The sequence below is a fragment of the Chryseobacterium sp. ERMR1:04 genome, from assembly GCF_001297705.1.
Taxonomy (GTDB): Bacteria; Bacteroidota; Bacteroidia; order Flavobacteriales; family Weeksellaceae; genus Chryseobacterium.
The window spans coordinates 5,001-62,671 of the sequence record NZ_LIRF01000006.1 but is presented as its reverse complement, the minus strand read 5'-3'; the positions used below and the strand labels follow the sequence as shown (position 1 = coordinate 62,671).

General features: G+C 33.8%; 50 protein-coding genes, 1 tRNA gene and 1 pseudogene (1 of these 52 only partly in view). 20 read left to right on the top strand and 32 right to left on the bottom strand.

Annotation, left to right across the window (positions count from 1 at the left end; all coding sequences use genetic code 11):
• On the top strand, positions 1-570 hold the 3' portion of the coding sequence (locus AMQ68_RS13510; RefSeq protein ID WP_054511172.1) for a 16S rRNA (uracil(1498)-N(3))-methyltransferase. The gene continues 129 nt to the left of window position 1, outside the view; 570 of the gene's 699 nt are visible here — the last part of the coding sequence; its start codon lies beyond the left edge, outside the window; it ends in the stop codon at positions 568-570.
• 4 nt (positions 571-574) lie between these two features.
• Here the strand turns inward: AMQ68_RS13510 and AMQ68_RS13505 are convergent, their stop codons facing one another.
• Positions 575-1,177, bottom strand: coding sequence for a hypothetical protein (locus AMQ68_RS13505; protein ID WP_054511171.1), 603 nt, complete (start codon positions 1,175-1,177; stop codon positions 575-577).
• Positions 1,174-1,845 (bottom strand): RNA methyltransferase, encoded by a 672-nt coding sequence (locus AMQ68_RS13500; RefSeq protein WP_054511170.1) that lies wholly within the window; start codon positions 1,843-1,845, stop codon positions 1,174-1,176. The genes AMQ68_RS13505 and AMQ68_RS13500 overlap by 4 nt, the downstream gene beginning before the upstream one ends.
• An 81-nt stretch (positions 1,846-1,926) precedes the next feature.
• Between AMQ68_RS13500 and AMQ68_RS13495 the strand changes: the two genes are divergently transcribed.
• The 3 genes from AMQ68_RS13495 (at position 1,927) to AMQ68_RS13485 (ending at position 4,132) form a co-directional block, all read left to right on the top strand.
• Complete coding sequence (locus tag AMQ68_RS13495; RefSeq protein ID WP_054511169.1) at positions 1,927-2,943, top strand: asparaginase; 1,017 nt, start codon at positions 1,927-1,929, stop codon at positions 2,941-2,943.
• A 56-nt stretch (positions 2,944-2,999) separates the two neighbouring features.
• Positions 3,000-3,086 (top strand) — tRNA-Ser (locus AMQ68_RS13490).
• Positions 3,087-3,331: 245 nt separating this feature from the next.
• Positions 3,332-4,132, top strand: a complete 801-nt coding sequence (locus AMQ68_RS13485) for a DUF2490 domain-containing protein (RefSeq protein WP_054511168.1) — start codon at positions 3,332-3,334, stop codon at positions 4,130-4,132.
• A 124-nt stretch (positions 4,133-4,256) separates the two neighbouring features.
• On the opposite strand, the gene AMQ68_RS13480 is transcribed toward AMQ68_RS13485, so the two are convergent.
• The gene (locus AMQ68_RS13480) at positions 4,257-4,949 is read right to left on the bottom strand and encodes a hypothetical protein (protein WP_054511167.1); all 693 of its coding nucleotides are present in this window, start codon (positions 4,947-4,949) and stop codon (positions 4,257-4,259) included.
• Positions 4,950-5,310: 361 nt separating this feature from the next.
• Positions 5,311-6,843 carry a M20/M25/M40 family metallo-hydrolase gene (locus tag AMQ68_RS13475; RefSeq protein ID WP_054511166.1) on the bottom strand — a complete coding sequence of 511 codons (1,533 nt, stop codon included), beginning with the start codon at positions 6,841-6,843 and terminating at the stop codon, positions 5,311-5,313.
• Positions 6,844-7,356: 513 nt separating this feature from the next.
• Between AMQ68_RS13475 and AMQ68_RS13470 the strand changes: the two genes are divergently transcribed.
• Positions 7,357-8,364, top strand: a complete 1,008-nt coding sequence (locus AMQ68_RS13470) for a phosphotransferase (protein ID WP_054511165.1) — start codon at positions 7,357-7,359, stop codon at positions 8,362-8,364.
• A 167-nt stretch (positions 8,365-8,531) separates the two neighbouring features.
• Here AMQ68_RS13470 and AMQ68_RS13465 read toward each other — a convergent pair whose 3' ends face one another.
• The 5 genes from AMQ68_RS13465 to AMQ68_RS13445 form a co-directional block, all read right to left on the bottom strand.
• Entirely contained in the window at positions 8,532-9,866 is a 1,335-nt protein-coding gene (locus AMQ68_RS13465) for a trigger factor (RefSeq protein WP_054511164.1), read from the bottom strand.
• A 149-nt stretch (positions 9,867-10,015) separates the two neighbouring features.
• A complete protein-coding gene (locus tag AMQ68_RS13460) occupies positions 10,016-10,615 on the bottom strand; it encodes a hypothetical protein (RefSeq protein WP_054511163.1) in 600 nt (199 codons plus the stop codon).
• Between the two features lie 116 nt (positions 10,616-10,731).
• Positions 10,732-13,116 (bottom strand): TonB-dependent receptor, encoded by a 2,385-nt coding sequence (locus AMQ68_RS13455; RefSeq protein WP_054511162.1) that lies wholly within the window; start codon positions 13,114-13,116, stop codon positions 10,732-10,734.
• A 328-nt stretch (positions 13,117-13,444) separates the two neighbouring features.
• The gene (locus AMQ68_RS13450; RefSeq protein WP_054511161.1) at positions 13,445-13,801 is read right to left on the bottom strand and encodes a hypothetical protein; all 357 of its coding nucleotides are present in this window, start codon (positions 13,799-13,801) and stop codon (positions 13,445-13,447) included.
• 255 nt (positions 13,802-14,056) lie between these two features.
• Positions 14,057-15,979 (bottom strand): ABC-F family ATP-binding cassette domain-containing protein, encoded by a 1,923-nt coding sequence (locus AMQ68_RS13445; RefSeq protein WP_054511160.1) that lies wholly within the window; start codon positions 15,977-15,979, stop codon positions 14,057-14,059.
• 238 nt (positions 15,980-16,217) lie between these two features.
• Here AMQ68_RS13445 and AMQ68_RS13440 point away from each other — a divergent pair, with 238 nt between their 5' ends.
• Complete coding sequence (locus tag AMQ68_RS13440; protein ID WP_054511159.1) at positions 16,218-17,375, top strand: histidine decarboxylase; 1,158 nt, start codon at positions 16,218-16,220, stop codon at positions 17,373-17,375.
• A 196-nt stretch (positions 17,376-17,571) separates the two neighbouring features.
• Here the strand turns inward: AMQ68_RS13440 and AMQ68_RS13435 are convergent, their stop codons facing one another.
• The 6 genes from AMQ68_RS13435 to AMQ68_RS13410 form a co-directional block, all read right to left on the bottom strand.
• On the bottom strand, positions 17,572-18,903 hold the full coding sequence (locus tag AMQ68_RS13435; RefSeq protein ID WP_054511158.1) for a DUF2235 domain-containing protein: 1,332 nt from the start codon (positions 18,901-18,903) through the stop codon (positions 17,572-17,574).
• 162 nt (positions 18,904-19,065) lie between these two features.
• The gene (locus tag AMQ68_RS13430; protein WP_054511157.1) at positions 19,066-19,743 is read right to left on the bottom strand and encodes a response regulator transcription factor; all 678 of its coding nucleotides are present in this window, start codon (positions 19,741-19,743) and stop codon (positions 19,066-19,068) included.
• Positions 19,712-20,005, bottom strand: coding sequence for a sensor histidine kinase (locus AMQ68_RS25640; protein ID WP_241775134.1), 294 nt, complete (start codon positions 20,003-20,005; stop codon positions 19,712-19,714). Before AMQ68_RS25640 ends, AMQ68_RS13430 begins: the two co-directional genes overlap by 32 nt.
• Positions 19,966-20,544 carry a hypothetical protein gene (locus AMQ68_RS25635; protein WP_241775133.1) on the bottom strand — a complete coding sequence of 193 codons (579 nt, stop codon included), beginning with the start codon at positions 20,542-20,544 and terminating at the stop codon, positions 19,966-19,968. The genes AMQ68_RS25640 and AMQ68_RS25635 overlap by 40 nt, the downstream gene beginning before the upstream one ends.
• A 584-nt stretch (positions 20,545-21,128) precedes the next feature.
• Positions 21,129-21,860, bottom strand: a complete 732-nt coding sequence (locus AMQ68_RS13415) for a hypothetical protein (protein WP_054511155.1) — start codon at positions 21,858-21,860, stop codon at positions 21,129-21,131.
• A 124-nt stretch (positions 21,861-21,984) separates the two neighbouring features.
• Positions 21,985-22,605 carry a DUF5715 family protein gene (locus AMQ68_RS13410; RefSeq protein WP_054511154.1) on the bottom strand — a complete coding sequence of 207 codons (621 nt, stop codon included), beginning with the start codon at positions 22,603-22,605 and terminating at the stop codon, positions 21,985-21,987.
• Positions 22,606-23,244: 639 nt separating this feature from the next.
• Here AMQ68_RS13410 and AMQ68_RS13405 point away from each other — a divergent pair.
• From AMQ68_RS13405 to AMQ68_RS13390, 4 genes are read left to right on the top strand one after another with little or no spacing between them, the layout of a single operon-like run.
• Positions 23,245-24,273 carry a LysM peptidoglycan-binding domain-containing protein gene (locus AMQ68_RS13405; RefSeq protein ID WP_054511153.1) on the top strand — a complete coding sequence of 343 codons (1,029 nt, stop codon included), beginning with the start codon at positions 23,245-23,247 and terminating at the stop codon, positions 24,271-24,273.
• Entirely contained in the window at positions 24,270-25,094 is an 825-nt protein-coding gene (locus AMQ68_RS13400) for a PAAR-like protein (RefSeq protein ID WP_054511152.1), read from the top strand. The genes AMQ68_RS13405 and AMQ68_RS13400 overlap by 4 nt, the downstream gene beginning before the upstream one ends.
• An 18-nt stretch (positions 25,095-25,112) precedes the next feature.
• Entirely contained in the window at positions 25,113-27,713 is a 2,601-nt protein-coding gene (locus tag AMQ68_RS13395; protein WP_054511151.1) for a hypothetical protein, read from the top strand.
• Between the two features lie 2 nt (positions 27,714-27,715).
• Complete coding sequence (locus AMQ68_RS13390; protein ID WP_054511150.1) at positions 27,716-28,831, top strand: hypothetical protein; 1,116 nt, start codon at positions 27,716-27,718, stop codon at positions 28,829-28,831.
• A 231-nt stretch (positions 28,832-29,062) separates the two neighbouring features.
• On the opposite strand, the gene AMQ68_RS13385 is transcribed toward AMQ68_RS13390, so the two are convergent.
• The 8 genes from AMQ68_RS13385 to AMQ68_RS13350 form a co-directional block, all read right to left on the bottom strand.
• Complete coding sequence (locus AMQ68_RS13385) at positions 29,063-30,199, bottom strand: agmatine/peptidylarginine deiminase (RefSeq protein WP_054511149.1); 1,137 nt, start codon at positions 30,197-30,199, stop codon at positions 29,063-29,065.
• 171 nt (positions 30,200-30,370) lie between these two features.
• Complete coding sequence (locus AMQ68_RS13380) at positions 30,371-31,189, bottom strand: hypothetical protein (protein ID WP_054511148.1); 819 nt, start codon at positions 31,187-31,189, stop codon at positions 30,371-30,373.
• 26 nt (positions 31,190-31,215) lie between these two features.
• On the bottom strand, positions 31,216-31,698 hold the full coding sequence (locus AMQ68_RS13375) for a hypothetical protein (RefSeq protein ID WP_054511147.1): 483 nt from the start codon (positions 31,696-31,698) through the stop codon (positions 31,216-31,218).
• 30 nt (positions 31,699-31,728) lie between these two features.
• Positions 31,729-32,388 (bottom strand): hypothetical protein, encoded by a 660-nt coding sequence (locus tag AMQ68_RS13370; RefSeq protein WP_054511146.1) that lies wholly within the window; start codon positions 32,386-32,388, stop codon positions 31,729-31,731.
• A gap of 142 nt (positions 32,389-32,530) precedes the next feature.
• Positions 32,531-33,076, bottom strand: a complete 546-nt coding sequence (locus AMQ68_RS13365) for a hypothetical protein (protein ID WP_054511145.1) — start codon at positions 33,074-33,076, stop codon at positions 32,531-32,533.
• 72 nt (positions 33,077-33,148) lie between these two features.
• The gene (locus tag AMQ68_RS13360; protein WP_054511144.1) at positions 33,149-34,132 is read right to left on the bottom strand and encodes an acyltransferase; all 984 of its coding nucleotides are present in this window, start codon (positions 34,130-34,132) and stop codon (positions 33,149-33,151) included.
• 186 nt (positions 34,133-34,318) lie between these two features.
• Positions 34,319-35,110, bottom strand: coding sequence for a UDP-2,3-diacylglucosamine diphosphatase (locus tag AMQ68_RS13355; RefSeq protein WP_054511143.1), 792 nt, complete (start codon positions 35,108-35,110; stop codon positions 34,319-34,321).
• Between the two features lie 24 nt (positions 35,111-35,134).
• Positions 35,135-35,581, bottom strand: coding sequence for a 6-carboxytetrahydropterin synthase (locus tag AMQ68_RS13350; protein ID WP_054511142.1), 447 nt, complete (start codon positions 35,579-35,581; stop codon positions 35,135-35,137).
• Positions 35,582-35,817: 236 nt separating this feature from the next.
• Between AMQ68_RS13350 and AMQ68_RS13345 the strand changes: the two genes are divergently transcribed.
• Complete coding sequence (locus AMQ68_RS13345; RefSeq protein ID WP_054511141.1) at positions 35,818-36,444, top strand: hypothetical protein; 627 nt, start codon at positions 35,818-35,820, stop codon at positions 36,442-36,444.
• An 8-nt stretch (positions 36,445-36,452) separates the two neighbouring features.
• On the opposite strand, the gene AMQ68_RS13340 is transcribed toward AMQ68_RS13345, so the two are convergent.
• The 3 genes from AMQ68_RS13340 to aceB all read right to left on the bottom strand — a co-directional run bounded on the left by AMQ68_RS13340 (position 36,453) and on the right by aceB (position 39,933).
• Positions 36,453-36,836, bottom strand: coding sequence for a thioesterase family protein (locus AMQ68_RS13340; protein WP_054511140.1), 384 nt, complete (start codon positions 36,834-36,836; stop codon positions 36,453-36,455).
• A 130-nt stretch (positions 36,837-36,966) separates the two neighbouring features.
• A complete protein-coding gene (gene aceA / locus AMQ68_RS13335) occupies positions 36,967-38,250 on the bottom strand; it encodes an isocitrate lyase (protein ID WP_199285775.1) in 1,284 nt (427 codons plus the stop codon).
• Between the two features lie 108 nt (positions 38,251-38,358).
• The gene (gene aceB / locus AMQ68_RS13330) at positions 38,359-39,933 is read right to left on the bottom strand and encodes a malate synthase A (protein WP_054511138.1); all 1,575 of its coding nucleotides are present in this window, start codon (positions 39,931-39,933) and stop codon (positions 38,359-38,361) included.
• Between the two features lie 126 nt (positions 39,934-40,059).
• Between aceB and AMQ68_RS13325 the strand changes: the two genes are divergently transcribed.
• The 4 genes from AMQ68_RS13325 (at position 40,060) to AMQ68_RS13310 (ending at position 44,095) form a co-directional block, all read left to right on the top strand.
• Positions 40,060-41,535, top strand: coding sequence for a helix-turn-helix domain-containing protein (locus AMQ68_RS13325; RefSeq protein ID WP_082384084.1), 1,476 nt, complete (start codon positions 40,060-40,062; stop codon positions 41,533-41,535).
• Between the two features lie 277 nt (positions 41,536-41,812).
• Positions 41,813-42,481, top strand: a complete 669-nt coding sequence (locus AMQ68_RS13320; RefSeq protein WP_241775132.1) for a ComF family protein — start codon at positions 41,813-41,815, stop codon at positions 42,479-42,481.
• A 25-nt stretch (positions 42,482-42,506) separates the two neighbouring features.
• Positions 42,507-43,148 carry a hypothetical protein gene (locus AMQ68_RS13315; protein ID WP_054511136.1) on the top strand — a complete coding sequence of 214 codons (642 nt, stop codon included), beginning with the start codon at positions 42,507-42,509 and terminating at the stop codon, positions 43,146-43,148.
• A 302-nt stretch (positions 43,149-43,450) separates the two neighbouring features.
• Positions 43,451-44,095 (top strand): hypothetical protein, encoded by a 645-nt coding sequence (locus AMQ68_RS13310; protein WP_123905706.1) that lies wholly within the window; start codon positions 43,451-43,453, stop codon positions 44,093-44,095.
• Between the two features lie 222 nt (positions 44,096-44,317).
• Here the strand turns inward: AMQ68_RS13310 and upp are convergent, their stop codons facing one another.
• On the bottom strand, positions 44,318-44,968 hold the full coding sequence (upp, locus tag AMQ68_RS13305; RefSeq protein WP_054511134.1) for a uracil phosphoribosyltransferase: 651 nt from the start codon (positions 44,966-44,968) through the stop codon (positions 44,318-44,320).
• 140 nt (positions 44,969-45,108) lie between these two features.
• On the opposite strand from upp, the pseudogene AMQ68_RS25630 reads away from it, so the two are divergent.
• The 3 genes and pseudogenes from AMQ68_RS25630 to AMQ68_RS13295 form a co-directional block, all read left to right on the top strand.
• Positions 45,109-46,106, top strand: a pseudogene (locus AMQ68_RS25630) (AMP-binding protein); the annotation flags it as partial.
• The gene (locus AMQ68_RS13300; RefSeq protein WP_369678653.1) at positions 46,095-49,028 is read left to right on the top strand and encodes a Pls/PosA family non-ribosomal peptide synthetase; all 2,934 of its coding nucleotides are present in this window, start codon (positions 46,095-46,097) and stop codon (positions 49,026-49,028) included. The pseudogene AMQ68_RS25630 and the gene AMQ68_RS13300, both read left to right, overlap by 12 nt.
• 15 nt (positions 49,029-49,043) lie before the next feature.
• The gene (locus AMQ68_RS13295) at positions 49,044-49,526 is read left to right on the top strand and encodes a GNAT family N-acetyltransferase (protein WP_054511133.1); all 483 of its coding nucleotides are present in this window, start codon (positions 49,044-49,046) and stop codon (positions 49,524-49,526) included.
• A 5-nt stretch (positions 49,527-49,531) separates the two neighbouring features.
• Here the strand turns inward: AMQ68_RS13295 and AMQ68_RS13290 are convergent, their stop codons facing one another.
• From AMQ68_RS13290 to katG, 5 genes are all read right to left on the bottom strand, one after another.
• The gene (locus AMQ68_RS13290) at positions 49,532-50,173 is read right to left on the bottom strand and encodes a 4'-phosphopantetheinyl transferase superfamily protein (RefSeq protein WP_054511132.1); all 642 of its coding nucleotides are present in this window, start codon (positions 50,171-50,173) and stop codon (positions 49,532-49,534) included.
• A gap of 10 nt (positions 50,174-50,183) precedes the next feature.
• The gene (gene der / locus AMQ68_RS13285; RefSeq protein ID WP_054511131.1) at positions 50,184-51,494 is read right to left on the bottom strand and encodes a ribosome biogenesis GTPase Der; all 1,311 of its coding nucleotides are present in this window, start codon (positions 51,492-51,494) and stop codon (positions 50,184-50,186) included.
• Between the two features lie 220 nt (positions 51,495-51,714).
• On the bottom strand, positions 51,715-52,113 hold the full coding sequence (locus AMQ68_RS13280) for a hypothetical protein (protein WP_054511130.1): 399 nt from the start codon (positions 52,111-52,113) through the stop codon (positions 51,715-51,717).
• A gap of 56 nt (positions 52,114-52,169) precedes the next feature.
• Entirely contained in the window at positions 52,170-52,568 is a 399-nt protein-coding gene (locus AMQ68_RS13275) for a hypothetical protein (protein ID WP_123905705.1), read from the bottom strand.
• Positions 52,569-52,827: 259 nt separating this feature from the next.
• The gene (katG, locus tag AMQ68_RS13270) at positions 52,828-55,101 is read right to left on the bottom strand and encodes a catalase/peroxidase HPI (protein WP_054511128.1); all 2,274 of its coding nucleotides are present in this window, start codon (positions 55,099-55,101) and stop codon (positions 52,828-52,830) included.
• Positions 55,102-55,448: 347 nt separating this feature from the next.
• Here katG and AMQ68_RS13265 point away from each other — a divergent pair, with 347 nt between their 5' ends.
• Both AMQ68_RS13265 and AMQ68_RS13260 read left to right on the top strand, forming a co-directional pair.
• Positions 55,449-55,910 carry a heme-binding domain-containing protein gene (locus AMQ68_RS13265; RefSeq protein WP_054511127.1) on the top strand — a complete coding sequence of 154 codons (462 nt, stop codon included), beginning with the start codon at positions 55,449-55,451 and terminating at the stop codon, positions 55,908-55,910.
• Positions 55,911-55,920: 10 nt separating this feature from the next.
• Entirely contained in the window at positions 55,921-56,334 is a 414-nt protein-coding gene (locus AMQ68_RS13260) for a thiol-disulfide oxidoreductase DCC family protein (protein ID WP_054511126.1), read from the top strand.
• The last annotated feature ends 1,337 nt before the right edge of the window (positions 56,335-57,671 follow it).

Below are 57,671 nucleotides of genomic sequence, written 5' to 3'. Positions count from 1 at the left end.
GTTGCTTCCGGAAAATTATTAATTGAAGGCAAAAAAGCCAACATCGAGGTTTCTGAAATTCAAACAAACACTCCAGATTTTAATCCGAAACTTCATATTGCGATTGCTCCCACCAAAAACATTGACCGAATTGAGTTTTTTGTGGAAAAAGCAGTAGAAATGGGTATTTCGGAGATCACTATTTTACAAACTGAAAAAACAGAACGTAAAAATATCAGTATTGATAAACTAAGGAAACAGGCTATTGCTGCTTCAAAGCAGAGTTTAAGGTTTCATTTCCCTCTTGTTAATGATCTTATTAAACTTCCTGATTTTCTAAAAAACATCAATCCTTCTACTACTTTCGTTGCCCATTGTAATGAAAATTTAGAAAGAATGGAATTGAAAAAGATTCCCCATTTAGAAAACATCACCTTTTTAATTGGTCCTGAGGGAGATTTTTCTGATAAAGAAATTCACCTTTTGGCCGAAAAAGGAATTAAAGCGGTTTCTCTCGGAAATCAGAGATTAAGAACTGAAACTGCGGGTGTTTTTGTTGCAGCTTGGAATTATTCGTTAATAAATAATTGATTAACTACTCATTTCCATTATTTTCATCCGCTTGAAAGTGAGTCATTATAAGTTTATTATTTTTCCATTCATAGACTTTATAATAATAATCTGTCGGACCAATATGATAGTTTGAAGTAATTGCTTTATTTTTCTTATCAACTAAGGGATTAACGATTGTATCCATTGGTTTGTAATAATCATATCTTTTAGTTTTTTTATTATACAACCAGAAACTTGATGAAGACCAATAATTTCCGACCTGATTAATAACTTCAAGATCATTATATCCGTCAAAATTTACATCTTTGTTTACATCAAAATAGGCTTCAGCTTCGCTCAAAACAGAAACTGTGTCAATAATAATTTTTTGATGAAGTTTTTTCTTTTCGAAAATATTAAGTGATTTAAAATTAATAACTCCATTCATTTCCTGTCTACCCATGAGAACATAGGAATATCCATTTCCCATTAACGTTTTTGAAAAAGGAACAGTTGTCGTATCTTTTGGTTCTTCGTTAATGATATGCGAAATTGTGTCTACAGCAATTTTTGCCTTAGAAAGATTTTCAGGTTTTTTATTGCAACCTGTCAATATAAGAATAACGAAAAACACTACATATTTCATATCTCGATATTATTATCCTTTAAATATTTATCAAAAATCTGCTGTCCGCTTTGCATTGAATTTACTGCCCAACGGATTTTCATTTTCAATAATTTCTCATCGTTTAATTTATAATCGATGTTCGAATTCATCAGTTTTTGTTTTAATTCATACATACAGATTCCTGCCGCCACCGAAACATTAAAACTTCTCGTAAAGCCAAACATCGGAATAGCCAACGTCTCATCTGCAAAATCAATTACTTCTTCTGAAACACCTGCCATTTCAGTTCCGAAAACCAAAGCAATGGGCTCTGTAATTTGGTAATCAGGAAGCATTACTGCATTTTTCTCCAGTGATACTGCCAGAATTTTATACCCTCGATCTTTAATTTTTTGTAAAGAATCAATATTTTTTGGCATCTTTTCAACCTCAACCCACGTCTCGGCACCTTTTGTTACGGTAAGATTAGGATCAAATACATTCTCTTCCTCCATTGCCACTACTTTGTGAAAACCACAAGCTTCCACCGATCTTATAATCGCCGCCGCGTTTCTAAACTGATACACATCATCCATCACAGGAAGTACAAAATCAGAACTTTCAGGAGCAAAATGATTGATCTTTCTCAATCTTTCGTCCGTTAAAAATTGTTGTAAATACTCAAAAGTTTTCGCTAAATCTTCCATTCATTTTCAAATCTTTGCAAATTAACGTAATTTTGAACTACGAACCTGAACAAGGCTTACATTCTTATTAAAAAGTACTACATGAAACGAAAAGTCCTGCTTATATATACCGGTGGAACCATTGGTATGGAGAAAGATTATGAAACCGGAAGCCTTCGCGCCTTTGATTTTGGAAATATTTTTGAGAAAATGCCCGAAATGAAACTTATGGAATGTGAAGTCTTTGTTCATCCTTTCGCAAAACCGCTTGACTCTTCGGATATGGGACCCGAGGAATGGAAAATTATCGCCAATTATATTCTTAAGAGCTACGAAGACTATGACGGATTTTTAATCCTTCACGGAACAGATACCATGTCTTATACCGCTTCTGCATTAAGTTTCATGTTAAAAGGACTAAAAAAACCGGTGATCTTAACCGGATCTCAATTGCCTATCGGAGATCTAAGAACAGATGCCAAAGAAAATCTTCTGACGAGTTTGTATTACGCCAGTTTATACGAAAATGAAGAAGCTGTTATTCAGGAAGTTGCCATTTATTTTGAATATAAATTATTAAGAGGAAACAGAACCTTAAAATATTCAGCAGAGTATTTTGATGCGTATTCTAGTCCCAACTACCCTATTCTTGGGCAATCAGGGGTACACTTAAATATCATGAAAGACAGTCTTTACCGCTGTGATCCCAATATAGAATTTCATGTTGATGAACATATTTCCGAAGATATTTTATTTTGGAGAATTTTCCCAGGAATGAAGCTCAACCACTTTAAAGAGATCTCAAAAATGAAGGTTTTAATTCTTCAGGTTTTCGGATCAGGAACCATTTTCAGCAGTGAAAACACGCAGGAAATACTGCAAGGGATCAGAAATAACGGAACAGAGATCGTAGTGGTAAGTCAGTGTATATCAGGAGGAATATCATTTGGAAAATATGAAAACAGTAACATTTTCTCAAAGATCGGAGCCATCAGCGGAAAAGATATTACCGCCGAAAGTGCGATCACAAAAGCAATGCATTTAATCGACAACCCTAGTTACACAGGGAGTTTCGCAGATAACTTTGCTAAAAGTCTTTGTGGAGAAATTACTGCGTAAAATTGTATTAAGAATTTGTTAATTCAATAAATTAGTCTATTTTTGCAATCTCAAATAGAGAGGTGTCCGAGTGGTTGAAGGAGCTACCCTGGAAAGGTAGTATGCGGGTAACTGTATCGAGGGTTCGAATCCCTTCCTCTCTGCAAATGTGCATTTATTATAGCCTGCTGATTTCTCAGCAGGCTTTTTTTATTCCTAAAATATTCCTAAATCTCTTCTTTAATTTGTCCTGTTTTTAAATAGTATTGAAAACATTTATACTATCGTTTAAAGAATAAAGAACATAAATTTCATCATGACAAATTATAACCCCTATATCTCACATTCCAAGCAGCTTTACCTAAGGTTTTGTTATATACTAAAAATGCTATTGGAGACGTTTTATAGGATGATTAGGATAGAAAAAATAGGTATTGGACTGTTCTTATTGGGTTGTATCGGAAGTACATTAAAAGCACAGATTAGTCCACCAGGTTTAGGCGAAGCCAACACGGCATTTTGGTCCGCGTTCGGAGTAAAGCGACAACTTGATTCTTTAGGAAAGAAACAATCTTTAAGCTATATCGCCATTGGTAGGAAAAGCAGTCCGGATAATGACAACCTATTTTCCAAACAAGCCATATTTGTCCTTAATCATGAGGTTTACCATTCTTTTGCCAAACATCAGCAATACAGTTATGCCATCAGCTACCGTCGGCAACCGGTGTATGAAAGTTCGGCACCTTATGAAAAAGAAGGCTTGGAGCAAGAGCTAAGATTGTATGGAAGATATGCTTATACTTTCGATCTTGGAAAAAACTGGACGCTAAAAAATACGATTCGACAGGAATTCAGAAAATTCTTTGATCCCAATTTTCATGCTGTTGAAGAAAATTTTCAGTTAAGAACCCGTATAAAAAGTCAGCTTACCTATAAAATTTCATCAAAAAACAATCAGAAATTGGCGTTAAGTACCGAAGCTTTATTTGCCATCAGTTATCTTAATGATCCTGAGCCTCAATGGACAAAATTCGGATATAAAGAGATGCGTCTTGGGCTTTACTATATGTTTGAAATTCCTAATTCTCCTTTCACTGTGGATATTGGTTATGTGGATGATCTGATTAGAAACAGTCACAGCATCACCAAAGGTGGTGTTCATTATCTGGCTGCTGATGTGATCTGGAATTTGCCTTATAAAAAGAAATAATTACTCCTTTTTAATCATCAATAAAAAAACCAGATCAAATTGATCTGGTTTTTCGTTTGAAAAGAATACTAACTATTTTCAAACTACAATTTAGCTATATATATGATTGTTTTGGTTTCAATTGTTAATTACAAATCATCAAAAACTGATGACTCATTTGGACTTTAAATTTTGCTTCTGATTTTGCTTTAAAATGAATGGTATTTTCAAAAGCCTGTACCGCTTTCAATTTCTGATCAATACACTCCGCAATCTGCACCATCGAGAACATAAAATCTCTGTACACCGCGATATCCACTGTCTGTCCGTAACACGGTAAATAGGCCTTTAGGAAGGAAATGGTAGATTGATGTTGGCTGTAATTCACACAATAACCGGCCCCATCTTTAGAAGTGATGATCTTTTGGTTATTGATATAATCCAGTACATTTTGAGTTTTGGGAGAAATATTATTCTTCAAAAAATATCTGTTGATCTTATCTAAAATATGTTGAGCATATTCCATCATGGTAATTGTTTTCCATTCAAATACATGATTCATCCCTGTTTGTTTTTGCTTTCCGTTTCCACAGCTCGTGCAGAATGAAAGTCCCATTTTTTCGTAATAGGGAAAAAAGCAGTTTTTAATATGAATAGATGCATCAGTCTGTAGTCTGTCATTCGCAAAATTATAATACAGATAAGGACTGTACAGTTCTGAAAGACTTTTCAGATAGTCGATTTCGCTTGTATTGCGAAATTCTTCAAACCACTTTTCAAGATTATCGTAATAGCGATTCTCAAATTCATTAAAACTTAAATAAAACGGCACTTCCATAACTCTGTAATTTTGATATGACAAAGCTATAGCGCTAATGCGACAAAACTTGACGTGTTATTTTTTTAAATTAAAAGATTTTATTTTTAACCACAAAAGAGTCGAAAGAATTGCACAGTATTTATTTAAGTTAATTTTGAACTGTAAACAAGAACACATAAGTTTAAAAAAATCTTTGATTTTTATTCTTTTGTAAGCTTATATTTTCAAAATAACTAAGCTTTAAATCGTTCAATAATAGCTTTTGTACCTTATTGTGGTTACATTTTTAATTAGTTTAAACAGTGGGAATTTTTTAACGAATTAATTTTTCATTTTCTTTACGCCTCAGCCTCCTAGGTCGTCTTTTGGCCTATTACCACTATTTATCATAGTTTTTCATGATAAATTCAAAATAGCGAATCATTTTCATATAGTTTTCTATGCTAAGATATTCATTGGTACTGTGGATACTCTGCTGTTCTGAGCTGTTGATCTTAATGGGCATAAATCGGTAGATGTTTTTACTCACGATCTGGTATTTATAAGCATCCGTAGCGGCCATCGTAAGATATGGAGCGGCTATAGCATCGGGATAGACCTCTTTAATCCCCGCCTGAATCAATTGGAATGCTTTTGTATTGGTAGGCGACACCGCCGAAGCTTCTCTTGTATTATCAATCTCTTCTACTTCCACATCAAATCCTTTTGTAGCCTCTGCAATATGTTGTTTCACCTCTTTAATCGTATTCCCAGGAAGGATTCTAAAATTCACAACAAATTCTACCTCAGGAGAAAGTACGTTGGGGGCATCACTTCCCTTCATCATGGTTAACGCTGTGGTTGTACGAATTAGGGCATTCGTTGAATTGTTTTTTTCCAACTGTGAAAGCAATAAAGACTTTAGAAGCCACTGATTGGAAATCGCCAATCTGCTCGTAAAAGGCATCACTCCACCAATCGTATCAAAGAATTCCTTAATAAGTGGTGTAATTTCCGGTTTCATCTGGCTTTTTTCTAACCGCTGCATAATGATTGCTGCTTTTCCAATCGCACTTTCCATAGGCGGCATAGAAGAATGTCCACCCAATCCTTTTACTTTGATTTTTGCTGATAAAAATCCTTTTTCAGCACATCCGATCACGGCAACATCTGAATCAATTCCTTTGACACTTCCTTTTTCTAATATCAACCCACCTTCATCATATACGGCATCGAATTTTAATCCTAACTTTTTGAAATGATCGGCAATCTGTACCGCCCCTTTTTGTCCGCCCACTTCTTCATCAAAGCCAAATGCCAAATACATATCCCGTTGCGGGACATACCCACTCTTAATTAAGCTCGTCATAGATTCCAGTAAAGAAAACAGCATTCCTTTCATGTCAATTGCTCCTCTTCCATAAATTCTTCCGTTGGCAACCGCTCCTGAAAAAGGGGCATAATCCCAATCTTCCGCTACTTTTGTAATTCGAGGTAACGCTTTATCATTGGGTCTGAAAATATTCTCTTCACTATTCTTAATATCAGCATCTCCCGGAGGAACCACATCCATGTGAGAAAGGAATAAAATAGGTTCGAGATTGGGCTGACTCCCTTTTAACTTAAAAACCAATCCATACTTATTAACCTCATAGTTTTCGGTATTCTGATACAGTTCTGGATATGATTTTTTTAAATATTCTTTAAAGGTATCAAAAGTGGAATAATTAAAATCTCCCAATTCGCCGGTAGAAATCGTAGCGATCTTTATTCCGTTTGAAAACCGTTGAATCGCAGAATCATTTCGGGTCACCTTCCATCCTTCCGTCGCTGTTGCATTGGTCTTTTTAAAAGGATACATAAAAGTCTTAACGAGTAAAACAATGATTAAAACAATAAGAATTCCCAGAATGATTAAGAGGATTTTTTTCATGATGATTTGGTTTTCTGTTGGTTGAGGGCTATCACAAATATAAGAAAGATATTTTGGATTGCTGGTTTGTTTGTGAATGAGAAAACCACTGCGGTTGCAGTGGTTTTTTGTTATTGTGGGCTCAAAGTCGGGAGACTTTGCCTATCAGCAAGGATTACTCAGTATTAGGAATATATCTTTCATTACAAAAACTAATAAATTCCAATGAATTTATTGGGAGACGGTTCTTCAATTGTAACATATGCATTCTCGAAATTTAAATAACTTTTAACTTCTTTAAAATAATTGAATACTTCTTATTGAGGAGGGATCATTTCCAACAATTGACACTCAAAAATTATTTTTCCATCATCTGTATATTGTAATATAATTTGTTTAATTTACTTTTTCTATCTTTATCTATTTGTTTTATTAAGTAAACAGAACGTCTCCGTATTTTTTTTGCACTTAATAAGCTCAAAAAACAACATATACATAATTAAAACAAAGAATTAATTATTAAAATTTAAAAACATGATCAATAATGTTGATGCTATTGCCTTATTAAATAAGTTTATCAAGACCGATAAAATAAGTAATAATGTGAAAATTTCAGAACAAAAGGGTGGACTTTTTAATGATGTACTTAAGGTAGAAGATGAATATAAATCTTGGTATTTGAAAAAATATTTAGAGCAAAGTACTTCTAAGATATTCAGTCCACCAAAAATTAGTCCAGAAATTAGATCCCAATTAGCCTATTTTGTTCAAAAAGAATGTTATCATTTAAATAAGGATATTAAAACAGTTCCAGATTTATTTATAGATGTTGACGAAAATATTCTTATAATCGAAGGGGTTCATCATCCTATCACAATGATTGATTTAATTAGTCAAAATAGTTTTAAAATCGAACATATTGAATTAATTTCCAAAACTATCGCAAGACTTCATGCTGGATTTTCTGGTAATTCAGAGATTTGTAATGATCCAATATATAGAAATCAAGAGTTTAGAGATTTTAAGCTCAAATTACAATACCAAAATATGGCAGAACAATTAGAAGAAAAATGTTCGAATTTAATTTATCATTTATTAAGTACATATAAAAGTCAATATTTTACAGTCTTACATGGTGATTTAAACTCTAGAAATATCGTAGTTAATTCAATTACGCAAGAGGTTGGTATTATTGATTTTGAACAATCTCATGTAGGCAACCCAATATATGATATAACCTATTTTTTGTGTGAAGTTTATATTTCATGCTTGAATTTTGAGAATTCAGAACTTTTGTTTAAAAGTGTAGAAGCTTTTTTAAAAACTTACATGGAATATAATCCCGATTTTGAAATAATAAATTATCTTGAAGAAATGAAAATGCATCTAGCAGTACAGATTATTTATAGATTTTTAGGCCCAAGTAGGGATTCATGGACTTTCTATATTAATGAAAACAGAAAAAATGATATTATAAATTATGCGAAAGAAATGTTAGTGACCAAAAATGAAAAACATATTGATATTTTCTTTCAAAAATAAATTTTTAATGATGGAGAGCCGCTAAAAAAGGCACCTAATCAATCTTAAGATAGCTTGATTAACTTAATAACATTGGGTTCGAGCGTCTCGCTGGTATCCCGTTTGAAATTTACACCAAAAAACCCACCGCAATTGCGGTGGGTTTGAAATATTTATAATCCTATAAATTATTTTTTAAGTTCTTCCAAAAACTCGTCGTGAGAGATTGCAGTTTCTTTTTTAGATGCTTTTTCAAGAATTACATCTTTCAATTTAGTCATTGCAACTTCAGAAGAGATTTGTCTTACTTGCTCTTGGTCTTTCAACATTTCAACAGCATATTTTTGGATCTCCTCATCTCCTAGGTGGTGAATTCCGTAGATCGCCAATTGGTTTCTTACTAATTGCTCAGCTTGCGCTAAAACATCAGCATAATCCAATTGAATTTCGTTCTCAGACATTAATTTACCTTCGATGATTTGGTAGCTTAATTGTTTTTTCTCAGATTCAAGAATTTCTTTAGCCTGCTCTTCAGTCTGAACGTTTTGGTTAGAGAATAACAACCATTTAACCAAGAAAGCTTCAGGAAGTTTCACTTCTTCTTTCTCTGTTACTTGCTCTAATACTTTGTTTACAAAGTGTACGTCAGCATTTTGTTGGAAATATTCGTCTAATTCAGACTTCACTTTTTCTTTAAGCTCTTCTTCAGAAGTGATTGTTCCTTCACCATAAACTTTATCAAAAAGTTCTTGGTTAAGTTCAGCTAAGTTTAAAGAATAGAAATCTTTTACTTTAACCTCAACTTCGTTGTGGTGTAAGTGCTCAACTTCTTCTTTGCTGAATCCTAATTCTTTAGCTAATTCTTCACTCGCTGCAAGAGTTTCTTTAGAAACTTTTACAGAACCGTCCATTTTCAACGCTTTTACCAATTTGAAAGCTTCTTTGTTTTCAGCAGTAATAGCAGCGTTCTTTGGCTGGTGGTGGTGCTCACCTTCAGCATCTTCTTCCACAACCTGAGAAATTTCTAAAGCGATGTAAGAATCTTTAGTGATTTTATCTTGAGGAACCTGCTCAGCGAAACGCTTCTGCATGTTTTCAATGCTCTTGTTAATTTCTTTTTCAGAAGCTTCTACTTTGTAGTGAGGCGCTTCATATTTAGCTAGATCTATTGAGAATTCAGGCTCGTACCCTACTTCAAAAGCAACTTCTATTTTATCAGCATTGTAATCCAATTGGTTTACGGGCTGAGGTACAGGCTGTCCAACTAATCTTAATTTGTTATCATTAACATAGCCGTTTAAAGCATCAGAAACTTGTTTGTTGATTTCTTCGAATGCAATACCTGCTTCATATTGTTTTTTAACCATACTCAAAGGCACTTTCCCCTTTCTGAATCCAGGAACTTGCGCATTTTTAGCATAATTAATCAACTGCTTCTCTACTTTTTCTTTGTAGTCAGATTTTTCCAATGTCACTGTAAGCAATGAACTTACATCATCATGGTTTTGTGCGGTAACCTTCATTATTGATTAAAATTTTAGGTTGCAAAAATATGAATTTTTTATCAAAATATCCTATTAAACACAAATTCTTCGCCATCAAATATATATAAACAACAAACCACTGAAATTTTCAGTGGTTTGTTTAACAAGATTAAGAATACTAAATACTTTTAGTTTATAATGTTATAGTTCGCCTGAGCGTCTGTTTCACCTCCTGTCTGAGTTCCATAAATAATTCCATTTCCACTCACAGTAGAAGCTTCTGAAACGGTTGCAGGCTCATGAAACAAAGTAAAAATCAATTGGCTTGTTGCTGCTGGATTTTTTACAGCTTTGTTCACTACCCATTCTGTTTTTAACCCTACACGCTTTCCGTCTCCTCTTGTAGAATTAGGACCATCTGTACGGGTTAAAGTAATATCTGAATTAGGAAAATTAAATACTAAGAAATGTTCATTTTTTGCAGATTCAATTTCTCCTGTAGCATCTTCATTTCCGTTTTTAAACTGTGCAGTTACCTCATATGTTTTCCCGTCCTGTAACTTAATAGACTGAGCACCTCCAGCTCCCATACTATAGTTATATGATGTTGTTGCTCCTGTACTCCCCGGTGTAATATCCTTCACATTTAGAATAATATTGGTAAGATCTTCTTGAGGAAGGTCATCTTCCTGTGCTGAACCGTCTCTCTGACAAGAAACTACAGTAATTGTAATGAATAAAACAGCTAATAATTTGATGATATTTTTAGTATTGAATAGATTGTTCATTTTTTAAGAATTTTAAAATTGTAAAATTTTGATTGATAATTGTTGATTTGACTATCTGCTTTTAATAATGATAATTTTTTATATCTCATTAAAAATTGATAATCGGTTTTTGAATATTAGAAACGGTATCTAACATTCAGGATAAAGTTTCTTCCTGCCTCATCTGCAAAAAATCTCATTCTGTTAAGATAATCTCTGTATGAAACATCGAAAAGGTTATTCACGATAAGCCCCGCAGAAAGATTTTTACTGATATTCACGCCTGTCTGAATATTCCAAAGTGAATATCCGTTTGGCGGAGTACTGAAATCTACAGTCTTTTGTACTTCATCTCCGTTTTCATAAACAGGAATAATTCCATTATGAATCGGGAATCTGTTTTGCTTTACAAAAACTTGACTCTCAACGGTAAAATAGAAATTATTCCATTCTTTTTTGTTGAATTGCAACGCATTTGAAAAGTTAGGTGGCATCATTAAAATCAATGGTTCGTTATGGGTATCATCTTTTCCGTATACATAACTTCCTCTTCCTACATAGGTGAGGTTGTCTGTAAGCTTAAAGTTGATATCCAAATCTACCCCATACATTTTAGCATCAATCTGCTGGTAAGACCAAACCGGAAATACCCCTCTGATTGTATTTTGTACGCCTGTCGGAATTTCATTAATGAAATTTTTAGTGATGAAAAAATAAGGGTTCACAGAAATATTCAATCCTCTCAGCACATTGAATTTAGCATCCGCCGTTAGATTAAACTGATGTCCCTGCTCATTTTTCAAGCTCATATCTCCAATTTCGATCACAGCTGCAGAATGGTGTAAACCGTCTGAGAACAGTTCCGCAATATTCGGAGTTCTGCCTACTTTTGAATAGTTGAATTTCAAATCAAAATTCGAATTCGGACGATATTCCAATCCTGCATTGAAAGAAACATTGTTATAATTAAGCTGCGGACGCGTCAACACTCTGTTTTGATTTGTTTTCACATAAAACTGAGGATAAGCATCTGCATATAATTTATCCCAATCACTTGTATCATACCATTTGGTGACGTCATAACGGGTAAAATCATATCGCGCTCCTGCTTCAACATTCAGACTGTTTGAAATTTTATATTTAAAAATAGAATAAGCGCCTGCAGAATATTTATCATAGTTAGGAATCAGACGTCTTGCTTTCGTCGCAGGATCCGAGTAATTGTTTTGAAAACTCGCATCAATTCCTGTTTCCAACGACCATTTTCCTCTTTCTATTAAATCATTAAGGTTAAGCTGATGCGTCATCAATTCAAGATCTAAAGACGGAACTTCATTCAATTCTCCCCTTCTGATATCATATTCCTGTCTGTGATTGTACTGAAAACTGTAGGTTGCAGACAATTTCCCAATATTTTCAAATCTTTTAAACGCTGAAATTTTAGCAATATGATGCTCAACTAGCTGTCTCGGATTATTAATATCATAACTGAAGTTTCCTGTATACACCGGAATCTTCGAAGTTATTGCATTATAAAAATCTTCATTGTTTCCAACGTGTGAACCTCTGTAAATCCCAATATTCTGATTGGTTAAATAATAATCAAATGAAATTCCTTTTTCATAGGTATTATTCTGAACCGTAAAATTAAACGAAGAAAAATCCATCCCCGTATTCATCAGATTATAATCAGGCGTATGCTGATCACCCAGTTTTTTGATGCTTCCTCCTGCTTTTACAGCCCATCCGTTTTTCCAGACTTTGGCTACATCTACATCTAATCCCAGCCCTCTTCCGTTGGAAATTCCTGTAAGACCTACAGAACCTTTGATGGTATCTTTTTTAGGGAAAATCTCAGGTTCTAAGACCACAACTCCTCCGATGGCATCGCTTCCGTACTTTAAGGCAGAAGCTCCTTTGATGACATCAATATGTTGAAAATTATTAATATCAACATTTGGTGCGTGCTCTACTCCCCATTCTTGCTCGGCCAACTTCACTCCATTATTTAAAATAGAGATTCGACTTCCGTAAAGCCCATGAATAATGGGTTTTGATATATTATTTCCGGTTTTTAATGCCGTGACTCCCGAAATTTTAGATAATAAATTCCCCAAGTTATCGGTAGAATTTCTTTCGATATCTGTTTTATCAAGAGTTTTGATAATTAAAGAACCGTTTTTTTTGTGGTTTCCATGAATGGTCACCGTTTCGATATCCTGAACATGGTGTTCCAGGGTAATTGCTACATGCATATCCTGAGCAACTGCTATATTTTCAGTATAATCATTACAATCAGGATGTTTAGCAATGAGTATATATTTTCCTGCAGGAATTTTCTCAAAAGAGAACTTTCCTTTCTTATCTGTTTTGGCTGTAAAATCCCCGATTTTCACCACCGCATTTTCCAACATGGTTTTATCGTGAAAGTCCTGAACAGCGCCTTCTACAGTATAGGTTTTTTGTGCGTTTGTAAATACCAATCCACAAAAGATCAGCATTAAACTATATATCAATTTCATTGTAAATAGATAGGTTTTGTACCTCAATGAAGGTACATTTTCGTAAAAAATGTGAAATTTATGGCTGATTAATCTTCGTTAAAGTAAAACTGGCAATGATCATCATTAAAAAAAGAAGACACTAATACCATTTTATCTCTAAAATTTTACTTTAAATGATCCCGCCCCTTCAGGGCTGTATTATCACTAATCTTTCTTTCATCGGGTTTCACCCGATGCTATTATTATTTCGCCACTTCGTGGCTGATTAAGATAAATTCAAAAGGAAAATAGTATCAATTTTAAATATAAACTTTAACCCATTAAGGCCAAAAAAGAATCTAAAAAACTATGAAATTGTGGGAGGTCCCCGAAGTTGAAAACTGAATTTAGTCTGAGACCAGATTTTTTCCTGAACAGCAAGAATCAATTCTACTTCATGCGTATAATGCTCAAAAGTAAAATTAAACTCTTCCGGAACCAATGTATGTCCGGTCGCTAAGAAATGACAAGCCAAACAGTCTCCGGCTTTTTCTTTTGCTTCGTTTTTGGAAATATTATTTTCTGTTTTTTTAAGATGAAAAGCCTTAAAAAGATCTACAGACTCATGATGGTGAAAACTTTGAGAAAACAGCGCAATGAAGTATATCCCAAACAATAGCTTGGAGATAAGACTCTTCAGATTTCTGCTTTCTTTAAAAATCATCTTTCAAAAGTATAAATAATAATTTAAAACTTAGATTAAAGTTTTATTAAATCCTTTGTAAACTATAGAGTAAGTCGTACGCTTTATCATTTTGTTACAAAAGACACTCATAAAATTAGAGTTATTTTGTTTTTAGATCCTTTGGCTCCGCTCAGGATGACATCGCTACTACTCTCATTTTTTATTATCACAAAAATGATCACATTAAGTTTCAACAGTGTCATGCTGAGCGGCGCCGAAGCATCTTATATGATATTAGTTCAATTGAGAACCTAAATATTCCCATTCCTGTAAAGCTCCTTCCAGCTCTTCCTTCGTTGCATTATATTTTGCTAAGGTTTCTTCTGACGGATTTTCTTTCGTGAAGGTAGCTTCCATTTCTTCTACTTTGGTTTCAAGCTCAGAAATTTTTTCTTCTACTTTCTTTAATTTATTTTGAAGATTTTTTTGCTCTTTGCTTACGATTTGAGATTTCTCCTCAACTTTTGGTTTTGGTGCTTCTTTTACCACAACTTTAACGTCTTCTGTATGAAGTTTAGCTTTTTCAGCAGAGATTTCTCTCAATGTTTCTTTTTGTCTGTACGTAAGATATTCGCTAACGCTTCCCAGGAATTCTTTCATTCTTCCATCACGGAATTCATAGATCTTATCACACAATCCGTCCAAGAATTCTCTATCGTGAGAAATTACGATCAAGGTCCCTTCAAATCTCTGTAAAGCCAATTTAATAATCTCTTTAGACTGAATGTCCAAGTGATTGGTAGGCTCATCCATAATCAACGTGTTGAACGGACGAAGCAATAGTTTACAAAGTGCCAGACGGTTTCTTTCTCCTCCGGAAAGTACTTTTGTTTTTTTATTAACCGCTTCCCCTTGAAATAAGAAAGATCCTAATAAATCTCTTACCCTTGGTCTTGTTTCTTCAGTTGCAGAATCTTCTGCTTCTTCTAAAACGGTTTTATTTGGTGTTAAAACTTCCTCCTGATTTTGAGCAAAATATCCAATATTCACATTGTGTCCAAGATTCCAAGAACCTGAATAATCTTTAATTTCACCAGCAAGAATTTTAGCTAATGTCGTTTTACCCTGTCCGTTTTGTCCTAAAAGAGCAATTCTGTCTCCTCTCTGAACAATAAAGTCTACCTCATCAAAAATTTGTTTCTTTCCGTATGCTTTTCCTAAATGCTCCGCTTCGAAAATGACTTTCCCAGGTACCACAGACTGCACAAAACGAATGTTGAATTTAGAAACGTCTTCATTATCAACTTCAATACGCTCAATTTTATCTAATCTCTTAATAAGCGACTGCGCAAAAGATGCTTTGGTAGCACTTGCACGGAACTTATTAATATTATCTTCCATCTGTTTGATTTCAGAATCCTGATTTTTCTTTGCCTGAATTAATTTTTCACGACGCTCCTCACGCATCACCAAATATTTGGTATAGTTGGTTTTATAATCATCTACTTTTCTGTTATTCACATCAAAAGTTCTGTTACAAACCGCCGTCATAAACTGTTTATCGTGACTCACCAATACAATAGCACCAGGATAATCTTTCAAAAAGTTTTCTAACCAGATGATAGATTCCATATCCAAGTGGTTGGTAGGTTCATCCAGAAGCATCAAATCATTCTTTTGAAGAAGCAATTTTGCCAATTCAATTCTCATTCTCCAACCTCCGGAAAATTCATCCGTTATTTTTTGAAAATCATCTGCTTTAAAACCTAAACCAAACAATACTTTCTCAATATCACCTTCCAAATTATAAGCGTCATGATGCATTAAAAGATCATTAAGCTCAGTCATTTTATTGATGATGTCTGTGTAAGCATCACTTTCGTAGTCTGTTCTGGTTGCCAACTGATGGTTGACTTCTTCCAACTCATTCTTCCAAGCATTGATTTGCTCAAAAGCCTGCATGGTTTCATCCCAAACCGTTCTTCCTTTCACAAAATCAAGATCTTGTTTCAAAAAACCAATGGTGATATTTCCTTCCGGAACTACAACCCCTTCAAAAAAAGTAATTTCTTTGGAAAGCATTTTCAACAAAGTGGATTTTCCCGCTCCATTTTTACCTACCAAACCTACTTTATCATCCTTTTTAATGGTGAAATTAACGTTTTGAAACAAATAGTTTCCCGAATGATGTAATCCTAGACCTTGAACCGAAAGCATGTAATGATGTAATTAAGAATTAATACTGAATATTTTTCGGGTGCAAAAATACGGAAAAAGAAATGAATAGCAGAATATTGATTTAAAGCATTTTAGATTGATTTGAAATAAAAGATTATTTTCAATCATTTAACATCAACATAATGAACATGAATTACATTTAATCTCTTTTTAGTGAATATTATATTCATTATCTGTAATTTTCACCGTATCTTTAATACAATTAAAACGAAACACCATGAACAAAAATTTAATGCCAGAAGATTTGGCTAAACTAGACCAGCTAGAGACCCATTTACAAGAAAGATCTACTCATTTTTTAGGGTATCCCTGTACTGCTGATTTTGATTATTCCACGTTACATAAGTTTTTGAAGCATCCCATGAATAATGTTGGGGATTCTTTTTACTTAGGAGGTACGTATCATATTAACACCCATTCATTTGAAAGAGAAGTGGTAGATTTTTTTGCTCAATTATTAAAAGCTCCTGAAAATAACTATTGGGGCTATATTACCAACGGAAGCACAGAAGGCAATCTATACGCACTTTATTTAGCCAGACGGCTCCACCCTTCCGGAATTGTTTATTTTTCTGAAGACGCCCATTACAGCATAGAAAAAAACATAGAAATCTTAGGATTACCATCTCAAAAAATACGATCTCAAAAAAATGGCGAAATAGATTATGAAGATCTTGAGAATAAATTGAATTCTTGCCCCGGTTTACCAGCCATTGTAGTTGCCAATATAGGAACCACCGTGAAAGAAGCAAAGGATGATATCAAAAAAATTCATGCTATTCTTAATAAGCTGAAAGTAAATGAACGCTACATTCATTGTGATGCAGCTTTTTGTGGCAGTTACGCCCAGTTCTTATCACCGAAACCTCATTTTGATTTTAGCGAAGGTGCAGATTCTATTATTATAAGCGGGCACAAATTCATAGGCTCCCCTATCCCATGTGGTGTCGTTATTGTCCTTAAACACAATAAAGAGAAGGTTTCCAATTATATTAATGTTATTGACAGTTTAGACGGTTCTATCACAGGATCCCGTAATTCATTTACTCCTTTGATCCTCTGGCATGCCATAAAAACAATAGGTAGAGATGGGTTACGTCAACGACTTTATGACTGTCTGGATCTTGCCTCATACACGATGGGGAAACTAAAAAATACGGGTGTAAAAACCTGGCGCAATCCTAATGCCTTAACCATTGTAATCCCTAATGTTAGTAAAAAACTACAACATAAATGGCAACTGGCAACCCATGACGGTGTAAGTCATGTCATTATGAGACCTGGTATTACAAAAAAAATGATAGATCTTTTTGTATTGGATCTTAAGAAAGAGAATAATTTGAATTTTTCAAATAGAGAAGCGCAAACTAACTGATTTTATTAATTATTCTACCATATCAACCCTACAAAAAAGCTGTTCTTCTGAACAGCTTTTACATTACTCTAAAAATAAACAGGAACTTTATATTGATCATTGGATAATGATTCTTTCTAAAAAAAGAGCTGCCCACCACAGACAGCTCACACCTAAATTTAAAACTGAAAAAGTACTAACATTTATTATAAAATATTTATTTAATTAATATAGAGCGGCTCCAATTAACATTGTTCGGAATATTCCCTTCATAGGCATAATCTGTAAGAACATCATGCTCTAAAAAGTGAATTTCCTTCTGGAATTTTGACTCTGAAGCTTCGGCATGTTTTACCACTGCACCACCAGGAACGTTAAGACCATCATTCAGCATTTCAACAAAGATCTCCTCTTCTGTTCTCAGCAATAAAGCTTTTTCATACAACCCGAAATTAGATGAAAAATGAGTGTAATCTACAAATCTCTCATAGTTATACACCGGTTTTAGATGCAATGAAAGGTCTTTTACATATTTTTCAAGTTCATCAGAAAATGACAGTAAAAATGAATGCAACTTAGGATCAATATCAAAATTGGATTCATCAAAATCTGTACTAAAAACAGGATGCAAGGCATTGGTTTCGTTCAACATTAATTTTCCGTATACCTTTGGAAGATCATTGTACACCCTATCTCTTTTCACATACGCCTGAGAAAAAAAATCTCCTGAGTCTATATGATAATTTTCCAACAGTGCTTCCCAAATTTTATTTCCCTCAGCATCTGTTGCCGTATTTTTAACATTAGAAATATAAGAATCCACCTCATCTGTGATCACAAAATCATGTGAAACATACACCGATTGCGGCCCTTCAAGATATCCACCGCCTACATCAGCATGTGCTCCCGGAACAAAAATTTCTTTCCATACGGCATTCCCGATCTCTGCCTTGGTATCTTCCTTACTTTTTGAATATTCAAAAAAACCGGTGAGAGGGAAAAAATATCTACATTCATTAACAGCACATATCTGCAAGGCCCTTTCAATTCCCGGAAGAAGACTTACATTATAATCATTAAAAGGTGTAGATTCTACGGTATCAAAAACACCTAGAAATTTCACTTTACAATTTCCTGTTATTTTCGAATTGGGTTTTAGCAGTTCGTAGCAAAAATTTCTTGCTAACATAGATCCTCTGCTAAATCCGTACACATAGAAATGATATTCTTTAGTATCATCTCCTATTATCTCGTTAACAAAAGCATTTGCTTTAGCTAACTTATCATCTGAAGAATATCCCGTAAAACGATACGGATTTCTACACGTTACCATTGCAAAATTACTATCCTCAGCGCCTGTTACCGTTCCCACTCCTTCAATATAGATTTTTTTATCTCCATTGAAAAGTCCAAAAAGTTTATAGACATTGGTGATGTTATTATGGTAACTTTTATTTTTAGCCTTTGGTTTTTGAGGGGAACACGCATTAATTCCGTTGTTTCCGGTTCCATCGAAAAAAATTCCGATAGAAACTATATTATTTTCCATCCTGTTTGTTTTTTAAATTTTGTTATTCAAAAAAAGTAAGGCAAAAGAATCACATCAACTCCCGAAAAACCCTCTCTAAATAACACTTTCAAAATAACATCGAAATGAGAAAATATACTACAGTAGAAAGCACCAAATAAAAAATTCCGTATTTCTACGGAATTAAATTCTTTCTAGCGAATAAATATTATTAATGATGGCATAGATTACGATGCCGACTGTATTTTTGGCGCCAATTTTTTCTAAAACCCGTTGTCGGTGACTTTCCACCGTTCTTGGGCTGATGAATAGTTTTTCGGCAATTTCATTGTTGGTATGTTCCTGACAGATCAATTTCACCACGTCTTTCTCACGCTCAGAAAGTTCATCATCCATTTCAAATAATGACTTTTTCTTGCTGGAGCTATTCATATAAGAAAATAACATCTGGTGATCTTCGGAAGTGAAGAAAACTCCGTTTTTATAGACCATTGTGATGGCATCTATAAAGGTTTTTCTGTCGGAATTTTTAGGCAGGAAAGCAGAAACTCCAAGCTTTACCATATACCCTAAAATCGAGCTTTTATAATGAGAAGAAAGGATAATTATTTTGAGGTCGGGATGTTTATCTTTTAAGATTTCCACCAATTCAAACCCGTTCATGGGCTGCATCTGTACGTCTACTAATGCAATATCAGGAAATTCTTCTTTCGATAAAGTATCTAGACTTTCAATAAAAAGAGGTCCGTTATTACACGTTAGGGACACTGAAATATTTTTCTCGGTTGACAGTAACATTTTCACCCCTTCGAGGATCAATTGTTCATCATCAATTAGCGCTATCTTGATTTGGCGACTCATCGTTGCATGGAATTTTAATAATTAAACGGCTTCCTTTATTTAAAATGTTCTTCCATTTATGAAGAGCATTCATGGATTTTATTCTGGATTCAATATTTTTAATTCCCATTCCTTTTTTCACGGCTTCGTAATCAAAACTCTGTCCGTTATCAGAAATTACAACCGCTACATTTTCGTGGTTATCTTTAATATAGATCCAGATTTTCGTGGCTTCAGAATGTTTCAGTACATTGGTGGTAAACTCCTGTATAATTCTATACACCTGTACTTCAATGAAAATATTTTCTTTTGAAATTTAGAACCTACCGTTAATGAAATATTCACTCTGTTGGCTAGATTGTTAATAAGCTCTTCAATATATAAAACCAATCCTACCGATTCCAGATTTACAGGATACAATGAATGGGAAATACTTCGGGCCGAATCTACCAAGGAAGACATCTGACCGGAAATATTTTTTTTAATTAATTCATCCCCTTTTGTGTCTAGATTGTTTAACCATAAAGAAAGTATATTGAGGCGGTTTCCTATGTCATCGTGAATCAATACCGCAATTCTTTTACGCTCTTCTTCCTGTGCCTTGATATTTTCTAATACCAATCTTTTCTGATGAAGAACTTCTGCCTCATGCTGTGCATTTTTTTCTTTAATAATTCTATCAATGAAAAACTTATAGGCCAATAAAACGAAAACTACAATGATCAGTAAAACAACGATCAAAGTAATAAAAAAGCTGATATTTAAGGTTATTTCTTTAATTTTAAAAAGGTATAAATGATTGATATATAAAGGAAACAACACAATATATTATTCATACCCCAAATCATATACACTTCATCGTTAGAAAATGTTTTCAACTGACGAAGCATGAAGAATATAAACACGGAAACAGCATAATAAAGGAATATAAAAGCATCTGCTACTATGAATCTGTCATTATTTGTTTCACTTTTCCTGATCTCTGTTAAGAGCGAATAACCTGCAAAACAGATTACAACAATATTTGAGATCACTTTTTTCAGCTCATTTGTTTCTGCGTCGTTTACGAAGAAAAAGTACCCCATCAAAACAACAATTGGAACATACCAATATCTGGAGAGATTAGATTTTCTTATAAACAAACTTCCCAACAAAAACAACTCGCCGGATACATAGAGAGGATACAGGAAATCTATATTTTTTAATTGGAAAACATAGATTGAGATTTTAATGGCAGCTTCTATTAAAAAAAGAAAAATGATATAATAAACATACCATTTTTCCGTGTTTTTTAAACGCTTAAATTTTATAAGTCCTATAAGAGCACTAATAAAAAGAAAACTGTTATTAAAATAAAGTATTACTTTAAAAGCATCCTCCATTTAATTTATTTTTTACTTATTTTTTTAAATATTACAAATTGGCGGGCACGGTTGTGACCAGTCATACGTATTAGAAATCGTTAGAGCGCTTCCGTTATTTTCTAGATCTTTTCCGTATTGGGAAATAAAGATCAGGGTAACAAGCATTCTCTGGTAAATATCCGAATATCTTAGTCCGAATGAACAAACAATTCCTGATAAATTATCTTTAACCGGCGTTAAGTCTTCAGCTGGAACAAGAAATTTTCTAAAAATTCTCTCTCCCTTGAACTCGCTGCATTCTCTGTAGAACCAAGTCATTCCCTGGTCTCTCCATAATTCGATTGCATCCAATGCTTTATCCTGATCTAAAAGCGGAGTATTAGCGATCGGAAGAAACATATTCGCATCATGGTCTACTTTGCGAAGGTCCTTAGAAAGAATTGCATTTTTTACAACGGTATATTCTTGCATTTCAAAAAGCTTTAAGTCGCCTCCCATTTCAGCCAAAACAGAGTATGGATAGTCTGTTACAGGAACTTTCTTACCAAGATCATCAAGAGGGCAAAGGATTAAAACCATACTGCCTTTATACACTCCTATTTCTGTACAGAAATCTGCATTTTTGTTTATATCTTTAAGCCAGTCGATTTGATCTAACCCCAGCTCAAAAACAAAATTTGTAGGAATTAATTTTTCTAATACTTGATAATTAGCACAGCATCTTCCCCATTCTGACACTGCTTGTGTGTAGTCCTCGTTGTTAAAAGTTGTCATATTTTCATGGTATATTTAGTCGCATAAAATTATACAAAGTAAACTAACTATGCAAATATCTCACTCATAATTGAAGAATAATTAATAATCGCAAAATATAAAAAACAAATACTACTCATTTGCTTTAATAATTTCTTACCGTTATATGATAACAGCTTTGTTGTTTTTCTTTAATATAATAAATACGTCCTATCGCCACATAGTATTTCAGGACCTTTTCCAACGCTGCTTCCATTTTAGGATTATACTTTAAGACATCATTAAAACGGATGTAAGAAATATCGAAAGAATTGCCGTAGTTATGGGAGCTAATCCCTACTGAGGCGTTGGAATTTACTCTTCTCAATCTGCATTGATCTTCCAGGGTTCTTGTAAGAGATGAGACCGTGAAAGTATGGCCTTTCGTCTCTTTACTGAATTTAATTCCTATATTCTCTAATGTGATTTTGGCCTTAGAAACCATGTAGGCTCTGCTGTAATCTAGTTTTTGAATACGATACCCTTTTGCTGTTTTTCTTATTTTATGGAATTTCCCGTTGCTGATGTATTTCTGAACAGATTTAGAATCGGTAAGCAATTTTACCCCAAAACTTTTTGAAGCATCCAAATGGGGTTTGTAAAGAGGAGTAGCTTCGACCTTTAAAACTTGTTTTAAATCGTAGCAAGGCAGTCTTTTTTTTGTAGCCTGAGAATGATAAAAATTAAAAATAAAAGGCACCGAAATCACACACCACAACTTTCTCATTAAAAAGGCTTTTAAATTTATAAACGAAAACTAAGAATTCATATTACATAATTCAATAATTATTCCATAATAGTTGAATTTATTCCACACAATAAACAATGAACAACAAGATAGAACTATTTGCTGAATTTTTATGAATATTTTAAATTTAAGCAAACAGGTTACTCAATATTCTTTTTTAATATTAATGAGCAGCAAAAGCTGGAATTGATTTGCCCATGTATTATCATTAAAACCAACTTTTCGAGTTGGTTTTTTTGTTATATCTCTAGTAATCAAACAACTTGTTTAAACTTTTATTTTAACCGCAAAAGTGACAAAAGATTAACACATTAGTGACTTTAAGTTGAGCATTAGGCTACAAATAAGAGCACATAAGTTTTTAAAAATCTTTGCATATTGAGCGGAGTCGAAATATTATTCTTTTATAGACTTTTGTTTTCTCAATAACCAATCCTTAATAAATCAACGATAGCTTTTGAGTACCTTTTGCGGTTAAATTATTAATTAGTTTCCACAGGTTCAAAATCTAAAATCTCACTTTCATCCAATCGTAGTTCTACTACAATTTTTCAATTTTAACACGAATACTTAGGGATTAGAAATATTTTTCATTAATTTTATCCTATAACACACTTGATGGTAATAGATTACATAAAATATAAGATCCGTAATGGAGATTCTCTTCATTCAATTGCTGACCGGTTAGGAATGACTGTTGAAGACCTAAAACTGTTTCATAATGCGCACTGCGAGAAGACAGAAACCCTTTGGTTTGAAAAGATAAATCATATAGAATTTCTATGGATTCCACAGAATTATAAAACTGAAGAGCAGAAAGAACAGGAAAAAACAGAGCGTCTTCCGTCTTTAGAATTATCAAATACGTTCTATGCTAAAGAATATAAGGTTCGAGAAACAATTCAAACATCTTCCGGAGATCCTTTGTTATTAGATTACACTATTATTCTAGACTTTCAGGAGGAAAAAGATAAAAATTACACTATGACAATCCATCGTAAAGGATTAACCGCTAATGGAAAAGTACCCGACGATAAAATGAGTGAGCTTTCTCTTGATTGCATGAAAACGTTGTACCCTATTGCTTTTACCATTAATTCTTCAGGAAAAATAACAGGATTTCAGGAATATAAAAAACTGATTAAAAAATTCAAAGACCAACGTCCTAAGTTGGAAAGCTACCATATTGGGAAAGGTGCTGCGATGCTTTTACATGCTTTTGAAAAACAGATGGGTAATGAAGCGGCTTTTTTCAGACAATTCAGCTCTTCCCTGCTCTTCCAAACATTATTTCCTCTCATGGAATGGTTTCACAAAAAAACAGCGTGGACTGAAAGACTGTATTGTTTTCAAAACTCTTTTCCGGTTGCATTTGATTTGCAAACTGAAACGAATCATGATGATCCGGATGATACAGAAACAATCATTCAGGGAAGTTTACACGAGTCTTGCAGCCTTGAAGAATTAAGACAGAATAAAAAATATTCTGATACCGAATCGCTTGAATCTGTAGCAATAGCCCTGCAATTACAATATACTACTCACAAAATACATAAGACCTTATCTCAGGCAGAATCATCTATTGTACTGACGTATGAAGGCATCTTATACCAAAAACACCATCTCACTTTAACACAAATACGATGAAAAATTACACCATTCAACAAGGCGACACTTTCAATTCGCTCTCTCAACAATTCAACATTAAAAATGATGGACTGTTAAAAACCTATCATAATCTTCACTGCCCGATCGAAGATGTGATGCAGGAACCCATTCCGGGGAAACAGATCATCATTCCTGAAGATCCTGAGTTTCTGTCAAATCCCTCATCTGCTCCAACTTCTGATGAGGAAATGACAGATTCCACGAATACGTATAATGAAAGTGAAGAAAAAGATCAACAAGAAGAACCGTCTTCCAAAGACCATAAACAAGAGGAGAAAAAAGAAGATGACAAGAAGAATGACAAGGGTTCTGATGACCATGAAGGAATCTTTTTCATTATACAGAAAGCTACTTTACAGTGTAATCAGGGATTTACATTTCCTACATTAAAAGTGACCAGTCACCAAAAACATTACGCTAATCACCCGGACAGTGATCCCGATTATCTTGCCGCTACTGAGGATGATCTACAACTCAACCCTAGTGCACAGCCTTTCGGGCAATGCAAACTCAAGCCAAGCTCCGGAGGATATCTTCCCTGTGCCTATGCGCCTGCCGGAAAATGGCAAAAAGCATACGATAAAACAAAAGTAATGGACAAAGCCTGCCTCACCGAACGCTCTGAACTCCTATGCAGCACAGGTGGGAAAATCACCATTCTCAACCATGGACAGCAAAGCGAAATCACAAAAAGTCATATTAGCAATGCCAACACCCTTGAGCAGCAAGCTTATAATCCTGTTGTAGATTTTGATGCCCTTAAAGAAGAAGCAAACAGCAATGAAGCAGAAGCTTGGTAACCTTAAAAACTAAACACAATGGCTAAAAAAGGAGTTTATAAAATCACAGGAAACACCCATCCTAAGACAGGGGAAAAAACAGTATATACAGTAACGGAATGGTATCCCGACACTCCCAATTCAGATCGTAGAGATATTTTGGTAACCTGGGAATTGTTCAAGAAAAATGATAAAGGACAATTTGTAACCACGCATCTCAAGAAAAAAGGTGTCGGTGAATTTACGTTTGGGGAACAGGCCTATCAATCTACTTTTAGGGTAGAAGGGTATCTGCACAGCCCCGAGGGTAAGGAGCCCATGGCCATTATTGTTCACCCACAAAAAAATGACGGCCCCACTTCTAAAGAAAAAGACATCCTTGGGGTAAGACTGACCTATCAGGATGGTTCAACGATTACCAAAGCACTCAGTTATATGGACCGGCTTCACGCTACTGTAAAATGTCAGAATCTAGAAGGCAATTATATTACGCTAAGTCTTTGGGAAGACGATGAAAAGCATGAAGGACACCATAAAAAGAATCAGTTCATCACTAAATCTCCACCCATTCACGTAGACAGCAAAGGGTATGCAAGGTGGAATTTCACTTTATTGAGTACTTATATCTCCATAGCCAATAAAAGAGAAGACGATAAAAAACAACATGAATATTATATTCTGGCAGAATATAACGGAACAGTGATGGCTTCAGATAATATGACCGTCAATAATCCGGAATATAAAATTCCTCCTCCCCCTTCCAAACCTGCTCACGCCAAAAAACCACAGCCTAAACCGGATACCCCAAAAGGTTCTACCCATGAGAGTTCACGCAATAATCAACCCGATAAGAAAGGGATTATTAAAAAGATTACCTTGGTGGATAAAGATGGAAAACCTTTTAAAAGAAGACCCACATTCGGACAAACCATCAAACTGATTATTGAAGCGGAAAATGTGGTGGGTAAAAAGTATAATTTAAAACTCTGGGAACACGACAGCTGGGGAGGCGATGATCTGCTTTACAACAACACCCACACTTTTAAAGCAGACCGACAGGAAATCCTTATTCCCCTGACCGATGAAATGCAAACCATAGGAGAAATCGGTATTGATCCCAACAATCCTAACTATGGCGAATACTGGACCGGAAACTGGCAGGAAATATATGCTGAAGTGACCCTTCTTTATATCTCTACAAAATCTCCAATTATCAATGTAGACATAGAAGAAAAACCAAAAGTTCTGGATAACGGTAGAAGTCCGTGGAAGAAGGAGAAAAGTGAGGTGGTGAAAGCTAGTTCTACTTGTATTTGCCAAGAACAATATAAATTGATTTGGGGTAACAAATTAACTTGTTCTCAAAGAAAAAAAGTTGTAGAAGTTTGTAAAAATATTTGGGGAGAGAAAATGAAAATTGAAAAAGCCAATGAATTAATGGCTATAATGCATTTAGAAACCGTAGCAACTTTTTCACCCTCAAAAAAAGGTGTAAGCAAAAGTGGTACAAGATTTATTGGACTTATTCAATTTAGTGAAGCAACTGCAAAAACTTTGGGAACGACCTATGATTCTTTAGGTAAAATGACTTTTATTGAACAAATGGATTATGTTGAAAAATATTTAAAAGTTAACAAAGATAAAATGAATACTATTGTAGATTTTTACTTACAAGTTATAAAACCTAATGCTGTAGGAAACGGAGGAAACCCAAACTACATTGTTTTTGACGAAAGCATAAATGTACCTGATGGGGATGGTAGTAAAACTAATAGTGAGCAAAGATCAAAAAACATACAGAATGAGCCTTGGGTAACAAAGTATGGCTATGCTTCAAACCCAACTTTTATGCTTGAAAAAGGGGAAAAAGTAAAAAGAAAAAGATGGGTTTACAGTCGTCAAATTTATGAAGAACGCTATGGAGAACCAGGCGGTAAAACTTATATTTGGGAAATAGAAAAAGTGGTTAAAGATGAGCATTTTAAACCAGGTGAAAAAGAGAGATATATTGGGAATTGTGAAGATAAACCGGAAGAAAAAAAGAAACCTAATGGTAAAAGAGCGCCATGGATGGATATTGCAATACAAATTGCAAAAGAAATGAAAGGCTGTAGTGAAGATAAAGAACCTATGTATAGTAAAGCAAAAAGCTATTTAAGATATTGTAATAATTCTTTTGAACCTACAGATGGGGAAGATGGTCCATGGTGTGCTGCATTTATGAACTGGACAATTGGACAAGTGTCCTACTCTCATGCAAAATCAGCTGCTTCCCTTGCTCCTTTAGACGCTGTGGCTGGAAAAAAATATAAAGAAATAAAAAAGCCCATTTATGGATGCATTGTTGTATATAAACATAAAACGAAATGGAAAGGACATACAGGTTTTTTATATGGAATGACTAAATCTGGAAATTATATTTTACTAGGTGGAAATCAAGATAACACAATAAGATTTGACAATTATGGAGAATATACTAGTAGCAGTAAAAAAAAGAAACTGTATGGCTTTTATATCCCGATAGATTATGAAATAAAGGACGTGGATTATTTAACAGATTCAGATACCTACGCTACATCCAATGAAATTAATATTAAATATGGTATTATAGCCGAAAAATCAACAGGAAAAACAAATTAATTATGAAAATTAAAGTCTTTCACCTTTTAATATTGACAACATTTTTTCTACAATGTCAAAACAAAAAAGAACAAGAAAATCTTATTAAACCAAAGAATACAATGATGCAACCAAATATTACTACTAACCAGATCAAAGATATTTTTGATAAACAATCATATTTGGAAAAAGAAGAAACTGAAGACAAATATACTTTATCAGAAATAGATCTAAATATACTTTCAGATTTGATTATTAAAGATTTAAAAAGTAAGGGTTATAAAGAACTGGCTAACGAGGATTTTTCACAAAAAATAAACTCTATTTTTGGTTTAAATATCAAATGTATTCAACATGGAAAAATTGGCACAAGATATCTTGTATATCATGGTAATCTTTTGGATGAATCACAAAATACATTAGAAGATAATTTATTTGAATCATCTACTGAAACAGGAAATTTATTTTTTGATCAAAAAAATAAATTATTTACCCCATTTATTCTATTAAAAAATGTTGTCAAAATTAATGGACAAAACTACTCAACTCATATTCCCCAAAACATCATTGCTCAAAATAAGTATTTGTTCAATGATAGTAAAGCTGATCTCGTTTGGTTAAAAGTTAATGATAAGGAATTCCTTGAAACCCTCGTGAAAAACTTTGGTTATGTAAAAGATAAGGATCTTTTAAAATGGTACATAGAAGGAAATGGAATTGAAAAATATACTAATGACAAAGAGGTATATTTAAAAGTATTTTATACTAAAAACTGTGATAAAAGCCTCATTATTCATTCCGAAACTTTTTCATATATGGATTCTGATCCTGAAAAATATTCAAAAGAAATCTTATCTGTTTTAGATGATATAAGAACAGATAGAATCAAATTAGAAAATTTTAATTTTCATGAGAAAGCTAAGCTTATAGCTTATTTATTATATTTTGGCGAAAAACATAAAGAGAAAACAGGTTTAACTTTCGCATTTATGGGAACCTTTTACAAACATCAATCAGATGATTTGCTAAAAAAGTATGATGAAGAATTTAAAAAACAAAAATATTATGGTTTACCTTCTTTTGAAATCTATTGGAATAATGCTAAAAATGAAGGGGATGGAATCGGTTTAGACATGTAACCCCCGCTCTTCTAAGTTTAAAACTTTACAGCATACTTCGAAATAGTAGAAACTAAAGAAGGAAAGCAAGGATATGTTCACAAAAGCAGAGTGAAAGCAAATTAGTAGATATTTTCACAAATTATCCCACAAAGTGTTCAATTAAAAACAAAGAGGCTCCCAAAAAGGTTAGCCTCTTATTTTTTCACTTATACTTCTACAAGAGAAGAGTTTTTATATTTACCTCAAAAATCAATCCTTCGGCTGCTGTTGCGTCACACAATGAATCATTCCGCCATTGGCATACAGATTTCTCACATCAATGCCGACAACCGTTCTTGTAGGGTATAATTTCTGAATGATCTGATTGGCTACCGCATCATTGGGATCATTATAATTGGGAACCAATACTTTGTTATTGGCAATGTAATAATTGATATAAGAGCCTTTATAGCCTAAATCTTTTCCGTTGGTCTTCTTTACGGTGTATTGTGTTAAAGGAACTTTCACAAAATGAAAAGCTTCCCCATTTTTATTTTTAGCAGCATACAATGTATTGATATCAGATTGTTTTACATCAAAATCTAATAAATCCTCCTGCTCCATCGTCACAATGGTGGAGGCATTTCCAAATCTTGCAAAACCGTCAATATGCTGATCGGTAAGATCAAGACCTGCTTGCCCGTCCAACCAGATAAAATGAGTAACCCCTAAATATTTTTTGAATATCGCTTCTGCCTGTTGTTGGGTCATTCCCGGATTTCTATTGCTGTTGAGAATAGAACTTTTACAAGCCATTAATGTTCCATGACCGTCAACCTCAACACTTCCTCCTTCATTGATCATGGTGGAATTCAGATCGATCAATGTTCGCCCTTGATCTGCTGCTATTTTTGCAGGAATTTTATTACAGTTCGCAGATTGTATCAGCTCACCTGAATCTTCATCTGTTTTATTTCCCCATCCATTAAAACCCCAATCTTCGATGACCAGCTTTCCATTTTTATCTCTTACATAAATAGGTCCGTTATCTCGTACCCAGACATCATCAGTTTTGTAGAGTTTAAAATCAACATTATTGATCGGAATTCCTGAATTTGAAAGTAAATGAGTGATTCTATCTTTTTCCGCTTCATTGTAAGCTACAATATGTACCTTTTCACTGGTAACCAATGCTTTTGTCATCTCCACCCAAGTAGCATCCAAACTGTTTCTATACGCAGTACCATACTGATATTGGTGAGGCCACTGCAGCCAGGTTCCTTCATGCATTTCACTTTCTTCGGGCATTGTATAAAGAGTCTCTGTCATAGTATCATCCGGGTATTGTTCTTTTTCATCGCAAGAAGTACTGATTACGGCAAGCAAAGTCAAAATAATTAAATTCATTTTTAGCATATTTAAGCAGATCTAAAATCAAAGAAATTGAAGTCTAAGATCTCAAGAAATACTAATTTATTATTACAACTCTTGAAAACCTTTTGACCTATTTCTTTCCAGCAGTTCTCAAAATTCAGGCCATTCTGTTTTCTATGAATACGATAAAAAAGTTAAATATTTTTATTTAAAATATTCAATAACCGTATAATTTCCATCTTGGTATTTATCCAACAATTCTTTTAAATAGTATTTATGCTGCACACCCGTTAAAATCACTACTTTCTTTCCTTTATACAGATTGGCTTGTTTGATTATATTTAGGGCCATTGTGTTGTTTCTTAAATCCCAGAAATTACACCAAAGCTGATATCCGTCACGGTATGAAATTTTTTCTCCATTAGGCTTCGTTACAAACTTTTGAGCAAAAATATCTTCAGAATTCGAAATTTTAGGAATTTCATGGTGCTGCACAAATTGGCGGTATCTGTTAACCGTTTCAAAGCTTAATGAGTTTAAAGTTTTAATATCCGTTTTAGAAAAATCTCTCAGCGCATTATTCGCTTCCATATATTTCTCGAAAATGATCGTATTCGTAGGATTTAATGCTTTCTTTTGATAGAGACTATCCATTAATTTTATGGTCAGATTATCTGCAGGAACCATTCCGCGATCTTTTCGGTATTGATTTCTTCCTTCAAATTCGAATGGTAGATTAACGGTTTTTGGATATTTATTTAAAAATAATATCGCTGCACTTACTTCATTGGAGTTTTTAGACATACTTTCTTTTTTGAAATCTTTCATCTGCTCCGTATCAAGTTCCTGCAGGATTACATCCGGTTTTATCTTCTCTAATATTTCAAAAAGGCTCTGCGGATTTAAAATAGGAGATGTTGGCTCATGAACCGTTCCCAGAATATAAACTTCTGTTTTCCCCGAGTTTTGTGCATGGTAAAAACAAGATAATAAGACCGAAAGACTTAAAAAAAGATTCTTCATTGTATATGATTAATTTATAATAACGATTATTTAATTTTCTGTAATTCAACTATACCGTAATGCAGCCATATTCCGAAGACACCGGTTTTAGTGAGATAAGTTTCTTCTTTATTGAATGTTACCGTTGTGTTGGGTTCTGTCTGACAAATAAAAAAGTGACCACCGTCTATGCAATTCATTTTTCCACTCTTGTGCAGATCAGTCCAGCCGAATTCTTTGTACCCATCTTCATCATCTTCTGGATCAAATAAAAATCGCCTGACGATCTTCTCTTCTTTAATTTTGGAAGTAAGCATCCAACGGGCTAAATCAGATTCATACCTAGCCGCAAGTTTATTCGGATCTGCATCTGCGGTTTTTACAACAACTAAAGTATCAACAATGGTTACCTTTTCGCCATTCTTGAGATGTACCTCATAACTCCCTGTCCACAGATCGTCCTGTATCTTTTGTTGAGCATACGAGGCATGATACCCTAGAATGATCAAGAAGAAAAATAATTTGTTCATTGGATTTTAATTTTTATAAATGTTGTGATGCTACTCTTCTCGGCTTACTATATTTTCTAATGTAACATCTGTTTTTTCGATATCGCCACCGTCTGGATGAAAAACCCATAAAGAATTCTGATCTCTATGATCTACCAATAAAATTCTTGTGTTTTCGAAACCGATTGCTAAACAATCTGCCAATTCTTGATACTGTATTTCTTGTTTTTTTTGAGAACTTCCGCCCATTATTTCTAACAATGGATCTGTAAATCCTTTTAATTGATTAATCGTAAGATAAGATTTACCGTCTATATTTATTTTTTCACAAAGCTCATTCAGAGTAAAAAGAGTAAAATCTTCTTCATCGGGGAAAATTGAAATTTGGGGTTCAAATTTATTACTGATCAAATATTCAAAATAGGAAAGAGGAATTTCAATTTTAGCTTTTTTGAGAATAGCAGTTAGCTGCTTTGTGGTCTTTTCATTCTTTGTGACCACTACATTTGGATTAGAATACCCAAACTCATCTGCTTTCCATTGTACGGTGTCAAACTTGAACTCTCTGGAACAATTGGGGCAATGAATGATCATGAAAGTCATTTTCTTTTCTACCGCAGATTGTACAAAATTATAGTCAAATACACTTAACTCTTGCGGAGAAAATATTTTACCACAATCCCACGAATAAGGACAGATTATTTCTTTCATACTCTCTTTTCAATTAATAAATTAAATCTAATTTATTTCATCATCTGTATTTCATTTACACCCAATATTCAAAGATATTGATGAACGACGAATGTACAAAAAGAAAGTATCAAAAAAAATCCCGGCGGCAGACCAGGATTTTCTATTTTATTTTTTTAATCTCAAAAGGATTTTTAAAGATGAGTTCTTCTTGTTTTCCTTTGATTTCCATCTTTTTTTGAAGGAGATTTAAAGCCATTTTTCGAATAAAAAGGTTTTTATCATTTAAATTCCAATAAGAATCTTCATGAACTTTTTTCGGCTTTCGGATCAGATAAAATTCGGTTTCCCAAGTATCAACATTGTGATAGAATTCAATAATTCCGCAATGTTCAGGAATTACAGCATGCTCAATCATGCCCATCGGAAGTAAAAAACTAAACGCATTACAGACATAATCTCCACAGGAAATTTTATCATGCTTTAGAAACTTCTCACCTGTTTTTGTATTGAAATATGATTTTTTAAAGTCGTTTTTAAAATCGCTCTTCGAAAACTTGATCTCAATTTCATGACTGAAACCTTCCGCATCAATAATCAACATGTCCGCTTCCCAATCAGAATGAAAATGATTGGTCAGTACAATCTCTTTCTCAAAATCGCAGTGAGAATGGATATATGCATGAACAAGTTCTTCTATTTTTAACATGAATTTCTAAATAAATGATAGACCTAACTTTTACAACTCTAAAACACTATCACTCTCAAACACTCCAACCCACTAACTCACCAACAAACTGCATCCACGAATATCAGAATGATCAATTCTTCCCAACACTTGAAATTTACCTTCCGGAAGTGTTTTTCCCAAATCCTGCGTGGCAATGAAAGCACAAGAATGAATATTGGCCAGATCTATAATATTGATAGCGCCTGTCCTTCCCTCTTTTTCATAATTAAAAGGATCTTCGGCATTTCTCACCAAAATTCGCATCCAGTTTGGACACTGATACACATTTTCACCTAAAGAATAGGCTTGCGACAGAAGCTCTGTCATTGAATATTCTGAATAAATTTTATCCGTTTTAAAACCTTCCTGTAAAATAGTCAGTAACTCATCTTTGGTCATTTCTTCTTTACGCCCTTTCATTCCACCCGTTTCTATAATCGTAAGAGTATCTGAGAATGCAAAGGTTTGAGCGTTTGAATCACAATAATCAAGGAAATCTAAAAGGGCAAAAGAAACTCCAAAAAGGATTACTTTTTTATCTTTCAATGTATTCAGTAATTCAAATAAATCGGAATGATTATAAAGAAAATATCCATTTTCAGGCTTGGCAGATTTTTTCATTAAATAATCTACCATATAGATTAAGGAAGAATTTTGTTTTTCCAAATAACTTGGAAGCAGCCCTAAAAAGATAAAATCTTCCGGTTTCCCGATGAACTGTTCAAAACTTTTATAAATACTTTCCTGATAGATATTTTCATCTGCAATAAAATGCTTAGACAAATTCATTTGGGTAGTTCCCGAACTTTGAAAATAAAGATCTGCTGACCCGTTTTTGTCCACAATCTGATGATTCTTAAACATCTCAATGGGCAGAAACGGAATTTTTGTCAGTTCACTCACCTCATCAGGATTTATTTTCAGGTAATCAACAAACTTTCTATAGATCTCAATATTTTCATATTGATAACGAAAGGTTTTCAATGCTGCATCCAAAAAATCCTGCTCTGACTGTATGCTGAATATATTTTCCAATATTTTATAAAATTTTATTCGCTTCTTTTACGACTTCCATTTGAAGCAAGTCATAAGAAAACCCTTTTTCTTTTAATATTTTTTTAACCTTCGATTTAAAATTTTGGTCAGATTATTGCTAATACTTATCCGGAATATGGATTAAAAACAGGAAGTAAATTTATTTTCTTCCGAGAATTACCTCTTTTAGGGGTAATTTTTTTTTGTTCCATCCGCAAAAGTCATCAATTCAAAATCTTTCTCAAAAACACCGTATGTAAAATACGAGATCCAATCTCCAAGATTAATATACTTTGCTTTTTGCTCCAAATCCAACACCATGGGAAGGTGACGGTGACCATAGATAAAATAATCGATCTGCTGAGTTTTCAGTTTTTCTTTTGAATAGATAATTAAAAACTCTTTCTCTTCTCCTAAAAATTCTTTGTCTTCATCACCAGAGATCATTTTATTCTTTTGAGACATGTATAAAGCGATCTTCATCGCAATATCTGGATGAATCCATTTAAAAAACCATTGTGCCACAGGATTGGTAAAAACTTTTTTCATTCTTTTATATCCTTTATCACCAGGTCCCAAACCATCTCCATGAGCCAGTAAAAACTGTTTACCGCCCATCTCAAAATATTGCTTTTGATAGAAAACCGTACACCCAATTTCCTCTTCCAGATAATCTTTCATCCACAAGTCGTGGTTTCCCACAAAAAAATAGACGTGAATTCCACGGTCTTTTAATTCTGCAATTTTCCCTAAAACACGCACGTATCCTTTTGGAATGACGTGCTTCCATTCATGCCAAAAATCAAAAAGGTCACCCATTAAAAACAAAACCTGAGCATCTTCTTTAATCTCATCCATCCAACGGATAAATTTCTCTTCACGCACTTTGCTTTCCTTAGGATTAGGAGCTCCAAAATGTTGATCAGAGGCAAAATATACTTTTTTACCAGGTTCTAAATTGATGGTAGTTTTTAACACCGATTGAGTTTTTTGTTGAATATATTATTGATTATCTTCTGCGAACCACTCTCCGTAAGAGTTTTCGGTTTCATGAAGTTTAAGGTAAGCAAGAGAAATTCCTTCCGGAAGTTTTGATTTTATTTTTGCGGCAATTGCATACAACATATTTTCACATGTTGGCTGAAAGTTGCAATAGATCACTTTATGTCCCTGACTCTCAAGACTCTCTCCCAATTCTCTGTGTGGAGACAATCCGTTGATTAAAACTGCATGATCCCAAACATCTACAATTTCGGGTTTTACAATACTTTTAATATCACCAAAATCAACTACCATCCCATTTTTAGGGTTCTCCAAATCATTTACAGGCTTCCCTTTCACTGTTACCAACAGCTTATAAGAATGTCCATGCATATTTTTACATTTCCCATCGTAGTTATACAACACGTGGGCCGTTTCAAATGTGAAAATCTTTGTAATACGTATCATATTGCAAAGGTAAGAAATTTGGTTTGAGTTATAAATTTGTTTCGTACAGTCTAGAAGATTTATATTAATTATTAGAATAGCATTTTTTTAACTTTAAATATAAAAGAATAAGAAATACCACAGACATAATAAATATTATTAATGATATAAAATTTGATATGAATTATTATTTGTACATCGAATGATTATTAGAGTTAATACATAATTATATATTTTTGCCATATATTCAAAAAAAAATGAACGAGGAATATAAGCTAACAATCTTTAGGCAGTCAAGAATAATTACCTGCGTTTTTACATTACCCATATTCCTATTTATAGCTCTTATTATCGGAGTTGAAATTCATTCAATCACTATATCTTTAATATTTTTAGCTATGATACTTTTCTTGATGTATTATTTTTCAGTAGGACACCTCAATATAGCTGTTGATAAAAATGCGGTAGCACTTACTTGGAAAAAGAAGCTCATTTTTAATTATAAACCAATCTCAAAAATTGAATTTAGAGATATAAAAGTTATCATTTTAGATGATAATCAATTCTTGCGAAAAATTAAAACAGATAAAAATACAATCTATATCAATAATTCTAAAATCAAATCAAAAGATGCTGAAAAGTTTATCTCAAGATTGAAAAATGAAATAAAGTTATACGATATAAAAGTTCTAGATAGTTGGCAAGAATTTTCTGAAAAAGGATATTTGAGAAAAGCATATCTAATAAATTCTTTTCTAACAATAATTTTAATGATAGTTTTTATTACTCTGACTATCTTTAAAGGTTTCCAGCCTTATTCTTTATCGATATTTATTTTAATTATTCCACAGATAATTTTGTATAACAAACAAATGAAAAGATAAATAAATAACTAAATCTTATCCAACCAATCATTTCCCAAACGTTTAATCTTATGAGTTTCTACATCAATCAAAATCCATAAGGTTAATGAATCTACCACAAGCTGATCATTACAGTAAAATTCAACTTTTCTAGGCTGTTTGGCTCCTTCAGGAACTTTAGGATATGTTTTCACGGTAATGATATCTCCCAAATACACCTGTTTTTTATATTGAATATGGTGATCCAGAAGCATCCAGATATCTCCGGGATATTCTGTCTTATGTTTTACAAAATCCCAATGCTCACCGGCGATTTCCTCTACCCAATGTACATACTGAACATTATTAACATGATTGTTATGGTCAATATGCTTTTCGGTAACTTTTATTTCTTTTTGATAAATTAAACTCATTATTTTTCACTTCTTCATTACTATTCAAATATATGAACTTTAAATTTTTAATTTTAATTCTAACCTAAAAACCTTCCCAAAACTGAGAAGGTTCACATCTAAAAAATTTATTTAAATAGGAAAAAATGATCTAATGAAATTGTGCCGTTTCCGTTGAATCTTTCATTGCAACCGTTGCCGAAGAACCACTTGTCACCACATTCTGTACCTCATCAAAATATCCTGTTCCTACAAAAGACTGATGTTTTACCGCTCTGAACCCTTTTTTCTGCAATGCAAATTCACGTTCCTGAAGTTCAGAATAACCGGCCATTCCTTTTTCTTTATATGCTAATGCCAATTCAAACATTGCTGTATTCAATGCATGGAAGCCCGCCAACGTAATAAACTGGAATTTATAGCCCAACTTTGCGAGTTCTTCTCTGAAATTCAACATTTCATCTACTGATAGTCTTGCTGCCCAATTGAAAGAGGGTGAACAATTATACGCCAACATTTTTCCGGGGAACTTGGCATGAATACCTTCTGCAAATTTTCTTGCCTGTTCCAAATCGGGATTTGAAGTTTCCATCCAAATTAAATCTGCGTAAGGAGCGTAAGACAAACCACGATCAATCCCCTGCTCTACTCCATTTTTCACGACATAAAAACCTTCGGAAGTTCTTTCTCCCGTTACGAATTTCTTATCTCTGTCATCAATATCTGAAGTTAATAAATCTGCTGCATCCGCATCTGTTCGGGCAATTATTAAACTTGGAACTCCTAAAACATCAGCTGCCAAACGGGCTGCAATCAATTTATTAATCGCCTCCTGAGTCGGAACCAATACTTTTCCTCCCAAATGACCACATTTTTTAGCGGAAGACAACTGATCTTCAAAATGTACAGCAGCAGCGCCCGCTTCGATCATTTGTTTCATTAATTCGTAGGCATTCAGATTTCCACCAAAACCTGCTTCTGCATCGGCAATGATGGGAACTAAATATTCTTTATCTCCTCCTCCATTTACAGATTGGATTTGATCTGCTCTCAATAAAGCATTATTAATTTTCTTCACGACAGAAGGCACTGAATTCGCAGGATACAAAGATTGATCGGGATACATTTCTCCCGATAAATTAGCATCAGCTGCAACCTGCCATCCTGAAAGATAAATCGCTTCCAAGCCTGCATCAACTTCCTGTACAGCTTGATTTCCTGTTAATGCTCCCAATCCTGCAACGAAATCCTGATTACTTAATTTTTCCCAGAATTTCTTTGACATTTCTGTTGCGATGGTATATTCTAATTGATATGAGCCTCTTAATTTTAATACTTCTTCTGCAGAATAAGGTCTTTTTACTCCGTTCCAACGTGGATTTGTCAACCAGTCTTTTTCTATTTCCTGAATTTGTTCTTGTCTTGTTTTCATAATAATATTTTTAGGGTTTAGATATAAGGTTTTAGGAATCAGGGATTAGGTAAAGTGCAAATTCATAGTAATTTTCAAACTCTAAAACACTCCACTCTAAAACCCTCAAAATCAAATAAAGGGGTACGCTTTTAAGGTTAAGAATTCTTCGAAGTTTTCAGAAAAGATCAATTCATTGAAAAGCTCTTTTGCTAGATTGAATTTTCCGTTTTTGAAACGTTCTTCGCCTACATATTTTTCGATAATTTCCATTTCTTCGAGTTCCCATTGAAGAATCATAGGTCGGGTTAATGTTCTGTCATCAATTAAAACCGCTTCATTTTTTAGCCATTGCCAAATTTGTGTTCTTGAAATTTCGGCTGTTGCTGCGTCTTCCATTAAATTATAAATAGCGGCAGCCCCAATTCCCATTAACCAACTTTCGATATAGAGAATTCCAACGTTGATATTTTTTCGTACTCCTTTTTCGGTAATTTCACCTTTTGGAATTTCCAACAAATCACTTTCTTTGATCTGATACTCGAATTTTTTCTCAATCTGATTTTCTGAAGGCATATATTGATCAAAAATCTTTTTGGCAACAGAAACCAAAGCAGGATGTGCTACCCAAGTTCCGTCGTGCCCGTTTTTCACTTCACGCTTTTTATCATTTCTTACTTTTTCAAATGCAAGACTATTCGCTTCATAATTATCTTTAATCGGAATTTGTGCTGCCATTCCACCAATCGCGTGAACATTTCTTTTATGACAGATCTCAATCACTCTTTTCGAATACGCGCTCATAAAAGGCGAAGTCATGGTCACCTGATCTCTGTCGGGAACAATAAATTCGGGTAGATTTCTAAACTTTTTAATGAAAGAAAAAATATAGTCCCAACGTCCGCAATTCAAACCTGAGCTGTGTTCTTTTAATTCAAATAAAATTTCATCAATTTGAAATGAAGCGGTAATGGTTTCAATCAAAACGGTTGCTTTGATGGTCCCTTGCGGAATTCCGAGGTAATTTTGAGCAAAAACAAAGACTTCGTTCCACCAACGGGCTTCTTTGTAATGTTCTAATTTTGGAAGATAAAAATAAGGTCCGCTTCCGTTTTTCAACAACTGTTTTACATTCCTGAAAAAGTAGATTCCAAAATCCACTAACGAAGCAGAAGCTTCTTCTCCATTCACCTCTAAATGTTTTTCATTTAAATGTAAACCACGTGGACGAATTAAAAGAACCGCTATTTTTTCATTAAGCTGATAAGATTTTCCCTGTTCATTGGTGAAATCAATTTCTCGGTTAATGGCATCAGAAAGATTGATTTGCCCTTGCATACAATTATTCCAAGTCGGAGAATTACTATCTTCAAAATCTGCCATAAAAGTTGACGCTCCAGAATTCAAAGCATTGATGATCATCTTTCGGTCGACAGGTCCGGTAATTTCCACTCTTCGGTCTAATAAATCATCCGGAAGTTGAGCACAAACCCAATTCCCATTTCGGATTTCTTCTGTTTCCTTTAAAAATTTTGGCAGTATCCCTTTATCAAATTCCTGCTGAGTTTTTTTTCTTTCTTCTAAAAGCTCTAATCGTTTTGGATTAAAATTTTGATGAAGCTCCACTAGGAAATCTATTAATTCGGGAGTGAAAATTTCTTCAAATGGATTAACAGATTTTATTTTTAACTGAGTCTTTGTTTCCATAACCTATTGATTTTGTGATTTGATATTACAAACATAAATAAAAATATTTAATATTTAGCGAACGTTCGCTAAATATTTTAAAAAACTATTATGCGAATAATCGCTTCTATTTTTTATATTTGGGTAATGAATTCTGACAGCGACTTTATCAAAACGGTTTTCGGATTAAAACTGAAACAACAAAGACAAAAGAAAAATTGGTCTTTACAGGACCTTGCCGTAAAAACAGGTTTATCTAAATCTTATTTAAACGAAATTGAAAACGGTAAAAAATATCCGAAACACGATAAGATTATTCAACTTTCAGAATCTTTGAACTGTACCTTTGATGATCTTGTTTCAACGAAATTGGATAAAAGTTTAGCACCATTTAATGAAATCCTACAATCAGATTTTTTTAAAGAGGTTCCGTTAGAACTTTTTGGAATTAATAAGAATAATTTAATCAGTATTATTAGTGATGCGCCTAAAAAAGTAACCGCTTTTATTAATGCATTAATTGAAATTTCTCAGAATTATAATTTAGGAAAAGAACGTTTTTATTTTGCTGTTTTACGATCCTTTCAAGAGTTGTATGACAATTATTTCCCTGAAATAGAAGAAAAAGTAGTCCGCTTTGCAGAGGAAAATCTGTTGGAAATCAGTAAAAATATAAAATCCGAAGTCTTGGAAAATATTTTGATTGAAAAATTTAATTATACCATTCAATCAAACAATTTTGAAACATACGGCGCTTTAGACAATCTTCGCTCTTTATTTATTCCTGAGAAAAAGTTACTGTTGCTGAATAATAAACTTGAAAAAGATCAGAAAACTTTTATTCTGGCGAAAGAAATAGGTTTCAATGTTTTGGAATTAAAAAATCGTCCGAATACTTATTCATGGTTGGATTTTGGAAGTTTTGAAGAAATTCTGAATAATTTTTATGCATCTTATTTTGCAGGAGCTTTATTAATTTCAAAAGAACAAATCATTGAAAACACGTCTAATTTTTTCTTGCAAAATACCTGGGAACCTAAAAGTTTCGAAAGCCTGATTGAAAATTTCACTCATTCTCCGGAAACATTTTATTATCGACTAACAAATGTCCTCTCTTCCGAATTAGGAATTAAAGATCTCTTTTATTTATGTTTAGTCAAGAAGAAAAATTCAGATAAAATTCAGATTTTAAAAGAGCTACACCTTAATCATCAGCAAGCTCCACACGCCAACGCCACCAATGAGCATTATTGCAGAAGATGGATTGCCGTGAAAAACCTAGCTCATTTAAAAGAAAATGAAACATTAACTGATGCTCAAATCTCTCATTATAAAGACCAGGGAATCAGCTATCTTGTGATTTCAACTTCGCAGAAAAATCCTTTTTCTGACGGCAGCAACAGAAGTTATTGCCTTGGAATTTTATTGAATTCTCAGACGATCAAAAAAATTAATTTTATTAAATCTCCTACTTTAAAAACCATCAATGTTGGAGTGACTTGTGAGTCCTGTAGCATCGCAGATTGTGAAGTGAGACAAGCCCCGCCAATTCGTCTGGAAAAAGAGTACTTTAATTTGAGTATGAAAAATGCTGTTGATAAGATAAGAAAGGAACTTTTGTAAAACACTGTAAATCAGTATTATTTATTTTAAACTATAATTCCGTACTTGAAATTATTAATTTTCACAATAACTAATATTCAAATTAATTTAATAAGCTTAATACGTTAAAATACAATCGATTATAAAAAATGATTAATTTTTAACTAGTATAAAAACAAAACTGCTTTATTTTTTATTAAAAAAGTAAAATTATTCAGCAATAAATATCAAATAACGAAAAATAAATCCATATTTAACATTTAATTAACATTGATTTTACTAGCTTTAATTCATATTAATGATTAGAAAGCATATGTTTCTTGATCTTTTTTTCCCAAATCGGTGCTTACATTGTAATATGATTATTGACGCTAATCTTCTTACTTGCACACTATGTTTTGAAAAAATTCAATTCACACATTTCGATTATTTTGAGGAGAATACACTTAAAGAAATATGTAAAACACTTTTTCCTATAGAAAATGCGTATGCATTATTACAATTTGAAAAAAAAAGTGTGAGCCAAAAGATTATCCATGAACTAAAATATAAAGGGAGAGAAAAAACAGGAAAGATCCTCGCCCATTGGATAACGGAACGTATAGATTTTAAAAATGGAAAGCCTGACTTAATAGTAAGTATTCCTCTTCATAAAAAGAAACAAAAAGAGCGTGGATATAATCAGTTGCATTTATTTGCTGAAACGCTATCTGAATTTTACAATATTCCTTTTGACCATGAAATAATCACCAAAGTTCATTATTCTAAAGCACAAGCTTTACAAGATAAAAAACATCGTTTAAAAACAGAAAATTTATTTTCTATCAATAAAAATATTTCAGGAAAACATATCCTTTTGATAGACGATGTTTTTACAACAGGAAACACAATGGCCACAGCAGTATGGCAGATCCTCACAAAAGGTGATAATAAAATAAGCATACTGGTCATGGCTATGGATAAATAAAATGTATAATTAAACAACACTGACGATGAAAAAACTTTGCACAATTTCAATCTTTGTAGCAATCATAACCAATGCTCAAGTTGGGATAAAAACCCCTGACCCAACCAGAACTTTGGATGTGAACGGTACATCCCGAATACGAACTCTTACTGATAAATCAAACGATAAAAATTATGATCAGGTCTTAACAACCGATGCCAGTGGAAATGTAGAATATGTTCCTAAAAGCAGTTTGAATCAGCAATATGTGGAACTATTCCATCTCAAAACATTGCCCTCTACACTTAATAATAGTAATACAACAGCCTCCACCATATCTACACAATCTATAACGCTTGCTAAGAAAGCATTGGTAATAATCAATTTCTCAGTACCTATTAACCTATCTAATACTGCAAGTGACGGAAGAGCCCGTATCCTAATAACTCATTTGCTTGTGGATGGTAATACTTCGGTAAGATCAAGTAATATTTATACCAATAGTACAAGCACCGGAACAAATCTGTTTGGACTTTTTTACAATACCGGTTCTTATTTTATTGAACTTGCTGCAGGAACACATTCAATTTCTTTAGAAGGTTTCTGCATGGACAATGCTGCATGTACACAAGGAGGAAACCTACCCGGAACTAACTTCCAAGCCACTGCTTTATACAACAATTACTAATAATAAACTATAAATCAATACCATATAACTATTCTTTATTCTTTTTAAAATAACAAATATAAAGATCCTACTACATGATTAGCGATGGATTTAGGATTATTCTATTTCTTTTAACAATGAAATAACTACTCTCGGTTATTCCTATTTAAAAGCACAAATTAATACCTATACTTTTAGTAAAGGAATTTTACCACAAGAAACACACTGCTACCAATAACATATACACCCCTTATAACCGAAATAATAAAGTATGAATGTTTGATCGTAGCTAGGAAAAATGGTATTTATAGTTAAAACAAAAAATGATGAAAAAAATTTATAATATTTTAATATTGTTATCAATCATTGTTAACGCTCAGGTGGGTATAAAAACAACTACTCCAACAAGAACCTTGGATGTAAATGGTACCTCCAGATTACGAACACTTACCGATAAATCAACAGATAAAAATTATGATCAGGTATTAGTAACAGATCTTAACGGAAATATAGACTATATCCCCAAGAGCACTTTAACGCAACAATATGTACCGCTTTTTAATCTTACGAGTTTACCTACTGCAAACAATAATAGCAGTTCTGTATCTACCACAATATCTACGCAGTCTATAACACTGGTAAAAAAAGCATTGGTAATCATTAATTTTTCAGTACCTATTACCTTAACAAACATTGCAACAGACGGAAGAGCCCGAATATTGAGAACTCATTTGGTAGTAGATGGTACAACAACAGTAAGATCCAGTAATTCCTATAGTAATAAAGCATTGCTCGGGACAAATCTTTATGGAATTTTTTACAATACCGGTTCTTTTACTATCGAACTGGCTGCAGGACAACATTCAATAGCTCTGGAAGGGATGTGTTTTAATAATGCTGCATGTACACAGGGAGGAAATATGCCGGGAACCAGTTTTCAGGCAGTTGCTTTATATAATAATTTTTAAGACAAATATAAACACCTCTATCTTTAGAAGTTTTTATTCATCACTTGCACAGCAACTATTAATAGCTGTGCATTTTTATTTTACCGATACTGAGAAAATATTCTCATTAATTAATCGTTGGTTATAAAATTTCAACAAAAAAATGGCCGTACTCCTTATCTTCTAATAAAGTACGACCCCATATATTATGTAATAAAAGATTTCCGGAATCTCTATTATCATTTATCTTTGAAGTTTCTCTCCGTAGCTTAGATCTCCTGCATCTCCCAATCCCGGAGTAATGTATCCTTTTGAAGTCAGGTTTTCATCAATAGCTCCTACCCAAATTTTTGCATCGGGATAAGCATTCTGAATGGTTTCAACCCCTTGCCTCGAAGCAATTGCCGCAACAATATGCAATTGAGAAGGCGTTCCGTTGGTTAACAAATCTTTGATTGCTTCTATTAGAGATGCTCCTGTTGCCAACATAGGATCTCCAACGATCAATGGTCTTCCTTCAATACTCGGACACGTTAAATAATCCTGTTTGATAGAAAAATAGTCATTGGCATCGTGTTTTCTGTAGGCAGCAACAAATCCGCAGTCTGCACCATCTAGGTAGTTCAATATCCCTTCAAACAAAGGAACTCCAGCTCTCAAAATCGTAGTGATAACAGGCTGAACAGCAATTTCTGTAACCTTAATGGTATCTAAAGGAGTTTGAATTTCAACTTCTCTTGTTTCAAGACCTTTACTGATTTCAAAAGCAGCAATTTCTCCGATACGCTCCATATTTCGACGGAATCTCATTCGATCGTGTTGAATTTCTACATTTCGTAATTCGTTGATCCATTGGTTAACTAAGGAAAAATTTTGTGATAAAACAGTAAGCATGTAATATTTTAATTTTATTTTAAGGAGAATAAGTACTATAAATTCTCCACAAAATTACAAATTTAGAGTTTGAAACTAAAGAGAAATGGATTATATTTATGGAAGTTTCCAAGTAATACCATAGACAAAATACTTCAACCATGATGAAAAGCCTTATTTTAGGGAAAATATCCCCTGAATTTATAAAAGACGAAACCCTCCCTCAACTTTTAACCCCTATTTTTGAAAGATATAAAGATAAAACGGCCTTTATTTTTGGAGATAAAAAACTGTCTTATGAAGAATTAGACAGCTGGAGCAATGCTATTGCCTTACAATTACAAAGCGAAGGGGTAAAACCGGGTGACAGTGTTGGAGTATGGTACCCCAGAAGTATGGAACTTCCTGTCGCTATATTGGGAATAATAAAAGCAGGAGCATCCTATGTTCCTTTGGATAGAGAAATGCCTGAAGACCGTATTAAACAGGTGTTCACAGACATTCAGGTAAAAACGTATTTTTCAGATACTGATGCTCATATCCACTGTACACCTCTATCAATAGCACAACAGCCAAAAGATATCATTCCAGCGCTTTCTATTGAAAATACACCCGATAACTGGGCCTACGTTTTATTTACTTCAGGAAGTACCGGAAACCCAAAAGGAATCCCAATCTCCCATCGCAATATCTGCCACCTAATCAGATCCGAAGAAGATTTTATAGGAATAAAAGATACAGACATCATTTATCAAGGATTTTCGGTTTCTTTTGACATGTGGTGTGAGGAAGTATGGATCAGTCTTTTTTCAGGCGCTACCATCTGGATCGCCGATGCTACAACGGTAAAAGCAATAGATGAATTAAGTGAGGTTCTAACTAAAAACAAGATCACCGTTCTCCATGCTGTTCCCAGTATTCTGGCTATTATTGATGAAGTTCCTTCTATACGACTTATCAATACAGGGGGGAAGCCTGCACCAAGCAGGTACAGGAAAAATGGGCAAAACCTTACCGAACATTCATTAATAGTTATGGACCTACAGAAACCACCGTTTCTTCAAACATGATTATTCTGAATAGTACAGAAGAACTGACTATCGGAGGACCATTACCGAACTATCATCTTGCCGTGATAGATGAAAATATGAATATCGTTCCAAGAGGTGAACGTGGAGAAATGATTATATCAGGACCCGGCGTAAGCAAAGGATATTTTAATCTTCCTGAGCTTACAGAACAAAAATTTCTGCCTAATCCTTTTTCTGATCTTCCCGGAGACACGATTTATAAAACAGGCGATGCCGTAGTGATAAGAGAAAATGGATTTATAGACTTTCAGGGAAGAATTGATGATCAAATAAAACTTCGTGGCTACCGAATTGAGCTTGGTGAAATAGAATCCAGACTCAACCAGCTTCAGAATATTTCTTCCGCTGCTGTTTGTGTAAAAGAAGATTCTAATGGGCAAGGGCAACTTGTAGGATATGCTGTTATAAAAAATGACGCTTCTTTTGACGAAAATGAAACCCGAAAAGAACTGGCAAAATTTCTTGCGCCCTACATGGTTCCTATCGCTATTGTTCAAATGAAGGAGATGCCAAGGATGCCAAGCGGAAAAATCGACAGAAAGAAACTTCCTATTCCTGAAAGTTTCAGCCAGCATGAAAAAAATGAGGATATTAAAATAGATACTGAAGCCTCGGTAGAAGATAAGCTGATCCAAACTCTTCAATGGGTATTTCCTGGAAAAGATATTAATCTGAAACATGATTTTTTTACTGATTTGGGTGGACACTCTTTATTGGCCGCAACTCTTGTTTCACATTTGAGACAAAAAGCAGGGATTCCTTATGCATCATTAAAAGATATTTATGAAAACCGTCCGCTGTCAGCCTATGCCGAATGTCTTAAAAATAAACACGAACAGGAACCTATAAAACAAGAACCGTTTCAAAGGGTTTCAACCTTTCAATATTATGCATGTAATGCAGCTCAGACCGTGTCTTTAATGGCTGTATTTGCGTTATTTAGTATTCAGATATTTTTTCCTTATTTAAGTTATTATTATTTCCAGATTAACGGATATGGAACGACCTATGCCTTATTGAGTGCTGTTCTTTTGTATACTTTAATTCCTCCCGTGTATTCCATTATTATTCTTTTAACCAAATGGCTTATTATCGGAAAAATAAAAGAAGGAGACTATCCGCTTTGGGGATGGTATTATTTCAGATGGTGGCTTTGGAAAACAATTAAGAGACTAATGCCTTCTGAATTTATTGTAGAAACGCCTTTATATCCTAAATATTTACGATTATTGGGGGTAAAAGTTCATCCCAGTGCTCAACTGAGTCTTTTGCCAATTGCCGCTGAAGATCTGGTAACCATTGATGAGAATGTAACCACAAGTTCAGGCTGTAGTATTGATAATGCATCTGTAGAAAACGGTATTTTAAAAATACGAAAAGTACATATTAAAGCGCATGCTTATCTTGGGTCTTCCGCTATTGTTTGTGGGGAAACTACGATTGAAGAGTTTGGAGAACTTCAGGATCTCAGTTGTCTGAATGAAGGAAAAACCATTGGCTTTGGAGAGATTTGGGATGGGAGCCCTGCTGAAAAATTGAGAACAAAAAGTGCAGAAGAAGTAGAAATTCCGACATTAGTTTCTGCTAAAAAAAGAAATAAATATTCTCTTTTGTATGCGTGTTCATTATTTTTCTTTCCGCTTCTTATCGTTTTACCTCTAGCGCCAACGTTGTATACGTTGTATTATTTAGATGATCGTTCATCTGATTACAGTTTTTATTACCTATGGCAAGCTCCTATACTTTCTACGGTGTATATATTATTGTTCATTGGGGTGGTAAGCATTATTACAAGATTGCTGCAATGCAATATGAAACCCGGAGTCTACCCTGTTTACAGCTTTATATATTATAGAAAATGGATCAAAGACCAAATATTTAATTTATCATTAACCATTGTTCATCCACTTTTTGCATCAATTTATATCAGTAAATTTTACAGAATGATGGGCGCTAAGGTTGGGAAAAATTCAGAAATATCAACAGCCAGCGACGTTTCTCATAATTTATTGGAAATTGGTGAAGGTTCATTTATTGCTGATGCCGTAATTCTTGGAGAACATGATATAAGAAATCAAAAATTAATTTTAGCAAAAACAAAAATAGGAAACAACAGTTTTGTAGGAAACAGCGGCCTGATTCCACAAGGATATGAACTTGGAGATAATATGTTGATCGGAGTTTTAAGCAAAGCACCAACAGAAGAGCAACTTGAAAATTCATCTGAAAAAGACTGGTTTGGATCTCCTCCTATTGGTTTGCCTTCAAGACAAAAATCAGATTCTTTCAAAGATAGCCTTACTTACAATCCTCCTGTCCGACTTCAGCTTGCAAGAGCTATTGTAGAGGGAATAAGAATCATTCTTCCACAAACAATTATCATTATCTGCAGTGTTTTGTTCATTGCTTATACCAGTAATTATCTGGAAGGAAAAATCCTGTATCTTTTGGTATTTGCTCCATTTTATTATTTAGGGATTGTGGCACTACCATCCTTCTTTCTTACCGTTTTATTAAAATGGATATTGGTTGGAAAGTATAAAAAGACCGAAATGCCAATGTACAGCCTTAAAGTATGGCTCAGTGAAGGAATTACCACAATTTATGAAGCGCTGCCGGTTATTTTCTTTTTAGATTTCTTACGCGGTACAATGTGGCTGCCTTTCTTCATGAGATTTTTAGGGGTAAAAATAGGAAAGAGAGTATGGCTTAACACCACTGACATTACAGAATATGATATGGTATCCATCGGAGATGAAGCGATGTTAAACGAAGACTGTGGCCCTCAGACCCACCTTTTCGAAGACAGAATTATGAAAGTAGGCGGGGTGAAAATAGGAAGCCAAACGACAATTCACTCAAGAACTATTATTTTATACGATACCGAAATTGGGAATAATGTACACATTGATGCTCTTTCCCTAGTAATGAAAGGAGAGGCACTTTCTGATAACACCTCATGGCACGGAAGCCCGTTAAGAGGGAAATAATCTAAAAAAACAGACATGGATTATACCATTAAAAAAATAAAAATCGCTGAAAATAGAGCCATCGCAGATGAGCTAGTGGGCGAACTTCATGTTTCAGAAAAAAGCATGAATGATAAAACGGCTGATTGGAATTTAATTCGTGAAAACTATCTCCGTTTTATGTCTGAATGTGAAGAAGAAAATGACGGCACCTTTCTTATTGCTGAAATTGATGGCAAAGCAATCGGATTTATATTTGGATACATCGACGAAAAAGATGACAGCAATTTTGAGCTTGGGGACGCTGATGATTTGTATGTTTCAGAAGGGTATGTAAAAAAGGAATTCAGAAAACATGGAATTTATTCTGCTCTTAACAAAGCTTTTGAAGAGACTTATAAAGACTATAATATCCGAAAAATTTATCGCTATACTTTATGCAATAATAATACAATGCAAAAGTGGCTTGGAAATCAAGGCTACCAACCTGTAAGATTATTGTATGAAAAATGGTTGTAAAAAAATCAGAAAATAATTTCTTCTGTATGTAAATTCGTCATTCTGAAATCAGAAGCAATATAAGTGATATAATCAGGAGATAAAGACAGAGGCTTTGTAAAGTAGATATCACCCTCAATGATTACCTTTTCTTGATGAGCATCAATCTCTCCCAATTCTTTTGAAATACCAAAACCTGAAGCCTTTAACGAGGCTTCTTTTTTTACCCATACTTCATAAAAAGCAGCTTTAGGGTTTTGATGAGATTTAATGAATTTCCTTTCTTCAGAATGTAAAAAATCATTGTAAATATCAATATCCAAAGGCTGAATAAACTCCGTATCAATTCCACATTTTCCTTTTGGGGAAAGACAGGATATAACTAAGTTTTCACTGTGAGATCCGCTAAAATCAAATGTAGAGCCTTTAATATAAGGTTTTGAAAAATCATCTTTTTGATATAAATCCCAAAAAAAACTCTGATAAGGATTCCTTTTCCTTATCAGAGTTTCTAATAATAATTTTGAAATTTTCCTAGCCAACCTGTCGTTCGGATTTTGATATCTTTCTACAGACTGCTTAATGGAAACAGGAAGTTGATCAAATAACTCTTCTACTCTTTCAGAATTATTCTTATTCAGGAAACTGTAAGCTACCCAAACTTCCATCCTTATTTCTTTATTTTTGTCTGAAATAGATCTCGATTGGAACTCCGGTAAATCCGAATTCCTTTCTCAATTGGTTTTCAGTAAATCTCTTGTACGGTTCTTTTACATACTGTGGCAAGTTACAGAAGAATACAAATTGTGGAGACGGCGTTGGAAGCTGCACACAATATTTGATTTTAATGAACTTTCCTTTATTTGCCGGTGGAGGTGTACGTTCAAAGATGGGAAGCATGATTTCATTTAATTTTGAAGTCTTGATCTTCTTCTTACGATCTTCATACACTACCATTGCCATTTCAACTGCTTTCAGAATTCTTTGTTTCGTTAACGCTGAAACAAAAAGAATTGGAATATCGCTGAACTGACCAATTTTATTTTTAATTGATTCTTCAAAATCACGTACTGTATTGGTTTTCTTATCTTCAATAAGGTCCCACTTGTTTACTACAATTACAATACCTTTTCTGTTTTTCTGTGCTAAACCGAAAATATTCATATCCTGAGATTCCCATCCTAGCGTAGCATCTACCATGATAATTACCACGTCAGAATACTCAATAGAACGAATAGATCTCATTACAGAATAGAATTCTAAATCTTCATTTACTTTAGACTTTCTTCTCATTCCTGCAGTATCTACCAATACAAACTCGTGTCCGAATTTATTGTAAAGCGTCTGAATACTGTCTCTTGTTGTTCCTGCAACATCTGTTACGATGTTTCTCTCAACATCCAATAAAGCATTTGTTAAGGTAGATTTCCCTACGTTTGGACGACCCGCAATCGTAATTTTAGGTAAACCTTCAAATGGATCTTTATAGTCTGTAGTTGGGAAATCTCTAACGATATCATCCAGAACTTCTCCTGTTCCAGAACCTGTAGCAGAAGATAAAGTATAATATTTTTCAATTCCTAATTGGTAGAATTCAGTTGCTAAGATTTCTTCTTTAGCAGAATCTACTTTATTGATAACAATATAAACAGGTTTTTTTGATCTTCTTAAAAGTTCGTGGATTTCGTAGTCTGTCTCTGTAAGACCTTCTTCTACATTCATCATAAAGATGATAGAAGTAGCTTCATCGATTGCTAACTGAACTTGTTTTGAAATTTCCTCCTGGAAAACATCATCGTTATTCACATCATAACCTCCTGTATCAATAACAGTGAAGTCTACACCATTCCAGTCTGATTTTCCGTGATGACGGTCTCTTGTAACCCCGGCAGTAGAATCTACAATAGCTTCTCTCCTTTCCAGTAAACGGTTAAATAACGTGGATTTCCCTACATTGGGACGCCCAACGATAGCAACAATATTTGACATAAAAATGTTTAATAAGTAATTATTAATGAGTTACTCCAACTTTTGGAGCTCAATTTTTTGCAAAGATAGGCTTTTATTATTTAAGCAATAAAAATCTTTCAAATTACGAATTTGATATTTTTGAAATCCTAAAACTTTACAATGACTTTGCTTATTAAACGTAACAAATTTCTATTCGAACACTAAGTTTCAAGGATACAACAGAATGAAAATATAATAATTATTTTGCTTTATAGATACGACCGCTTTCGTCTTTTAGTGTGTTTTCATCAATGAGTGTAAATACATTCTTTTTACTGTAAAACTTACTCTCTAAAATAATTTTATCACCAATAATTTGATAGGTTCCACTAATTCCCATATCACTACCGGGAGCAAAATAAGAGGCTTCACTTTCAGTTTTAAAATTAATACTACCCGGATTTGAAAGTTCAGGATTTTCATTCACTTTCTCATCTAAATTCCGATCTCTTACAAATCTTTTTCCAGTTAATTTTTTGCTTTTGGTGGAGACCACTTCTTTTGTTGTGGATGGGTTAGATTCTTTGATTTTTGAGGTGCATGCATTTGCTACTAAAAATGCTGCCAATAATATAGGAGTATACTTGTTTGTATTCATTTGTGGTGTTTTTTTATTCGAAATTTCATCAATGTATTTAATAGAAGACTATAGATTTAGTTTGCTTTATAAATATTACCTTCTGCATCTTTCAGTCTCTTTTCATCAAGTGCTGTAAACTCTTTCTTTTCATTATAAAGTTGGATATCTAAAATAATTTTATTTCCCATTATTTTATAGGTAACTCCAATTCCCATATCGCTTCCCGGTGCAAAATAAGAGGCTTCATTTTGAGTCCTAAAACTAATACTTCCCGGACCTGAAAGTTCAGGATTTTCATCCACTTTTTCATTTAATTTTCTCTCCCGTACGAATTCTTTCCCAATCAAATTTTTACTGCTTATTGGGAACGCATTCTTTATGGTTGATTGATTAGATGTTGTTATTTTTTGATTGCATGAGCAAATAGATAAAAATATGACTAATAATATAGGAATGTACTTTTTTGTGTTCATTTGTGATTTTTCTTGAAAGATAAAAAAATCAAAAACCTGAAAGTTCTGATATTCAATCAAAAAAAATGTATTATCAAATAAAATGATTATTATTTTTAATCATCTTTTGGTTATTGTAAAAATTACAACTACAGAAATACGAGTCTGCATAAAACCAATCAAATTTAATAGGAATATAAAAATTAACATTCATCTAAAATGGATGCATAAAAAAAGACAGCCGAAACGACTGTCTTCAAAAATTAGATCAATATAAAAATTAGATTAAATCAAATCTATCTAAGTTCATTACTTTAGTCCACGATGCTACAAAATCTTTTACAAATTTTTCCTGAGCATCAGAACTTGCGTATACTTCCGCTAATGCTCTCAATTCAGAATTTGAACCGAAGACCAAATCTGCTCGGGAAGCCGTCCATTTTGGTTGCCCCGTTGATCGATCTGTTCCCATATACAATTCATTATCTTCCGAAATGCCTTTCCATTGGGTTTTCATATCCAAAAGATTAACAAAAAAATCATTGGTCAAAACTCCTGGACGCTGCGTGAATATCCCATTTTTGGAACCATCAAAATTCGTATCCAGAGCTCGCATTCCACCAATCAACACCGTCAATTCAGGAGGAGTAAGCGTCAATAGTTGCGCTTTATCAATTAATAAAGATTCAGTTGAAACCGAATATTTTTTCTTCAAGTAATTTCTGAAACCGTCTGCTGCAGGTTCCAAATATTCCATAGATTCAACATCTGTCTGCGCTTGCGAAGCATCCATACGACCTGGAGCAAAAGGAACATTAATATTTTGTCCGGCATCTCTTGCTGCTTTTTCAACCGCTGCACTTCCTGCCAATACAATTATATCTGCTAATGAAATCTTCTTATTTTCACCTTGAGCATTATTAAATTCTGTTTGAATATTTTCTAATACACCCAAAACTCGTTGTAACTGAGCCGGATTATTTACTGCCCAATCTTTTTGTGGAGCCAAGCGAATTCTCGCTCCATTCGCACCGCCACGTTTATCACTTCCTCTGAAAGTTGAAGCTGACGCCCAAGCTGTTGAAACTAATTCAGAAATAGGTAATCCTGAATTTAAAATTTTAGTTTTTAATAATTCAATATCAGAATCATTAACCAATTCGTGATTCACTTCAGGAATCGGGTCTTGCCAGATCAATTCTTCTGCCGGAACATCAGGACCTAAATAACGGGCTTTTGGTCCCATATCTCTGTGAGTCAATTTAAACCAGGCTCTTGAGAAAGCATCTGCAAAAGCGTCCGGATTTTCAAAAAAGTGTCTTGATATTTTTTCATACACAGGATCAAATCTTAGTGAAAGATCTGTTGTAAGCATTGTGGCTCTGTGTTTTTTATTCGGATCAAAAGCATCAGGAATAATTTTTTCGCCGTTTTTCGCCACCCATTGGTGAGCTCCAGCAGGGCTTTTAGTGAGTTCCCATTCATTTTCAAATAGATTTTTAAAGAAAAGGTTACTCCATTCTGTTGGCTTTTCAGTCCATGTTACTTCTAATCCACTGGAAATAGCATCCGGTCCTTTCCCTGATTTATAAGAACTGTTCCATCCAAATCCCTGCGCTTCAATTCCTGCTGCTTCAGGTTCTTTTCCAACATGATCTGCCGGGCCTGCACCGTGAGTCTTCCCAAAGGTATGTCCACCTGCAATTAAGGCAACCGTTTCTTCATCATTCATCGCCATTCTTCCGAACGTATCACGAATATCTTTTGCTGCTGCAATAGGATCAGGATTTCCATCCGGTCCTTCAGGGTTTACATAAATAAGCCCCATTTGTACTGCTGCTAAAGGTTTTTCAAGGTTTCTGGAGTGATTCACCTCAGAATTATCTTCGGCAGGAAGCACGCCATGACCTTCCACACCTGGAGAACCATGCGCATAACGAAGATCTCCGCCTAGCCATGTTTTTTCTGTTCCCCAATACACATCCTGATCTGGCTCCCAGACATCTTCACGACCTCCTGCAAATCCGAATGTTTTGAAACCCATTGATTCAAGGGCAATATTTCCTGTAAGAATTAAAAGATCTGCCCAAGATATTTTCTTACCATATTTTTGTTTGATGGGCCAAAGTAATCTTCTTGCTTTATCTAAACTCACATTATCCGGCCAACTGTTTAAGGGAGCAAAACGTTGTTGCCCAGCTCCTGCTCCACCTCTTCCGTCACCTACACGATAAGTTCCGGCACTGTGCCAAGCCATACGGATAAACAAAGGCCCATAATGACCAAAATCTGCAGGCCACCAATCTTGTGAATCTGTCATTAACGCATGAAGGTCTTTTTTTACACTTTCAAGATCAAGACTTTGAAAAGCTTCAGCATAATCAAAATCATCTTCCATAGGATTCGACAAAGAAGAATGTTGTCTTAGAATGTCAACCCTTAACTGATCTGGCCACCAGTCTTTATTATGAGTTCCCCCTCCTGCAACATTTTCTTTTTTCATTGTTCCGTTATGGAATGGGCATTTGCTGATGTCATTTAAATCGTTTTCCATTATCGCTTAATTTTTTATGTTGGTTTTTAACGTTTTCCTATTGTGTTTGTTTAACAACTCTGCAAACTTACAAGGCTTAATTCATAAATACAATCTATCAAAAATATTTTTACAATAGTTAAAAACTATAATAAATTATAAACTATTGATTTCTAGTCGTCGGGATATCAAAACATATAATAATGCAATTAAGTTAATAAAATTTGGCATTACCTTAGATAAAAACTAATAACATAGTAGCGTATTTAGAATAATTCAACTTAGTGCCTTCATTTCAATATTTTTTACATTTTTTTATCCTTAAAAATTTAATATCTTTATCTGTTTAGAAACCCAAATTGCAGTATATGAAAAAAGTAATAGTTGTTATTCTAGTCGCCTTTATTCTCATTCAGTTTTTCCCAATCGATAAAACGAATCCTCCACCAACTCCCGGAATGGACTTTCTAAAAATAAAGAAAACGTCACCAGAAATTGCAAAAATAATAAGTACTTCCTGCTATGATTGCCATTCTAATGAATCAAAATATCCTTGGTATTCAGATATTGCTCCGTCTTCATGGTTTGTGAAAAATCATATCACAGAAGGCAGGAAACATCTTAATTTTTCTACCTTTGCGATGTACGAACCTAAAAGGCAGGTTCATAAACTGGAAGAATGCATTGATATGGTAACAAAAGAGGAAATGCCTTTAGATTCTTATTACTTGGGACATCAAGATGCCAAATTAACTACTGAACAAAGGCAGGAATTAGTGAAATACTTTAAAAAAGTAAAAGAAGAAACCGAAAGATCAATGGTATTTTAAAAATAAAATTATGCAAGAAGATTGGCAACATAAGTATATCGTATTTTTTGATGGAGAGTGTGGCGTCTGTAATTTTTGGGTACAATGGATTCTGGAAAGAGATAAAAAAGACCAATTTATGTTTGCATCATTACAATCAGATTTTGGGCAAAAATTTTTATCAGAAAGAGGTCTTGAAGCAAAAGTATTCAACACTTTATATCTCTGGAAACCTAGCCAATACTACATGATCAAATCAAGAGCTGTATTACAAATTGCCAGCATCTTAGGTGGAATTTACACTCTTTCCGGTATTGGAAAAATACTTCCTCCCTCTTTTAGTGATATCTTTTATGATATGATCTCAAGAAATAGAATGAAGTTGGCCAATCAAAAATGTTATTTGCCTACTCCACAGCAAAGGAAAAAGTTTATTGAGGTGTAGAATATAAAATTCTACAATATATCAATACAAAACTTTGCATCCTATCCTTCTTTTAAGAAAAGAATAGTTTTTAATTCGTTTGTTGGAATCTAAAGAGATTGATTTAAAATTTCAACAAATAGTACTAACTCAATTTTTTCTATTTTTCAGGAGCTATTTCCTGCTATCCGCTCATACTCCTCACGCCAACGCGCTCCAACGCTAAGTCCTTCTCATATCCAGCTCCATGTTGCGGGGTAACCGCTGCTATCAGGGCTAGGGTTTCCGCCCGGTTATCATTTTTTTATCGCAAAATCAACTCTCAGTTTGTCATCCCGTAGGGATCCAGACTCGAATCCTTCCACTCTATAAATCTCTAAACCTAACAGGTTTTGAAAACTGTTAGGTTTGTTATAACACCCAGAAAAACCATGTTTCAACATCTCATTTTTTTACACCTCTTAACTCCACAAAAAATACAATACTTATCACAAGCCAATCCATCTGATTTTTTAGTTTTAAAAATTGAGTCTAAATAATATTGCATATTAACATAGAACATCGGGGCTAGGGGTTTCTGTCTGATTTTCATTTCTTATAGCAAAATCAACTCTCAGTTTGTCATCCCGTAGGGATCCAGACTCGAATCCTTCCACTCTATAAATCTCTAAACCTAACAGGTTTTAAAAACCTGTTAGGTTTGTTATAACACCCAGAAAAACCATGTTTCAACATCTCATTTTTACACCTCTTAATTCCACAACAAATGCAATACTTACCACAAGCCAGTCCATCTGATTTTTTAGTTTTAAAAATTGAGTCTGAATAATTTGCAGACTAACATAGAACATCGGGGCTAGGGTTTCCTTCTGATTTTCATTTTTTTTATCGCAAAATCAACTTTCAGTTTGTCATCCCGTAGGGATCCAGACTCGAATCTTTCCACCCTATCTCTAAACCTAACAGGTTTGTTATTAACAAACAGAGAAACCATGTTTCAACATCTAATTTTTCACACCTCTTAACTCCACAACAAACAAAAAAAATACAACTAAATGAATAGGAGACTATAATGAAGCTTGTTCTTTTACTGATTACATTTAATATGATAAAAAGAGGTTGTATTACTTCGTTCGACAGAAGCTTTAAGTTTGAGGATAATAATCTCTCGCAGATTTAGCAGATGAAGCAGATTTTTTAATGAATGAATTTTGATCTAAAAAGATCGGTTAGATCCTTACAGGATGACAAAGAGTCTGCTTATTGTTTTTGAGAAAAATTATTGTGCTTTGACAGTTTAGTATAAGATTGATTCGGTAATAAGGATAAACAAAATGCTTTTTTATCGCAAGGTCAGA

Coding starts and splice junctions, on each gene's coding strand:
- AMQ68_RS13265 (WP_054511127.1), top strand. CDS start 55,449: ATGAAAAAAGTAATAGTTGTTATTCTAGTCGCCTTTATTCTCATTCAG.
- AMQ68_RS13375 (WP_054511147.1), bottom strand. CDS start 31,698: ATGAACAAATTATTTTTCTTCTTGATCATTCTAGGGTATCATGCCTCG.
- der (WP_054511131.1), bottom strand. CDS start 51,494: ATGTCAAATATTGTTGCTATCGTTGGGCGTCCCAATGTAGGGAAATCC.
- AMQ68_RS13385 (WP_054511149.1), bottom strand. CDS start 30,199: ATGAATTTAATTATTTTGACTTTGCTTGCCGTAATCAGTACTTCTTGC.
- upp (WP_054511134.1), bottom strand. CDS start 44,968: ATGCTTACTGTTTTATCACAAAATTTTTCCTTAGTTAACCAATGGATC.
- AMQ68_RS13480 (WP_054511167.1), bottom strand. CDS start 4,949: ATGGAAGTGCCGTTTTATTTAAGTTTTAATGAATTTGAGAATCGCTAT.
- AMQ68_RS13315 (WP_054511136.1), top strand. CDS start 42,507: ATGAAAAAACTTTGCACAATTTCAATCTTTGTAGCAATCATAACCAAT.
- AMQ68_RS13300 (WP_369678653.1), top strand. CDS start 46,095: ATGAATATCGTTCCAAGAGGTGAACGTGGAGAAATGATTATATCAGGA.
- AMQ68_RS13395 (WP_054511151.1), top strand. CDS start 25,113: ATGGCTAAAAAAGGAGTTTATAAAATCACAGGAAACACCCATCCTAAG.
- AMQ68_RS13445 (WP_054511160.1), bottom strand. CDS start 15,979: ATGCTTTCGGTTCAAGGTCTAGGATTACATCATTCGGGAAACTATTTG.
- AMQ68_RS13340 (WP_054511140.1), bottom strand. CDS start 36,836: ATGAGTTTAATTTATCAAAAAGAAATAAAAGTTACCGAAAAGCATATT.
- katG (WP_054511128.1), bottom strand. CDS start 55,101: ATGGAAAACGATTTAAATGACATCAGCAAATGCCCATTCCATAACGGA.
- AMQ68_RS13435 (WP_054511158.1), bottom strand. CDS start 18,903: ATGGAAAATAATATAGTTTCTATCGGAATTTTTTTCGATGGAACCGGA.
- AMQ68_RS13485 (WP_054511168.1), top strand. CDS start 3,332: ATGATTAGGATAGAAAAAATAGGTATTGGACTGTTCTTATTGGGTTGT.
- AMQ68_RS13440 (WP_054511159.1), top strand. CDS start 16,218: ATGAACAAAAATTTAATGCCAGAAGATTTGGCTAAACTAGACCAGCTA.
- AMQ68_RS13370 (WP_054511146.1), bottom strand. CDS start 32,388: ATGAAAGAAATAATCTGTCCTTATTCGTGGGATTGTGGTAAAATATTT.
- AMQ68_RS13380 (WP_054511148.1), bottom strand. CDS start 31,189: ATGAAGAATCTTTTTTTAAGTCTTTCGGTCTTATTATCTTGTTTTTAC.
- AMQ68_RS13350 (WP_054511142.1), bottom strand. CDS start 35,581: ATGATACGTATTACAAAGATTTTCACATTTGAAACGGCCCACGTGTTG.
- AMQ68_RS13405 (WP_054511153.1), top strand. CDS start 23,245: ATGGTAATAGATTACATAAAATATAAGATCCGTAATGGAGATTCTCTT.
- aceB (WP_054511138.1), bottom strand. CDS start 39,933: ATGGAAACAAAGACTCAGTTAAAAATAAAATCTGTTAATCCATTTGAA.
- AMQ68_RS13460 (WP_054511163.1), bottom strand. CDS start 10,615: ATGAACAATCTATTCAATACTAAAAATATCATCAAATTATTAGCTGTT.
- AMQ68_RS13295 (WP_054511133.1), top strand. CDS start 49,044: ATGGATTATACCATTAAAAAAATAAAAATCGCTGAAAATAGAGCCATC.
- AMQ68_RS13455 (WP_054511162.1), bottom strand. CDS start 13,116: ATGAAATTGATATATAGTTTAATGCTGATCTTTTGTGGATTGGTATTT.
- AMQ68_RS13465 (WP_054511164.1), bottom strand. CDS start 9,866: ATGAAGGTTACCGCACAAAACCATGATGATGTAAGTTCATTGCTTACA.
- AMQ68_RS13260 (WP_054511126.1), top strand. CDS start 55,921: ATGCAAGAAGATTGGCAACATAAGTATATCGTATTTTTTGATGGAGAG.
- AMQ68_RS13495 (WP_054511169.1), top strand. CDS start 1,927: ATGAAACGAAAAGTCCTGCTTATATATACCGGTGGAACCATTGGTATG.
- AMQ68_RS13345 (WP_054511141.1), top strand. CDS start 35,818: ATGAACGAGGAATATAAGCTAACAATCTTTAGGCAGTCAAGAATAATT.
- AMQ68_RS13390 (WP_054511150.1), top strand. CDS start 27,716: ATGAAAATTAAAGTCTTTCACCTTTTAATATTGACAACATTTTTTCTA.
- AMQ68_RS13450 (WP_054511161.1), bottom strand. CDS start 13,801: ATGATTTTTAAAGAAAGCAGAAATCTGAAGAGTCTTATCTCCAAGCTA.
- AMQ68_RS13290 (WP_054511132.1), bottom strand. CDS start 50,173: ATGGAAGTTTGGGTAGCTTACAGTTTCCTGAATAAGAATAATTCTGAA.
- AMQ68_RS13430 (WP_054511157.1), bottom strand. CDS start 19,743: ATGAGTCGCCAAATCAAGATAGCGCTAATTGATGATGAACAATTGATC.
- AMQ68_RS13475 (WP_054511166.1), bottom strand. CDS start 6,843: ATGAAAAAAATCCTCTTAATCATTCTGGGAATTCTTATTGTTTTAATC.
- AMQ68_RS13470 (WP_054511165.1), top strand. CDS start 7,357: ATGATCAATAATGTTGATGCTATTGCCTTATTAAATAAGTTTATCAAG.
- AMQ68_RS13410 (WP_054511154.1), bottom strand. CDS start 22,605: ATGAGAAAGTTGTGGTGTGTGATTTCGGTGCCTTTTATTTTTAATTTT.
- AMQ68_RS13400 (WP_054511152.1), top strand. CDS start 24,270: ATGAAAAATTACACCATTCAACAAGGCGACACTTTCAATTCGCTCTCT.
- AMQ68_RS13310 (WP_123905706.1), top strand. CDS start 43,451: ATGATGAAAAAAATTTATAATATTTTAATATTGTTATCAATCATTGTT.
- AMQ68_RS13415 (WP_054511155.1), bottom strand. CDS start 21,860: ATGACAACTTTTAACAACGAGGACTACACACAAGCAGTGTCAGAATGG.
- AMQ68_RS13500 (WP_054511170.1), bottom strand. CDS start 1,845: ATGGAAGATTTAGCGAAAACTTTTGAGTATTTACAACAATTTTTAACG.
- AMQ68_RS13325 (WP_082384084.1), top strand. CDS start 40,060: ATGAATTCTGACAGCGACTTTATCAAAACGGTTTTCGGATTAAAACTG.
- AMQ68_RS13275 (WP_123905705.1), bottom strand. CDS start 52,568: ATGAACACAAAAAAGTACATTCCTATATTATTAGTCATATTTTTATCT.
- AMQ68_RS13320 (WP_241775132.1), top strand. CDS start 41,813: ATGATTAGAAAGCATATGTTTCTTGATCTTTTTTTCCCAAATCGGTGC.
- AMQ68_RS13365 (WP_054511145.1), bottom strand. CDS start 33,076: ATGTTAAAAATAGAAGAACTTGTTCATGCATATATCCATTCTCACTGC.
- AMQ68_RS13280 (WP_054511130.1), bottom strand. CDS start 52,113: ATGAATACAAACAAGTATACTCCTATATTATTGGCAGCATTTTTAGTA.
- AMQ68_RS13505 (WP_054511171.1), bottom strand. CDS start 1,177: ATGAAATATGTAGTGTTTTTCGTTATTCTTATATTGACAGGTTGCAAT.